The sequence below is a fragment of the Dinoroseobacter sp. PD6 genome, from assembly GCF_028807315.1.
Classification (GTDB): Bacteria; Pseudomonadota; Alphaproteobacteria; order Rhodobacterales; family Rhodobacteraceae; genus Dinoroseobacter; species Dinoroseobacter shibae.
The window spans coordinates 339,198-393,367 of the sequence record NZ_JARAMN010000003.1; the positions used below are offsets into that span (position 1 = coordinate 339,198).

Annotated in this window: 58 protein-coding genes (2 of these 58 cut by a window edge); 38 read left to right on the top strand and 20 right to left on the bottom strand. The window is 64.4% G+C overall.

Annotated features, from left to right (window positions below; all coding sequences use genetic code 11):
* Positions 1 to 189, top strand: partial view of a methyltransferase family protein gene (locus tag PVW48_RS07335; RefSeq protein ID WP_274580870.1) — the 3' portion only. 255 nt of this gene lie to the left of the window's left edge; the window shows 189 of its 444 coding nt (coding positions 256–444); the start codon falls outside the window, past its left edge; its stop codon occupies positions 187 to 189.
* The gene (locus tag PVW48_RS07340; RefSeq protein WP_274580871.1) at positions 190 to 780 is read left to right on the top strand and encodes a TetR family transcriptional regulator; all 591 of its coding nucleotides are present in this window, start codon (positions 190 to 192) and stop codon (positions 778 to 780) included.
* Between the two features lie 77 nt (positions 781 to 857).
* Here the strand turns inward: PVW48_RS07340 and PVW48_RS07345 are convergent, their stop codons facing one another.
* Complete coding sequence (locus PVW48_RS07345) at positions 858 to 1,547, bottom strand: aspartate/glutamate racemase family protein (RefSeq protein ID WP_274580872.1); 690 nt, start codon at positions 1,545 to 1,547, stop codon at positions 858 to 860.
* 218 nt (positions 1,548 to 1,765) lie between these two features.
* Complete coding sequence (locus PVW48_RS07350) at positions 1,766 to 2,245, bottom strand: MOSC domain-containing protein (RefSeq protein WP_274580976.1); 480 nt, start codon at positions 2,243 to 2,245, stop codon at positions 1,766 to 1,768.
* A gap of 79 nt (positions 2,246 to 2,324) precedes the next feature.
* Here PVW48_RS07350 and ettA point away from each other — a divergent pair, with 79 nt between their 5' ends.
* Positions 2,325 to 3,980 (top strand): energy-dependent translational throttle protein EttA, encoded by a 1,656-nt coding sequence (gene ettA, locus PVW48_RS07355; protein WP_274580873.1) that lies wholly within the window; start codon positions 2,325 to 2,327, stop codon positions 3,978 to 3,980.
* A gap of 249 nt (positions 3,981 to 4,229) precedes the next feature.
* Here the strand turns inward: ettA and PVW48_RS07360 are convergent, their stop codons facing one another.
* Positions 4,230 to 4,925, bottom strand: coding sequence for a DUF2971 domain-containing protein (locus PVW48_RS07360; protein ID WP_274580875.1), 696 nt, complete (start codon positions 4,923 to 4,925; stop codon positions 4,230 to 4,232).
* Positions 4,926 to 5,266: 341 nt separating this feature from the next.
* Between PVW48_RS07360 and PVW48_RS07365 the strand changes: the two genes are divergently transcribed.
* Positions 5,267 to 5,404: an entericidin A/B family lipoprotein gene (locus PVW48_RS07365; protein ID WP_274580876.1), complete on the top strand. Its 138-nt coding sequence runs from the start codon at positions 5,267 to 5,269 to the stop codon at positions 5,402 to 5,404.
* A 337-nt stretch (positions 5,405 to 5,741) separates the two neighbouring features.
* Here the strand turns inward: PVW48_RS07365 and PVW48_RS07370 are convergent, their stop codons facing one another.
* The gene (locus PVW48_RS07370; RefSeq protein WP_274580877.1) at positions 5,742 to 6,125 is read right to left on the bottom strand and encodes a BrnA antitoxin family protein; all 384 of its coding nucleotides are present in this window, start codon (positions 6,123 to 6,125) and stop codon (positions 5,742 to 5,744) included.
* Between the two features lie 201 nt (positions 6,126 to 6,326).
* Between PVW48_RS07370 and PVW48_RS07375 the strand changes: the two genes are divergently transcribed.
* Positions 6,327 to 6,452: a hypothetical protein gene (locus tag PVW48_RS07375; protein WP_274580878.1), complete on the top strand. Its 126-nt coding sequence runs from the start codon at positions 6,327 to 6,329 to the stop codon at positions 6,450 to 6,452.
* A gap of 28 nt (positions 6,453 to 6,480) precedes the next feature.
* Here the strand turns inward: PVW48_RS07375 and uvrB are convergent, their stop codons facing one another.
* Entirely contained in the window at positions 6,481 to 8,658 is a 2,178-nt protein-coding gene (uvrB, locus tag PVW48_RS07380; protein ID WP_274580879.1) for an excinuclease ABC subunit UvrB, read from the bottom strand.
* 500 nt (positions 8,659 to 9,158) lie between these two features.
* On the opposite strand from uvrB, the gene PVW48_RS07385 reads away from it, so the two are divergent.
* Positions 9,159 to 9,470, top strand: coding sequence for an ETC complex I subunit (locus PVW48_RS07385; RefSeq protein WP_012178858.1), 312 nt, complete (start codon positions 9,159 to 9,161; stop codon positions 9,468 to 9,470).
* A 165-nt stretch (positions 9,471 to 9,635) separates the two neighbouring features.
* Positions 9,636 to 10,964, top strand: coding sequence for a trigger factor (gene tig / locus PVW48_RS07390; RefSeq protein ID WP_274580880.1), 1,329 nt, complete (start codon positions 9,636 to 9,638; stop codon positions 10,962 to 10,964).
* Between the two features lie 66 nt (positions 10,965 to 11,030).
* On the opposite strand, the gene PVW48_RS07395 is transcribed toward tig, so the two are convergent.
* The 4 genes from PVW48_RS07395 to rpsF all read right to left on the bottom strand — a co-directional run bounded on the left by PVW48_RS07395 (position 11,031) and on the right by rpsF (position 14,435).
* The gene (locus PVW48_RS07395; protein WP_274580881.1) at positions 11,031 to 12,992 is read right to left on the bottom strand and encodes a bifunctional 2',3'-cyclic-nucleotide 2'-phosphodiesterase/3'-nucleotidase; all 1,962 of its coding nucleotides are present in this window, start codon (positions 12,990 to 12,992) and stop codon (positions 11,031 to 11,033) included.
* 191 nt (positions 12,993 to 13,183) lie between these two features.
* Positions 13,184 to 13,813, bottom strand: coding sequence for a 50S ribosomal protein L9 (rplI, locus tag PVW48_RS07400; RefSeq protein WP_274580882.1), 630 nt, complete (start codon positions 13,811 to 13,813; stop codon positions 13,184 to 13,186).
* A gap of 12 nt (positions 13,814 to 13,825) precedes the next feature.
* The gene (gene rpsR, locus PVW48_RS07405; RefSeq protein ID WP_005982441.1) at positions 13,826 to 14,053 is read right to left on the bottom strand and encodes a 30S ribosomal protein S18; all 228 of its coding nucleotides are present in this window, start codon (positions 14,051 to 14,053) and stop codon (positions 13,826 to 13,828) included.
* A 28-nt stretch (positions 14,054 to 14,081) separates the two neighbouring features.
* The gene (gene rpsF, locus PVW48_RS07410) at positions 14,082 to 14,435 is read right to left on the bottom strand and encodes a 30S ribosomal protein S6 (protein WP_012178854.1); all 354 of its coding nucleotides are present in this window, start codon (positions 14,433 to 14,435) and stop codon (positions 14,082 to 14,084) included.
* 263 nt (positions 14,436 to 14,698) lie between these two features.
* Between rpsF and PVW48_RS07415 the strand changes: the two genes are divergently transcribed.
* Positions 14,699 to 15,283: a YceI family protein gene (locus PVW48_RS07415; RefSeq protein WP_012178853.1), complete on the top strand. Its 585-nt coding sequence runs from the start codon at positions 14,699 to 14,701 to the stop codon at positions 15,281 to 15,283.
* Between the two features lie 62 nt (positions 15,284 to 15,345).
* On the opposite strand, the gene PVW48_RS07420 is transcribed toward PVW48_RS07415, so the two are convergent.
* A complete protein-coding gene (locus PVW48_RS07420; RefSeq protein WP_274580883.1) occupies positions 15,346 to 16,548 on the bottom strand; it encodes a cytochrome b/b6 domain-containing protein in 1,203 nt (400 codons plus the stop codon).
* 160 nt (positions 16,549 to 16,708) lie between these two features.
* Between PVW48_RS07420 and fabD the strand changes: the two genes are divergently transcribed.
* The 23 genes from fabD to cysE all read left to right on the top strand — a co-directional run bounded on the left by fabD (position 16,709) and on the right by cysE (position 37,479).
* Positions 16,709 to 17,656: an ACP S-malonyltransferase gene (fabD, locus tag PVW48_RS07425; RefSeq protein ID WP_274580884.1), complete on the top strand. Its 948-nt coding sequence runs from the start codon at positions 16,709 to 16,711 to the stop codon at positions 17,654 to 17,656.
* On the top strand, positions 17,656 to 18,393 hold the full coding sequence (fabG, locus tag PVW48_RS07430) for a 3-oxoacyl-[acyl-carrier-protein] reductase (protein ID WP_274580977.1): 738 nt from the start codon (positions 17,656 to 17,658) through the stop codon (positions 18,391 to 18,393). Before fabD ends, fabG begins: the two co-directional genes overlap by 1 nt.
* Before the next feature lie 172 nt (positions 18,394 to 18,565).
* The gene (locus PVW48_RS07435; protein ID WP_012178849.1) at positions 18,566 to 18,799 is read left to right on the top strand and encodes an acyl carrier protein; all 234 of its coding nucleotides are present in this window, start codon (positions 18,566 to 18,568) and stop codon (positions 18,797 to 18,799) included.
* Between the two features lie 164 nt (positions 18,800 to 18,963).
* Positions 18,964 to 20,226, top strand: a complete 1,263-nt coding sequence (gene fabF / locus PVW48_RS07440) for a beta-ketoacyl-ACP synthase II (RefSeq protein WP_274580885.1) — start codon at positions 18,964 to 18,966, stop codon at positions 20,224 to 20,226.
* Positions 20,226 to 21,380: an endolytic transglycosylase MltG gene (gene mltG, locus PVW48_RS07445; RefSeq protein WP_274580886.1), complete on the top strand. Its 1,155-nt coding sequence runs from the start codon at positions 20,226 to 20,228 to the stop codon at positions 21,378 to 21,380. The genes fabF and mltG overlap by 1 nt, the downstream gene beginning before the upstream one ends.
* 446 nt (positions 21,381 to 21,826) lie before the next feature.
* Positions 21,827 to 23,191: a DNA-packaging protein gene (locus PVW48_RS07450; protein WP_274580887.1), complete on the top strand. Its 1,365-nt coding sequence runs from the start codon at positions 21,827 to 21,829 to the stop codon at positions 23,189 to 23,191.
* Between the two features lie 107 nt (positions 23,192 to 23,298).
* On the top strand, positions 23,299 to 24,489 hold the full coding sequence (locus tag PVW48_RS07455; RefSeq protein ID WP_012178845.1) for a phage portal protein: 1,191 nt from the start codon (positions 23,299 to 23,301) through the stop codon (positions 24,487 to 24,489).
* Positions 24,486 to 24,746, top strand: a complete 261-nt coding sequence (locus PVW48_RS07460; protein WP_338020466.1) for a GTA head formation protein, RCAP_rcc01685 family — start codon at positions 24,486 to 24,488, stop codon at positions 24,744 to 24,746. Before PVW48_RS07455 ends, PVW48_RS07460 begins: the two co-directional genes overlap by 4 nt.
* Positions 24,747 to 24,758: 12 nt before the next feature.
* Complete coding sequence (locus tag PVW48_RS07465; RefSeq protein WP_274580889.1) at positions 24,759 to 25,376, top strand: HK97 family phage prohead protease; 618 nt, start codon at positions 24,759 to 24,761, stop codon at positions 25,374 to 25,376.
* Positions 25,373 to 26,590: a phage major capsid protein gene (locus tag PVW48_RS07470; RefSeq protein ID WP_274580890.1), complete on the top strand. Its 1,218-nt coding sequence runs from the start codon at positions 25,373 to 25,375 to the stop codon at positions 26,588 to 26,590. Before PVW48_RS07465 ends, PVW48_RS07470 begins: the two co-directional genes overlap by 4 nt.
* 154 nt (positions 26,591 to 26,744) lie before the next feature.
* Entirely contained in the window at positions 26,745 to 27,335 is a 591-nt protein-coding gene (locus PVW48_RS07475; protein WP_012178841.1) for a head-tail connector protein, read from the top strand.
* Complete coding sequence (locus PVW48_RS07480) at positions 27,332 to 27,670, top strand: head-tail adaptor protein (protein WP_274580891.1); 339 nt, start codon at positions 27,332 to 27,334, stop codon at positions 27,668 to 27,670. Before PVW48_RS07475 ends, PVW48_RS07480 begins: the two co-directional genes overlap by 4 nt.
* A complete protein-coding gene (locus PVW48_RS07485) occupies positions 27,667 to 28,077 on the top strand; it encodes a DUF3168 domain-containing protein (RefSeq protein WP_274580892.1) in 411 nt (136 codons plus the stop codon). The genes PVW48_RS07480 and PVW48_RS07485 overlap by 4 nt, the downstream gene beginning before the upstream one ends.
* 21 nt (positions 28,078 to 28,098) lie before the next feature.
* Complete coding sequence (locus tag PVW48_RS07490; RefSeq protein WP_012178838.1) at positions 28,099 to 28,512, top strand: phage major tail protein, TP901-1 family; 414 nt, start codon at positions 28,099 to 28,101, stop codon at positions 28,510 to 28,512.
* A 5-nt stretch (positions 28,513 to 28,517) separates the two neighbouring features.
* On the top strand, positions 28,518 to 28,847 hold the full coding sequence (locus tag PVW48_RS07495) for a gene transfer agent family protein (protein ID WP_012178837.1): 330 nt from the start codon (positions 28,518 to 28,520) through the stop codon (positions 28,845 to 28,847).
* Entirely contained in the window at positions 28,844 to 29,059 is a 216-nt protein-coding gene (locus PVW48_RS07500; RefSeq protein ID WP_012178836.1) for a rcc01693 family protein, read from the top strand. Before PVW48_RS07495 ends, PVW48_RS07500 begins: the two co-directional genes overlap by 4 nt.
* Positions 29,043 to 29,711 (top strand): phage tail tape measure protein, encoded by a 669-nt coding sequence (locus PVW48_RS07505; RefSeq protein WP_274580893.1) that lies wholly within the window; start codon positions 29,043 to 29,045, stop codon positions 29,709 to 29,711. Before PVW48_RS07500 ends, PVW48_RS07505 begins: the two co-directional genes overlap by 17 nt.
* A gap of 13 nt (positions 29,712 to 29,724) precedes the next feature.
* Positions 29,725 to 30,357 (top strand): DUF2460 domain-containing protein, encoded by a 633-nt coding sequence (locus PVW48_RS07510; protein WP_012178834.1) that lies wholly within the window; start codon positions 29,725 to 29,727, stop codon positions 30,355 to 30,357.
* A complete protein-coding gene (locus PVW48_RS07515) occupies positions 30,354 to 31,244 on the top strand; it encodes a DUF2163 domain-containing protein (RefSeq protein ID WP_274580894.1) in 891 nt (296 codons plus the stop codon). The genes PVW48_RS07510 and PVW48_RS07515 overlap by 4 nt, the downstream gene beginning before the upstream one ends.
* Positions 31,241 to 31,681: an NlpC/P60 family protein gene (locus tag PVW48_RS07520; RefSeq protein ID WP_274580895.1), complete on the top strand. Its 441-nt coding sequence runs from the start codon at positions 31,241 to 31,243 to the stop codon at positions 31,679 to 31,681. The genes PVW48_RS07515 and PVW48_RS07520 overlap by 4 nt, the downstream gene beginning before the upstream one ends.
* Positions 31,682 to 31,684: 3 nt before the next feature.
* Positions 31,685 to 35,602 (top strand): baseplate multidomain protein megatron, encoded by a 3,918-nt coding sequence (locus tag PVW48_RS07525; RefSeq protein WP_274580896.1) that lies wholly within the window; start codon positions 31,685 to 31,687, stop codon positions 35,600 to 35,602.
* A complete protein-coding gene (locus tag PVW48_RS07530) occupies positions 35,595 to 36,302 on the top strand; it encodes a DUF2793 domain-containing protein (RefSeq protein ID WP_274580897.1) in 708 nt (235 codons plus the stop codon). Before PVW48_RS07525 ends, PVW48_RS07530 begins: the two co-directional genes overlap by 8 nt.
* 367 nt (positions 36,303 to 36,669) lie before the next feature.
* The gene (cysE, locus tag PVW48_RS07535) at positions 36,670 to 37,479 is read left to right on the top strand and encodes a serine O-acetyltransferase (protein WP_274580898.1); all 810 of its coding nucleotides are present in this window, start codon (positions 36,670 to 36,672) and stop codon (positions 37,477 to 37,479) included.
* Positions 37,480 to 37,493: 14 nt separating this feature from the next.
* Here cysE and PVW48_RS07540 read toward each other — a convergent pair whose 3' ends face one another.
* The 6 genes from PVW48_RS07540 to PVW48_RS07565 all read right to left on the bottom strand — a co-directional run bounded on the left by PVW48_RS07540 (position 37,494) and on the right by PVW48_RS07565 (position 43,971).
* Positions 37,494 to 38,756 carry a pyruvate dehydrogenase complex dihydrolipoamide acetyltransferase gene (locus PVW48_RS07540; protein ID WP_274580899.1) on the bottom strand — a complete coding sequence of 421 codons (1,263 nt, stop codon included), beginning with the start codon at positions 38,754 to 38,756 and terminating at the stop codon, positions 37,494 to 37,496.
* A gap of 14 nt (positions 38,757 to 38,770) precedes the next feature.
* Entirely contained in the window at positions 38,771 to 40,126 is a 1,356-nt protein-coding gene (locus PVW48_RS07545; RefSeq protein ID WP_274580900.1) for a pyruvate dehydrogenase complex E1 component subunit beta, read from the bottom strand.
* Positions 40,127 to 40,138: 12 nt separating this feature from the next.
* On the bottom strand, positions 40,139 to 41,134 hold the full coding sequence (pdhA, locus tag PVW48_RS07550; protein ID WP_274580901.1) for a pyruvate dehydrogenase (acetyl-transferring) E1 component subunit alpha: 996 nt from the start codon (positions 41,132 to 41,134) through the stop codon (positions 40,139 to 40,141).
* 99 nt (positions 41,135 to 41,233) lie between these two features.
* Positions 41,234 to 41,536, bottom strand: coding sequence for an FtsB family cell division protein (locus tag PVW48_RS07555; protein WP_012178825.1), 303 nt, complete (start codon positions 41,534 to 41,536; stop codon positions 41,234 to 41,236).
* 274 nt (positions 41,537 to 41,810) lie between these two features.
* Positions 41,811 to 42,695, bottom strand: a complete 885-nt coding sequence (locus PVW48_RS07560; RefSeq protein WP_274580902.1) for a fructose bisphosphate aldolase — start codon at positions 42,693 to 42,695, stop codon at positions 41,811 to 41,813.
* Between the two features lie 94 nt (positions 42,696 to 42,789).
* Positions 42,790 to 43,971, bottom strand: a complete 1,182-nt coding sequence (locus PVW48_RS07565; RefSeq protein ID WP_274580903.1) for a phosphoglycerate kinase — start codon at positions 43,969 to 43,971, stop codon at positions 42,790 to 42,792.
* Between the two features lie 181 nt (positions 43,972 to 44,152).
* Between PVW48_RS07565 and PVW48_RS07570 the strand changes: the two genes are divergently transcribed.
* The 3 genes from PVW48_RS07570 (at position 44,153) to PVW48_RS07580 (ending at position 46,394) form a co-directional block, all read left to right on the top strand.
* On the top strand, positions 44,153 to 44,659 hold the full coding sequence (locus PVW48_RS07570) for a peptidylprolyl isomerase (RefSeq protein WP_044027783.1): 507 nt from the start codon (positions 44,153 to 44,155) through the stop codon (positions 44,657 to 44,659).
* On the top strand, positions 44,652 to 45,200 hold the full coding sequence (locus PVW48_RS07575; protein WP_012178821.1) for a peptidylprolyl isomerase: 549 nt from the start codon (positions 44,652 to 44,654) through the stop codon (positions 45,198 to 45,200). The genes PVW48_RS07570 and PVW48_RS07575 overlap by 8 nt, the downstream gene beginning before the upstream one ends.
* Positions 45,201 to 45,422: 222 nt before the next feature.
* Complete coding sequence (locus tag PVW48_RS07580) at positions 45,423 to 46,394, top strand: DUF3179 domain-containing protein (protein ID WP_274580904.1); 972 nt, start codon at positions 45,423 to 45,425, stop codon at positions 46,392 to 46,394.
* 200 nt (positions 46,395 to 46,594) lie between these two features.
* Here PVW48_RS07580 and tyrS read toward each other — a convergent pair whose 3' ends face one another.
* Positions 46,595 to 47,848 (bottom strand): tyrosine--tRNA ligase, encoded by a 1,254-nt coding sequence (tyrS, locus tag PVW48_RS07585; RefSeq protein ID WP_274580905.1) that lies wholly within the window; start codon positions 47,846 to 47,848, stop codon positions 46,595 to 46,597.
* A 51-nt stretch (positions 47,849 to 47,899) separates the two neighbouring features.
* Here tyrS and PVW48_RS07590 point away from each other — a divergent pair, with 51 nt between their 5' ends.
* Positions 47,900 to 48,979 carry an anhydro-N-acetylmuramic acid kinase gene (locus PVW48_RS07590; RefSeq protein ID WP_274580906.1) on the top strand — a complete coding sequence of 360 codons (1,080 nt, stop codon included), beginning with the start codon at positions 47,900 to 47,902 and terminating at the stop codon, positions 48,977 to 48,979.
* Positions 48,980 to 48,997: 18 nt separating this feature from the next.
* Here the strand turns inward: PVW48_RS07590 and PVW48_RS07595 are convergent, their stop codons facing one another.
* A complete protein-coding gene (locus tag PVW48_RS07595; RefSeq protein ID WP_274580907.1) occupies positions 48,998 to 49,438 on the bottom strand; it encodes a cupin domain-containing protein in 441 nt (146 codons plus the stop codon).
* 7 nt (positions 49,439 to 49,445) lie between these two features.
* Complete coding sequence (locus PVW48_RS07600; RefSeq protein WP_274580908.1) at positions 49,446 to 50,336, bottom strand: DMT family transporter; 891 nt, start codon at positions 50,334 to 50,336, stop codon at positions 49,446 to 49,448.
* A gap of 129 nt (positions 50,337 to 50,465) precedes the next feature.
* Here PVW48_RS07600 and PVW48_RS07605 point away from each other — a divergent pair, with 129 nt between their 5' ends.
* Both PVW48_RS07605 and PVW48_RS07610 read left to right on the top strand, forming a co-directional pair.
* Entirely contained in the window at positions 50,466 to 50,909 is a 444-nt protein-coding gene (locus PVW48_RS07605; protein WP_083768425.1) for a hypothetical protein, read from the top strand.
* A 141-nt stretch (positions 50,910 to 51,050) separates the two neighbouring features.
* Positions 51,051 to 51,800 (top strand): PRC-barrel domain-containing protein, encoded by a 750-nt coding sequence (locus PVW48_RS07610; RefSeq protein ID WP_274580909.1) that lies wholly within the window; start codon positions 51,051 to 51,053, stop codon positions 51,798 to 51,800.
* Positions 51,801 to 51,875: 75 nt separating this feature from the next.
* On the opposite strand, the gene eno is transcribed toward PVW48_RS07610, so the two are convergent.
* The gene (gene eno / locus PVW48_RS07615; RefSeq protein ID WP_274580910.1) at positions 51,876 to 53,150 is read right to left on the bottom strand and encodes a phosphopyruvate hydratase; all 1,275 of its coding nucleotides are present in this window, start codon (positions 53,148 to 53,150) and stop codon (positions 51,876 to 51,878) included.
* Between the two features lie 199 nt (positions 53,151 to 53,349).
* Here eno and ltaE point away from each other — a divergent pair, with 199 nt between their 5' ends.
* Positions 53,350 to 54,170, top strand: the 5' portion of a protein-coding gene (ltaE, locus tag PVW48_RS07620) for a low-specificity L-threonine aldolase (RefSeq protein ID WP_274580911.1). It continues 214 nt past the right edge of the window; only the first 821 of its 1,035 coding nucleotides appear in the window; the start codon lies at positions 53,350 to 53,352; its stop codon lies off the right edge, out of view.

Here is a 54,170-nt window from a genome sequence, read left to right on the forward strand (position 1 = left end):
TACCTGGGCTTTTTCCTGCTGCTTCTGGCGGCGGCCTTCTACGTCAACACCTGGTGCGCGCTGCTTGCCCCATTGGCCTTTCTCCTGACCGCGATCTTCTGGTACATCCCGCATGAGGAAAAGCGGATGCGAGAGACCTTCGGATCCGCCTATGACGACTACGCATGGACAACAAGACGATGGATCTGAATGGCAAGGCCCAAGCCCGATGCGGATAAGATCAGATCGCGGCTGATCGCCGAGGCGGAGGCCCAGCTCGAAGAAACGGACGGTCGGCGCTTGGTCTTGTCGGACCTGGCGGAACGCGTGGGCATGTCCCAGTCCCATGTGCACACGTTCTTTCCGACCAAGGCCGACTTGATCCGGGAACTTGCGGCCCGGTGGTTCGACGCGGTCGAAACCGCCTCCGCAGACGCGGCCAGCGCCGATGCCCCGCCCGACGCGCGTCTGGAGCAATGGGTGCTCTCCATCCTTCGGATCAAGCGCGACCGCTTCGATGCAAACCCCAAGCTGTTTCGCGCCTACCTGGAGCTTGCCAGCGCGCATATGGACCTCGTCCAGTCCCACGCCGCCGCCCTGCGCGCCGATCTCGCGCGGATCCTGCGCGACCTGGTCGGGGCGCAGGACGCGGACCACGCCGTGCCGCTTGTCGAGAATGCGACCCTTCTGTTTCGCACACCCCAGAACATCGCCGCCTACCGCGCCCGCGCCACGGACGAGGCCGCGCGGGCGATCTGCCACCTGCTGACCCGCAGTCTTGCGCGGTCGAAGGGCACCTAGCCAGAACTGCGAAACGGGCCAAGCCCGCGCTCGGTTTTCGCACGGCCACCGGAGGGGCGCCGCCCACCGCTTGCAGGTTACGCCATGGCGCGGTCGAGTGCGGTCGCACAGTGGATGCGCGTCGTGTCGAACACCGGAACGGACACGTTGCCTTGGTGGAGCAGCATACCGACCTCGGTGCAGCCCAGGATCAGACAATCCGCGCCCCCATCGGCCAGGCGCCCCGCGATTTGAACGAACGCGGTTTCGCTGCGCTCGGTCCGGATGTCCTTGCACAGCTCGTCATAGATCACCCGGTGCGTCGTGGCGCGGTCGGACGGGTCGGGCAGGACCGGGTCCAGCCCTGCGGCCCTCAGGCGCCCGGTATAGAACTGCTGCTCCATGGTGAAGGCGGTTGCCATCAGCCCCGGACGCCGCAATCCGGCCTGCAGGATCGCGTGCGCCGTCGCATCCGCAATGTGCAGCAGCGGGATTCCGACGCCCTCCATCATCCGATCCGCCAGCTTGTGCATGGTATTCGTCGCCAGAAGCAGGATCTCGGCCCCGCCCCGTTCGAGCGCTTGCGCTTCGCTGTTCAACATCGCGCCGGCGCGGGTCCACGCGCCCGCGGCCTGCAGCGCCTCGATCTCGGCAAAATCCAGCGACCGTATCAGAAGCTGCGGCGAATGCAGCCCGCCAAGCCGTGCGCGCGTGAGCCTGCACAGCTCGGAATAGTAGAGCTGGGTGGAGGCGGCGGACATGCCCCCGAGAATTCCGATCGTTTTCATGTCTTCGCCGTGCGGTCCCGCGCTACGATGCCTGCGCCAAGGCCTATGGCAAACCGGCCCGCAAGTGAAGCGCCGCTGCGTGTCCCGCCCCGCACGGACCCCGGGCCCCGTTCCGCCCCGCGGTCGGACGAGACCCGCCAAGCCATGGGCCGGGGCCGCGCGCGGCCTCCGGGGCAGGGGGGCTCGGTCCACCACGACCCGGCACCCCGGCCCCGGCCTCAGGGCGCCGGGCGCAGCACCACCGCATCCCCGCGCCGGATCGTGCCGGTCCGGACCACCTCCGCCACCATCCCGCCATGGCCGCGCACCGCCGCGTAGCCGCCATGGCCAAAGGTCTCCTCCATCCGCGAGCACGGCGCGCAGGGCCCGCGCAGCCGCAGAACCACCTCCGCGCCGATCCCGATCTCCCGGTCGCGATAGGCCAGAAGGTTCAGCCCCGAGACCACCAGGTTGCGCCGCAAATCCGCCGCCGCCACCGGCCCACGCCCCAGGTATCCGCCGATCGCCGCCAGATGCTCCGCCTGCACCAGCGACACCGCCCGCTTGCCCGCCCGCGCCCGGTCCCCCTCCAGCCCGGCCTCGGTCACCCGCACCGCGTCCACCGCCACCACATCCGCCCGCCGCCCCGGCCGCAGCCCGATCCAGTCGACCCGCCCGGCCTGCGCCGCGCGCCCCATCATCTGCCGCAACTCCGACATCGGCACCCCTCCATTGCCCCGCCCCGCGAGACTGGCTAGAACCCCGCCCAAGCGCAATTCCCAAAGGGTGATGAGAACCATGGCAGCCTATCAGTACGTCTACCACATGGACGGCGTGTCCAAGACCTATCCCGGCGGCAAGAAATGCTTCGAGAACATCCGCCTCTCCTTCCTTCCGGGCGTCAAGATCGGCGTCGTCGGCGTCAATGGCGCGGGCAAATCCACCCTGATGAAGATCATGGCTGGCCTCGACACCGACTTCACCGGGGAGGCCTGGGCCGCCGAGGGCGCTCGCGTCGGCTACCTGCCCCAGGAGCCCGCCCTCGACGAGACCCTCACCGTGCGCGAGAACGTCATGCTCGGCGTCGCCCCCAAGAAGGCCATCCTCGACCGCTACAACGAGCTGGCGATGAACTACTCCGACGAGACCGCCGACGAAATGGCGAAGCTCCAGGACGAGATCGACGCCCAGAACCTCTGGGACCTCGACGCCCAGATCGACATCGCGATGGAGGCGCTGCGCTGCCCCCCCGACGACGCCAGCCCGGAAAACCTCTCGGGCGGGGAACGCCGCCGCGTCGCCCTCTGCAAACTCCTGCTCGAAGCCCCCGACATGCTGCTCTTGGACGAGCCCACCAACCACCTCGACGCCGAAACCATCGCCTGGCTCCAGAAACACCTGATCGAGTACAAGGGCACCATCCTCATCGTCACCCACGACCGCTACTTCCTCGACGACATCACCGGCTGGATCCTCGAGTTGGACCGCGGCCGCGGGATCCCCTACGAGGGCAACTACTCCGCCTGGCTCGACCAGAAGGCCAAGCGGCTCGAACGCGAGGCCAAGGAGGACAAGGCCAAACAGAAAACCCTCGCCCGCGAGCTCGAATGGATCCGCGCCGGCGCCAAGGCCCGCCAGGCCAAGCAGAAGGCCCGCATCAACGCCTACGAGGAACTCGCCGGCCAGTCGGAGCGCGAAAAGGTCGGCAAGGCCCAGATCATCATCCCCAACGGCCCCCGCCTCGGCAGCAAGGTGATCGAGGTCGAAAACCTCACCAAGGCCTATGGCGACAAGCTGCTGATCGAGAACCTCTCCTTCTCCCTGCCGCCCGGCGGCATCGTCGGCGTGATCGGCCCCAACGGCGCGGGCAAATCCACGCTCTTTCGCATGCTCACCGGGCAGGAGCAGCCCGATGGCGGCACGCTCAGCTACGGCGACACGGTGCAACTGGCCTATGTCGACCAGTCCCGCGACACGCTCGACCCCGCCGCCACCGTCTGGGAAGAGATCTCCGGCGGCGGCGAAATCATCGAGCTTGGCGACGCCCAGATCAACTCCCGCGCCTATTGCGGCGCGTTCAACTTCAAGGGCGGCGACCAGCAGAAGAAGGTGGGCCTCCTGTCGGGCGGCGAACGCAACCGCGTCCACATGGCGAAACTGCTGAAATCCGGCGGCAATGTCCTCCTGCTCGATGAACCCACCAACGATCTTGACGTGGAAACGTTAAGAGCCCTTGAAGACGCCATCGAGGATTTCGCCGGCTGCGCCGTGGTCATCTCCCACGACCGCTTCTTCCTCGACCGCCTCTGCACCCACATCCTCGCCTTCGAGGGCGACGCCCATGTGGAATGGTTCGAGGGCAATTTCGAGGCCTATGAGGAAGACAAGGCGCGGAGGCTCGGGCCGGATGCCCTCGAACCCAAGCGCGTGAAATACAAGAAATTCACCCGTTAGGGTTTATTTCTTGGATTTCCGCTTGGGTTCGAGGTGTGCGCGGCAGCGGTTTTGCACAGCGAAACCGCGTGCGCACTCGGTGGCAATGGGTTGGCAAGGTTAAGGCGAAGCGGTTGAAATACAATAACTTTCTAAGCTATTGTCCGGTCGGAAAGAAAACAGCGGACGCAAAAATAGACCCTTCTAGCTGAGGCTTCAAGCCTCAGCCGGATGCGATCTACGTTTCCCTTTAAGTCGCATTTCTAAATTTCAGCGGGCGCGGAAAGGAAGCACGCTAGATTCGCCGCTTTCGCGGTTTATTCGGTATGTGATCTTGTACCCTAGCAAACGCATATCATAGGTCGGGATACCTAGGTTAGCGCACACATCCACAATTTCTTCTCGCTCCAAAGGGTCCACGTTAGTGCCAAAATAGACAGCTTTCGGTGGGTTCTGTAGAGCATAGAAAGTCGTCCTGCCGGGCTCGCCCTCTTGAATAATCCGAATCTCCCTTTCGTATTTCCACTCCTTGTATTTCGTAAGAAGCACTTTCCTCGTAAGGTCGTCGAGATTTCCAGCCGGATCATATTCACCGAGATCTCGTCCATCCGAATATTCTACTTCCTCAATGAAGTTCACTTTCTTCATAATATCTAGCTCGATAGCAACACCTCGGAAGCCATTGGCATAGTGTGCCCACACTAGGTGGGACTTACAATTACTGCTGAGGGAGCAGATGCGATACTTCGATTGAAGAGTGGTTATCTCTTCGATCATCCGTTTCAAAGCCGAGAACCCGCTACGATCATGCGCCAAAGCGTGGAAGTAACCTTCCATTGGATCGTTCAGCTCATTGTAGGGTGAGCAGTACAGTCGTCGGTTGGTAAGAATGTCAATCACACGTTCCAACTGAACGCGCTTGTCGCCTTGCTCAGCTTGAAGTTGTCGGAATTTAAAAGCTTGCATGGTCCACTCCTTTCGCAGTGGCGCCCCCCGGTAAGCGTAATATTGCCGATTCGGCATCTGCGCGCAAGTGTCGCACAACAGTATTTGGTAGAAAAACATTCTGGAGGCCCAATTTCTGGTATCCCCGCGCACAGCGCGGGCAGCGCCCGACCCGCCCCCGTTTTGCCAGAGGCAAACCTGCGGTTTGACGGCGGGCGCTTCGCTTCCCGCCCTCGGGCCGGGCGCTGGTCTCAACTCAAACGTGGTACGCCCAACACGCGCCCTCCGGGCCCCGCCTGTTCGCATCGGAACCACCTGCGCTCCCCGCGCGTTGCCATGTCACGTAACGCAAAGGAGTTCCCATGACACGCCTCAAGCTGATCCTCGCCGCCCTCTCCCTTCCCCTGATCCTCGCGGCCTGCGAGACCGTGGAAGGGGCGGGGCAGGATATCTCGACCGCCGGCGACGCCATCGCCGAGGAGGCGCGCGAGGCGCAGTAAGCCCCGCGGCCGGGGCAGGGGTCGCACCCGGCGCGGTGGACCCTGCGTCCGCGCTTCGGGAAGCTCGGGCACAGAGTCCGCGTCGCACCTCCGCGGCGCGGAAGGTCACCCGGACCCTGCGCCGTGTTGCCTGCTTGGGCTCCGCCCGTTCGGACTTCGAAACGTCCACTGGACGTTCCGCCGCCTGCGCTGGACCAGTCCTCACCCCCGCCCGTTCGCGGCTTGAAAGATCCACTGGACCTTTCATCGCCCAAGGCGCGCCGGTTCATGGGGCTCCGCCCGTTCGCAGTTCAAAAGGTCCACTGGACCTTTTGTCGGCCTTTGGCCGAACCACTGCTCACTCCTCCGGCAACTCGATCCCCAGCGACCGGTCCCGGCTGCGCGCGAACCGCTCCAGCTTGTAGACCTCCGCGATCCGCATCTGGGCGTAGGTCGCCAGCAGCCGGTTGATCCGCGCCTGGTATCCCGGCCCCATGGCGCGGAAGAACTTCGCCACGCTCTCGTCCAGCCGCAGGGTCACTTTCGTCTTCTTCTCCACCAGCGGCAGGTCCGCCTCCAGCGTCTGCCACGCGTCCGGCGCCAGCGCCTGGATGCGGCCCGCCCAGGCATCGTCCCGCTCCAGCCCGTGCAGGTGCAGGGTCAGCCGTTCGCGGGCCAGCCGCTGGGCGCGGGTTTCGCCCTTGGCGTCGGACCACAGGGGGTGAGGGGGCAGGTCGGGCATCGGCGCACTCCGTGATGTCAGGCGCCGATACCCTCCGCGATCCCGGTTAACGGGGCGTGACCGGTGCGTGCGCTGGTGCCCGACACTTGCCCGACACCTGTCCGACCCGCGCCCGACGCCGATCCGACCCGGTCGGACGGCCCCTTGCGCCGCCCCGGCCCCCGTGCTGTGATGCCGCGAAACCGGACCCAGGAGGCCCCCATGACCCGCAAGATCCTCGCCCTGCTCATCGCCCTGCCGCTGCTCGCCGCCTGCGCCCAGGTGGACCCCGAGACCGTCGAGGACGTCACCGAGGCCGAGGCAATGACCGAAGACCTGCCGATTTAAAGACGCCGCGCAAGGTTCGGAAAAGGCTCTATTTTTTGCGCCGCTTGACGTTCCCGCCGCGCTGGCCCGGGCGGCCCGCAGTGCTGCGCCCCTGGGCCTTTACGGCCGCGTCGCTGGCCGCCTCGATCGCCGATTGCCGCGCCAGCGGGTCGTCCGCAATCGCCAGATCCACCGCCTCCAGCCGCTTGACCTCGTCGCGCAGGCGCGCGGCCTCCTCGAACTCCAGGTTCTCCGCGGCCTTGCGCATATCCGCGCGAAGCCCTTCAAGAACCGCCTCCAAGTTACCGCCGTGCAACGGTTTTTCGACTTTGGCGGTGACCCGGTTCATGTCCACGTCGCCCTGGTAGAGCCCGGCCATCACGTCCTCGACATTCTTCTTCACCGTCTCCGGCGTGATGCCATGTTCCTCGTTATAGGCGATCTGCTTGGCGCGCCTGCGGTTGGTCTCGACCAGCGCGCGCTCCATCGATCCGGTGATCCGGTCGGCATACATGATCACCCGCCCCTCGGCATTCCGCGCCGCCCGGCCGATGGTCTGCACCAGCGACGTCTCCGAGCGGAGGAACCCCTCCTTGTCCGCGTCCAGGATCGCCACCAGACCGCATTCAGGGATGTCCAACCCTTCGCGCAGCAGGTTGATCCCGATCAGCACGTCGAAGGCGCCGAGCCGGAGATCCCGCAGGATTTCAATGCGCTCCAGCGTGTCGATGTCGGAGTGCATGTAGCGGACCTTGATGCCCTGTTCGTGCATGTACTCGGTCAGGTCCTCGGCCATCCGCTTGGTCAGGGTGGTGACCAGTGTGCGGAACCCGTCGGCGGTGACGCGGCGGACCTCGTCCAGCAGGTCGTCCACCTGCATCTCCACCGGGCGGATTTCGACCTGGGGGTCCAGCAGGCCCGTGGGGCGGATCACCTGTTCGGTGAACACGCCGCCGGCCTGTTCCAGCTCCCACGCGGCGGGGGTGGCCGAGACGAACACCGACTGGGGCCGCATGGCGTCCCATTCCTCGAATTTCAGGGGCCGGTTGTCCATGCAAGACGGCAGGCGGAAGCCGTGCTCGGCCAGGGTCATCTTGCGCCGGAAGTCGCCCTTGTACATGCCGCCGATCTGCGGAACCGAGACGTGGCTTTCGTCGGCGAAGACGATGGCGTTGTCGGGAATGTATTCGAAGAGCGTGGGCGGCGGCTCCCCCGGCGCGCGGCCGGTCAGGTAGCGTGAATAGTTCTCGATGCCGTTGCAGACGCCCGTCGCCTCCAGCATCTCGATGTCGAAGTTCGTGCGCTGCTCAAGCCGCTGGGCCTCCAGCAGCTTGCCCTCGGCGACCAGCTGGTCGAGGCGGATGCGCAGCTCTTTCTTGATCGACACGATCGCCTGCTGGAGCGTGGGGCGGGGCGTGACGTAGTGGGAGTTGGCGTAGATCCGGATGCGGTCGAGGGTGTCGGCCTTCTCGCCGGTGAGCGGGTCGAACTCGGTAATGCTTTCAAGCTCTTCGCCGAAGAACGAGAATTTCAGCGCCCGGTCCTCCATGTGGGCGGGCCAGACCTCCAGGCTGTCGCCGCGCACCCGGAAGGAGCCGCGCTGGAACCCGGCGTCGTTGCGGCGGTATTGCTGGGCCACGAGATCCGCCATGATCTGGCGCTGGTCATAAGACTGCCCCGCGACCAGGTCCTGGGTCATCGCCCCGTAGGTCTCCACCGAGCCGATGCCGTAGATGCACGACACCGAGGCGACGATGATCACGTCGTCGCGTTCGAGCAAGGCCCGGGTCGCCGAGTGGCGCATCCGGTCAATCTGCTCGTTGATCTGGGATTCCTTCTCGATATAGGTGTCGCTGCGCGGCACATAGGCCTCGGGCTGGTAGTAGTCGTAATAGCTGACGAAATATTCGACCGCGTTGTCGGGAAAGAACCCCTTGAACTCGCCATAGAGCTGCGCGGCGAGGGTCTTGTTCGGGGCGAGGATGATCGCGGGGCGCTGGGTCTGCTCGATCACCTTGGCCATGGTGAAGGTCTTGCCCGTCCCGGTCGCGCCCAGAAGCACTTGGTCGCGTTCGCCGTTGCGCACGCCCTCGCTCAGCTCCGCGATGGCGGTCGGCTGGTCCCCAGCAGGCTCGAAACTGGTCGCCATCCGGAACATCCGACCGCCTTCGAGCTTGGGACGGGTGCGGACATCATCGGCGCTGGCATGCAGGACGGGTTGATTCATCGGGCAACTCCTTACGTGAGTCTTAAAATGATCTGTTTTTGTTCCACTGCAAGGGGGGATTGGCGACCGCATTTTGCAACGAAAATTTGCAATTCTGCATGGGGCGCGGACAAGAAGTTGATTTGAATCAAGGGGCTGCGGGGAGGCGGTCTTAGACCTTGGTCTCGGTCGTTTGCGCAACAGGGTTTTAAAGGTGAGAAAAAACAGGAGTTTAAAATATCAGCGACGTGTGGTCGCTCCGGCGGGCACAACCAAAGCGGGATAAATTTATTGTAAACCTTAAATCACCCGCGTAGCGTTCAAGGGCAAGCAGCAAATGGCTGCCGGTCGGTCTCGCACCACCCACCCCACCCCTCGCTCCCTCGAGGCTGATCGGCAGTCGCTTGTACCCCCCCAAAAAAAGCTGTGTGAAGACCTTCGCGTCTCTCGGTCGCACGATCCGGGACTTGTGAATGGCGAGATTGCCCGCAATATACACGCACCATTGTTGGAGAAGTCGAATGCGCGCGCGGATTTACCAGCCAGCCAGAACTGCCATGTCCTCGGGTCAGGCCAAGACCAAGGGCTGGGTGCTCGAGTTTGCCCCGGCGGATGCCCGGTCGATCGACCCGCTGATGGGGTGGACATCGTCCTCCGACACGCAAAGTCAGGTCAAGCTGCGGTTCGACACCCGCGAGGCGGCGCTGGATTATGCCAAGGAGCACGGGCTGGAGGTCACGATCACCGAGCCCAAGAAACGCAAGCCGAATATCCGCCCCGGCGGCTATGGCGACAACTTCGCCACCAACCGGCGCACCGTCTGGACCCACTGACCCCGAGGCGCGGTCGCAGCGGATGGCGGGGCGGCCCGGACAGGGGCCGGGCACGTCGGATTCCCCCCTTGCGCCCATGGACCTGCGGTCATAGAACGGCGCCTGATTTGCAAGCCGGATCGGGGGATCCCCCGGCTTTTCCGAACTGAACCGATAGGGGATGACATGAACGTCACCGAGACCCTCAACGAAGGCCTGAAGCGCGGCTATTCGATCACCGTCACCGCAGCCGAGCTGGACGCCAAGGTCAACGAGAAGCTGTCCGAAGCGCAGCCCGAGATCGAGATGAAGGGCTTCCGCAAGGGCAAGGTCCCGATGGCGCTGCTGAAAAAGCAGTTCGGCCAGAAGCTGCTGGGCGAGGCGATGCAGGAGACCATCGACGGCGCCATGGCCAAGCATTTCGAGGACAGCGGCGACCGTCCGGCGCTGCAGCCCGAGATCAAGATGACCAACGAGGACTGGAAAGAGGGCGACGATATCGAGGTCGCCATGTCCTACGAGGCGCTGCCCGAGGTGCCGGACACCGATTTCAGCACCGTGACCCTGGAAAAGCTGGTCGTGAAGGCCGATGAGGAGGCCGTCAACGAGGCGCTGCAGAACCTGGCCGAGAACGCCAAGTCGTTCGAGACCAAGGAGGGCGCTGCCGAGGACGGGGACCAGGTGGTGATCGATTTCCTCGGCAAGGTCGATGGCGAGGCGTTCGAGGGCGGGGCCGCGGAGGACTATCCGCTGGTTCTCGGGTCGAACTCGTTCATTCCGGGCTTTGAGGAGCAGCTGATCGGCACCTCGGCGGGCGAAGAGAAGAACGTGGACGTGTCCTTCCCCGAACAGTACCAGGCCGAGCATCTGGCGGGCAAGGCCGCGGTGTTCGAGTGCAAGATCAAGGAAGTGAAGGCGCCCAAGGCGGCCGAGATCGACGACGAGATGGCCAAGCAGTTCGGCGCCGAGGATCTGGAGACCCTGAAGGGTCAGATCTCCGAGCGGCTGGAGGCGGAATATGCCGGGGCCGCGCGCGCGGTGATGAAGCGCAAGCTGCTGGACGAGCTGGACACGCTGGTCAAGTTCGAGCTGCCGCCGAGCCTGGTGGCCGCCGAGGCGGGCCAGATCGCGCACCAGCTGTGGCACGAGGAGAACCCGGAGGTGGAAGGCCACGACCACCCGGAGATCGAGCCGACCGAGGAGCACAACAAGCTGGCCGAGCGCCGGGTGCGTCTGGGCCTGCTGCTGGCCGAGCTGGGCCAGAAGAACGAGATCCAGGTGACCGATGCCGAGATGACCCAGGCGATCATGGCGCAGGCGCGCCAGTATCCGGGCCAGGAGCGGCAGTTCTTCGAATTCATCCAGCAGAACCAGCAGATGCAGCAGCAGCTTCGCGCGCCGATCTTCGAGGACAAGGTCGTGGATTACATCTTCGAGCTGGCCACCGTGACCGAGAAGGAGATCTCGAAAGACGATCTGCAGAAGGCGGTCGAGGCGCTCGACGACGAAGTCTGAGCCCGCGCCCGACGGAGATACGCGAAGGCCGCCCGGTGGGGCGGCCTTTGTCGTTTTGGGGGGCGCTCAGAGGGTGATGCGGAACTGCATGAACCCGTCGGGGGCCGCGCCCGCCGGCGCGATGGTCAGGCTGGTGACCTCGCCCAGGTAGTCGATGGCCTTCGGCCCGGTTTCGAACAACACGGTGGTGCCGGGCAGGGGGGCGAAGCGCCAGTTGCCGTCGGCGCGCGGGCTGATCGTGCCCTGTTCGACGATGTAGCGGACGATCACGTCGCGGTTGGTGTCGGGCCCTTCGAAGATCACCGTGTCGCCGGTGCCGGGGAAGCTGCCGCCGCCCGAGGCGCGGTAGTTGTTGGTGGCGATGATGAAGCGGGCATCGGGGTCGATCGGCGCGCCGTCGTGGCGCAGGTCCACGATCCGGTTGGCGTCCGGGTTCAGCATCTCGCCCTTGGCGTCGAATTTCGAGGGCTGGCTGAGGTCGATCTGGTAGGTGACCCCGTCGATCACGTCGAAATTGTAGCTCGGGAAGTCCGGGTTCAGGAGGGCGGCGTCCTGTGCGCCCGGAGTGACCTGGTTGAACATGCCTGCGGAGCGTTCGAGCCAGTCCTTGACCTGCGCGCCGGTGACCAGCACGGCCCGGGCGGTGTTGGGGTAGAGATAGAGATCCGCGACGTTCTTGATCGCCACGTCGCCCGCGGGCACGTCGGTATAATACTCCGGCCCGCCGCGGCCCCCGGCCTTGAACGGGGCGGCCGCCGACAGGATCGGGAGGCCTTCGTACTCGGTGCCTTTCAGCATGTCGGCGATGTACCAGCTTTGCGCGATGGAGACGATCTGGACCGAGGGGTCATCGGCCACCAGCGCGAAATAGGAGTGCAGCGGCGCGTCGGTCTTGCCCACGGCGCGGCGGACATAGGCGAGGGTGGCGTCGTGGTCTTCCTGCACCGAGGCCAGCACGTAGTACTGGCTCTCGACCAGGGCGGTGATCGAGCGGTCCTCGTTGCGCTGGGAGATCGGGCGCGCCTCGGTCTCGGCGGTGACGACGCGCCAGGCGCCGCCCTCGCGTTCGAGCATCAGGTCGATCAGGCCCATATGGGAGCCCCAGAACCCGCCCATGGTCGCGGGCTTGCCGTGGATCGTGCCGGCCTCGGCATCGACGGCGGCATAGTCCGCATAGGTGGCGGAGGGGAAGACCAGGTGGCTGTGCCCGGTGGCGATGGCATCGATCCCGTCGAGCCCGGCCAGCGGGACGGAAGCGTTCTCCATCCCGTCGGTTTCCTGTGCCGAGCCGATGCCCGAATGGCTGAGCGCGATAATGATGTCGGCGCCCTGCTCGCGCATCTGGGGGATGTAGGCGCGGGCGGTCTCGAGGATGTCGCGGGCCTGCACGTTGCCTTCGAGATGCTTGCGGTCCCAGTTCATGATCTGGGGCGGCACGAAGCCGATCAGCCCGATCTTGATCGGGTGGGTCTCGCCCGCGCCGTCGGTCAGCATCCGGTCGAGGATCACGTAGGGCGCGATGAGCGTGGTGTCGTCGCGCGGGCCCGCGCCCATGTCCTTGACCACATTGGCCGAGATCACGGGGAACTCGGCCCCGGCCAGGGATTTCATCAGGAAATCGAGCCCGTAGTTGAACTCGTGGTTGCCCAGGGTCGAGGCGTCGAAGCCCACGGTGTTCATGGCGGTGATCACCGGGTGGGCGTCCCCCTCTTTCATGCCACGCTCATAGGCGATGTAGTCGCCCATCGGGTTGCCCTGCAGGAAGTCGCCATTGTCCACCAGGAGCGCATTTGTCGCCTCGGCGCGGATGTCGTCGATCAGGGCAGCGGTGCGGGCCAGGCCCACGGTGTCGCGGGGTCGGTCGGCGTAGTAGTCATAGGGAAAGACATGCACATGCAGATCGGTCGTTTCCATGATCCGCAGGTGTGCCTGGTTGGCGGCGGCACGGGCGGAATAGGGATGTAGCGCGATCAAGCTGGCTCCAGCGGCGGTGCCGAGAAACTCCCGGCGGGTCATGGGGTTCAACATCGGGTAAATCCTGTGCTCGGAATCACCCTAGGGTTGCATGGAATGGTAAGAATCCCGAGCAGAAAGTGATAGTCGCGATTCATGCAGAAGTTGCATGGCAGGTATTCCGCAGGGTCTTGCGGTAAATTTGCCATAAGAAAAGCCGCCCGCAAGGTGCGGGCGGCTTGTGATCCGTCAAAGAGGACGATGCCTCAGGGCTGTTCGTCTTCTGCCTCTTCCGTGGCGCGATCTTCCGGTGTTTCGACCAGATCGCTGTCCTCGGAGGCGGCGGAGCCGATATCGTCGAACAACTCGGCGATCTCGAATTCAGCCTCTGCCTCGGCTTCGGCGGCCAGTTCCTGAATCGACTTGCCGGAGGCTTGCAGCTCGGCTTCCTCGGCAGAGCGGGCCACGTTCAGCACGATGTCGGCGGTTACCTCGGGGTGCAGGGTCACGTGCACGGTGTGCAGGCCCAGCTCCTTGATCGGGCGGGACAGCGAGACCTGCTTGCGATCGAGAGAGAAGCCGTCGGCGGTGGCAGCCTCGGCCGCGTCCCGCGTGGTCACGGAGCCGTAGAGAGCGCCGGCGTCGGAGGCGGAGCGAATCACGATGAACTGCTGCCCATCGAGCTTCTCGGCGAGGCTTTCGGCCTCTTTCTTGGTCTCGAGGTTGCGCGCTTCGAGCTGTGCCTTTTGCGCTTCGAATTGCGCGATATTGGCCTCGGACGCGTTCAGCGCCTTGCCCTGCGGCAGCAGGTAGTTACGAGCATAGCCCGGCTTGACGTCGACGACTTCGCCCATCTGGCCCAGCTTGGCCACGCGTTCGAGAAGGATGACTTGCATGTGCTCGGCTCCTTATTTCACGGCGTAGGGCAGCAGGGCGAGGAAGCGGGCGCGCTTGATGGCACGGGCCAGTTCACGCTGCTTCTTCGCCGAGACGGCGGTGATGCGGGACGGCACGATCTTGCCACGCTCGGAGATGTAGCGTTGCAGGAGCCGGGTGTCCTTGTAGTCGATCTTGGGTGCATTGTCGCCGGAGAAGGGGCAGACTTTGCGGCGGCGGAAAAACGGTTTTGCAGCCATGGTTTAGCGTCCTTTTCTCAAGCGTCTGTCAGCGGCGTTCGCGACGGTTGTCGCGTTCTTCGCGCTTCTGCATCTGGATCGAGGGCCCCTCGGGGTGCTCGTCGACCTTGATGGTCATCACGCGCATCACGTCGTCATGCAGACGCATCAGGCGCTCCATTTCCTGCACGGCCGGTGCGGGGGCATCGGTCTTGAGGAAGGCGTAATGGCCCTTGCGGTTCTTGTTGATCTTGTAGGCCATCGTCTTGAGGCCCCAGTACTCGCTGTCGACGACCTTGCCGCCATTGTCCGCGAGGACGGATCCGAAATGTTCGACGAGGCTTTCAGCTTGCGCGTTGGACAGGTCCTGACGCGAGATAAAGACATGCTCGTAAAGCGGCATGTGCTCTCCAGTTCTTTTGCGCGTGTTTCATAGGGCGGCTTTCGAAGGTCCCGAGCCGCACACGAGAGGCCACGCAGGGTCAATGACACGGGACCCGCGCGTTATAGGGGGTCTGGTGTCGAACGCAAGGGGCGATGGCCGGGGCGGCGGGGCCGCGGTCTCTGCGCATGGTCGCACAGAAGATGTTGGAGCGCGCGGGGTTGTGAAACGCCCGCGGCGCGCTCTTATCCTGCCCAGGTATTCATCAACATGAGAGATCCATCATGACCCTTCTCCGCACCACGGCACTGGCCGGTGTCTTCGCCCTTGGCGCCACGGCGGCCTTTGCCGATGCGCAGCGCTACGTGCTCGACGCCAGCCACAGCCAGATCGTCTTCAGCTACGATCACCTTGGCTATTCCACGACTTATGGCATGTTCTCGGGCTTCGAGGGCGAGATCCTGTTCGACGCCGAGGATCCGGCGGCCTCGAGCGTCTCGGTCTCCATGCCCGTGCGGTCGATGATCACCGGCTGGGAAGAGCGGTTCACGCATTTCATGACCGACGAGTTCTTCGGCGCGGATGACGACGAGGACATGGTCAGCTTCACGTCCACGGCCATCGAGGTCACTGGCGAGGATACCGCGCTGATCACCGGGGATTTGACCCTGAACGGGGTGACCAAATCTGTCGTGCTGGATGCAAAGCTGAACCAGACCGGGATGCACCCCATGGCCCAGAAGGAATGGGCCGGGTTCGACGCGACCACGACGCTGCTGCGTTCCGATTATAATGTCGGGGCGTTCGCGCCGTTCGTCAGCGACGAGGTCGAGGTTCTGATCTCCATCGAGGCGATGTTGGCCGACTGAGCGCACTCACGGTTCCATCGGCAGGGGGTCCGCAGGGATGCGGGCCCCTTTTTTCGTGCGGCTCAGGGGGCTGTGCGGCGGGCGGTCAGGTCCACCGCGATGGTGACGGTGAAACCCACGCTGGTTTCGTCCGGGTAGGCGGTGCCGATGCCGAAATCGAGCCGGGCGACTTGCGTTTCGCCGGTCATGCGGGCGAGGCCGTCGGTGATGTTCAGGGTGAAGGGCAGGGTGACCGGCACGGTGCTGCCTTTCAGGGTCAGGGTGCCCTCGGCGGTCTGGCCCGCGTCGGTGCCGATGATCTCGGCTGCGAAGGTGGCGGTGGGGTGGGTGTCGGCGGCGAAGAATTCCGCCCCCAGCGCTTGGGCGGTGACGGAGCCGAGGGTGAGGCTGGGGATCGCGACGGTGACCGTGACGTCGCCCGTGCGGCTGTCGGGGTCGTAGGCGATGGCGGCGGTCCAGTCTTCGAACGTGCCGGTGACCGGCGCGCCGAGTTGGGTGACGGTGATCGAGAGGGTGCCGTCCTCGACGGTCCAGTCGGAGGCGACCTCGGCGAGTTCGGCCTGCGGCAGGAGGGCGGCGTCGTCATGGGCGAAGAGCCCGAGCCCCGCGCTCACGGCGAGCGCCGCGGCGAAGGCCCCGGCAGCGCCCAGCAGCGGCAGGGCGGGGCCGTGGGGCTTGGCGGGGGTCGCGGGGGCGGCAGCGGTTGCGCCGGGCAGCATGCGTTGCAGGGTCAGGTCGCGGTCGAAGAAGCGGTGCTTGAGCGCGCCCGCGACGTGCAGGACCAGCGCGATCACGAGAACCCGCTCGAAGATGATGTGCAGGCTGGCGAAGGTATGGGCGAGCGTGTCGGATTTCGGCACGAAGGGCAGGGATTGACCGAAGGGCCACCAGATCGGCGCGAAGCCGGTGGTGGCCGCGTGGTGGATCCAGCCGGACATCGGCACCAGCAACAGCGTGGCATAGAGGGTCCAGTGCACGGTTTCGGCGGCGAAAGTTTCCAGCCGGCGCTCGGGATGCAGGGGGGCGGGTTTGGGTTGGCTCAGCATCCAGGCGACGCGGGCCAGGGCGACGAAGAAGGCGGTGACCCCGAGCGTCTTGTGGATCGAGAAGACAAATGCCTTGCGCGACAGCTCCTCCCCGGTAGCGAAGGGCATGTCGTTGGCAATGATGCCCAGCGGGATCAGCGCCAGGATCAGCGCGACCGTGAGCCAGTGCAGGGTCTTGCTGACACTGCCGTAGGTGTTGTGCGCGTTGGTGAGGGCCATCGGGGTCTCCTTGCCGGTTCGATGTTCACCTAGCGAGTGCGGCGCGTGGGGCAAAGGCGCTCGGAGCACAAGAGTTGTGCGGCGATTGGGACCCGGGGGCGGAGATTGCACGCCAAGGCCCGCTCGGGTATGAGGCGGGACGCCAGAATGAGGAGTTTCCATGAGCAGAGCCTTCGTTTTCCCCGGGCAGGGGGCACAGACTATCGGTATGGGGCGCGATCTCGCCGAGGCTTACCCGGCGGCGCGGGCCGTTTTCGAGGAGGTCGACGAGGCGCTGGGCGAGGCGCTGAGCGCGCTGATCTGGGACGGCGAGGCGGACCGGCTGACGCTGACCGAGAATGCGCAGCCCGCGCTGATGGCGACGTCCCTGGCCGCGCTGCGGGCGCTGGAGGCCGAGGGGCTGGACTGGGCGGAGGTGTCTTGCGTGGCGGGGCATTCGCTGGGCGAGTATTCGGCGCTGGCGGCGGCGGGCGCGCTCAGCGTGGGCGATACCGCGCGGCTCTTGCGGGCGCGGGGGCGGGCCATGCAGGAGGCGGTGCCCGTGGGCGTGGGCGCCATGGCGGCCCTTCTGGGGCTGGATTTCGAGACCGTGTGCGCGGTGGCCGAGCAAGCCGCGCAGGGCGAGGTCTGCGAGGCGGCCAATGACAATGACCCGGGGCAGGTCGTGGTCTCGGGCCACAAGGCGGCGGTGGAGCGTGCGGTCGATCTGGCCAAGGCGCGCGGCGCGAAACGCGCGGTGTTGCTGCCGGTGAGCGCGCCGTTCCATTGCGCGTTGATGGCGCCCGCGGCGGAGACAATGAAAGATGCGCTCGCCGCGGTGGAGATCGCCACGCCGCGCGTGCCGGTGATCGCCAATGTGCTGGCCGCCCCGGTCACCGCGCCCGAACAGATCCGCGACCTGCTGTTCCGGCAGATCACCGGGTCGGTGCGCTGGCGCGAAAGCGTGGGCTGGATGGCGCAGAACGGCGTGACGGAGATCTGGGAGATCGGCGCGGGCAAGGCCCTGATCGGCATGGTGCGGCGCATCGATCGCAGCATCGCGACCCAGGCGATCGGCACCTCTGAGGATGTCCGCAAGGTCTGCACCACAAGTGAGGAAACGGCATGATGTTCGATTTGACCGGCAAGACGGCGCTTGTCACCGGGGCCTCCGGCGGGATCGGCGGGGCGATTGCCACGGCGCTGCACGCGCAAGGCGCGACCGTCGGGCTGAGCGGCACGCGGGTCGAGCCGCTCGAAGCGCTGGCGGCGGAGTTGGGGGAGCGGGCCCATGTCCTGCCTTGCAACCTGAGCGATGCGGACGCGGTCGAGGCCCTGCCCAAGCAGGCGGTCGCGGTCATGGGGTCGGTCGATATCCTGGTGAACAATGCCGGGATCACCCGCGACAACCTGTTCATGCGGATGTCGGATGAGGAATGGGCCAGCGTTCTGGACGTCAACCTGACTTCGACCATGCGGCTGTGCCGGGGCGTGTTGCGCGGGATGATGAAGGCGCGCTGGGGCCGGATCGTCAATATCAGCTCGGTCGTGGGCGCGACCGGCAATCCGGGGCAGGGAAATTACGCGGCCTCCAAGGCCGGGATGGTGGGGATGTCGAAGTCGCTGGCCTATGAGGTGGCGAGCCGCGGGATCACGGTCAATGCCGTGGCGCCGGGCTTCATCAGCACCGCGATGACCGACAAGCTGACCGACGATCAGAAGGACAAGCTGCTGGTGCAGGTGCCGTCGGGGCGCATGGGCGAGCCGGGTGAAATCGCCGCGGCGGTGGTCTATCTGGCCAGCCCCGAGGCGGGTTACGTGACCGGATCGGTCCTGCATGTAAACGGCGGGTTGGCGATGATTTGAGCCATCCCGCGCGGCTGGCGCGAAAGCGTTTGCCTTTGACAAGCCATGTGATATAGGCGGCGCAGTTTTGGAGCGGGAGACCGGTCCTGCCGCTTTGCGGACTACCATCGCCGTATTGGGCGGCACAGACGACACCGGGCGAAGACCCGATAACACGAATGAGGACATGAACATGAGCGACGTAGCGGATCGCGTGAAGAAGATCGTGGTGGAGCATCTGGGCGTGGAAGAGAGCAAGGTCGTTGAAAACGCGTCCTTCATCGACGACCTCGGCGCGGACAGCCTGGATACGGTCGAGCTGGTCATGGCCTTCGAAGAAGAGTTCAGCATCGAGATCCCGGACGATGCCGCCGAGACCATTCAGACCTTTGGCGATGCGGTGAAGTTCATCTCCGAAGCGTCCTGATCCCAGGCGTTTCAGAACAGGCAGGTCGGCGTCCCTCGGGGCGCCGTTTTGCGTTGCGGGGTCGGGGCTGCGCGAGGTCGTGCTGGACTTGCGGCTTGTTGCTTGCCCCGTGGTAGGTGCCGCGTGTATCAGGTGGCGGAGAAAAAGACCGGTGAGGATTGAGCATGCGTCGGGTTGTGGTCACAGGATTGGGAATGGTGTCGCCGCTGGCCAGTGGCGTCGAGGAAACGTGGACGCGTCTGTTGGCCGGGCAATCCGGCGCGGGGCAGATCACGCGCTTCGATGCGAGCCATCTGGCGACGACCTATGCCTGCGAGGTGCCGCGGGGCGATGGCAGCGACGGGACGTTCAACCCCGATGAGTGGATGCCGCCGAAAGAGCAGCGCAAGGTGGACGAGTTCATCCTCTATGGTATGGCGGCGGCGGAGCAGGCGGTCCGGGATTCCGGCTGGGCGCCCGAAGACGAGGATGGCAGGCTGCGCACGGGTGTGATGATCGGCTCGGGCATCGGCGGGCTGAGCAGCATCGCGGAGACGGCGGTTCTGCTCAAGGAGCGGGGGCCGCGGCGGGTTTCGCCGTTCTTCATCCCCGGCGCGCTGATCAACCTGGTTTCCGGGCAGGTGTCGATCCGGTTCGGCTTCAAGGGGCCGAACCATGCGGTGGTGACGGCGTGTTCCACCGGGGCTCATGCGATCGGGGACGCCGCGCGGCTGATCATGCTGGACGATGCGGATGTGATGGTGGCGGGCGGGGCCGAAAGCCCGATCTCGGAGATCGGGATCGCGGGGTTCAACGCCTGCAAGGCCCTGAGCACCAAGCGCGGCAATGATCCCGCGTCGGCCAGCCGCCCCTATGATGCGGACCGGGACGGGTTCGTGATGGGCGAGGGGGCCGGGGTGGTCGTTCTCGAAGAGTACGCGCATGCCAAGGCGCGCGGTGCGAAGATCTATGCCGAGGTGGTGGGCTATGGCCTGTCGGGGGATGCGTATCACATCACCGCGCCGTCGGAGGATGGCGAGGGCGGTGAGCGGTCCATGCGCGCGGCCTTGAAGCGGGCGGGCATCGAGGGCGCGCAGGTGGATTACATCAATGCCCACGGGACGTCCACCATGGCGGATGTGATCGAACTGGCCGCGGTGGAGCGGGTGTTGGGCGCCGGGGTCGAGACCGCGACCATGAGTTCCACCAAGTCATCGGTCGGGCATCTTCTGGGGGCGGCGGGCGCGGTGGAAGCGATCTTCTCGATCCTGGCCATTCGCGACCAGGTGGCGCCGCCGACGATCAACCTGGACAATCCGGCGGTCGAGAGCAAGCTGGACCTTGCCGCGAACGCGGCGCGCAAGCGCAAGATCGACTATGCGCTGTCGAACTCCTTCGGGTTCGGCGGCACCAATGCCTCCCTGGTTCTGGCGCGGGTCACCGACTGATGTGGCGCGCGCTTGCGTCCAACATGCTGACCCTGCTGATCGTGGGGTTTCTCGCGCTGGTCGCGGTGATTGCCTGGGGGCAGCGGTCCTTTACCGGGCAGGGGCCGCTGGCGGAGCCGATCTTCTTCGAGGTGCCGCGGGGGGCGTCCCTGACGCGGATCGCGGACGCGTTGGAGGCGGAAGGGGCTGTCAGCTCGGCGGTGATCTTTCGGCTGGGCGCGCAATATACCGAGCGGGAAGGCGACCTGAAATTCGGGAGTTATGAGATCCCGGCGGGCGCCTCCATGGCGGATGTGCTGGATATTCTGACCGCGGGGGGGGCGGCCTCGTTCCGCTACGTGGCGACTTACCAGATCCGGGTCGACGACGCGGAGCTGCGGTTGCGCGAGCGGATTCCGGGGGAGGACCGCGACGAGTTGGTGGCCAGTTTCGCACCCGGCGAGCCGGTGCCCGCGGCCTATGCGGAGCTGGTGGCAGCGGGCACGCCGATGGCCTACCGGGTGGCGATTGCCGAGGGGGTGACGAGCTGGCAGATCGTGGACGCGTTGCGCAAGGCCGATTTCCTGAGCGGAGAGATCGCCGAGGTGCCGCCGGAGGGCAGCCTGGCGCCGGACACCTACGAGGTCGCGCGCGGCGGAGATCGGGCGGATATCATTGCGGCGATGTCGGAGGCGCAGACCCGGATCCTGGCGCAGGCCTGGGCGGCGCGGGACGCTGAGCTGCCGCTGGAAAGCCCGAAGGAGGCGCTGATCCTGGCGTCGATCATCGAGAAGGAAACCTCGGTTCCGGAGGAGCGGGAGGTGGTCTCGTCGGTCTTCGTGAACCGGCTCAATCGGGGGATGCGCCTGCAGACCGACCCGACGGTGATCTATGGCATCACCAATGGGGTGGGGGTTTTGGGCCGGGGCTTGCGGCGCAGCGAGTTGCGTGGGGCAACGCCTTATAATACTTATGTTATTCCGGGGCTTCCACCAACGCCCATCGCCAATCCTGGGCGCGAAGCGATCTTCGCGGCGGTGCAGCCGGCCGAGACGGATTACATCTTTTTCGTGGCCGATGGCACTGGCGGGCACGCCTTCTCGCGCACGCTTGCGGAGCACAACGAGAACGTGGCGCGGTGGCGCGCGATCGAGCGCAGCCGGGAGGCGAACTGAGCGAATTCGCGGGGCAGCGCGCGCTGGGTGTTGCGCAACCTATGCGATAGTGTTTGACTTGGCGAACGCTCCAAAGTATACCTTCAGGCAAGCTAGAAAAAGTGGGTAAGCGGCCAAGGGAAACCTCGGCCGTTTTTCTTTTACTCGTGCGGAAAAGCCTGAGAGGCCCTTCAGCATGATCGGAGACACCGGGACCGGAGCCTGCCAGCCAGGTAGCTTTCTCGATGCCGCAACAGACCAGGTTGTTTACCTGCGAAATTGCGTTCAGTGCGCCATTGTCCGTGTAGAGGAACTGGCGCGTACTGGAACACCAAATGACACCAGCGCCGGAGAATTCCGCAAGCTCTTGAAAGAGTTGCGGGAGATTTCGGGTATTGCACTCAGGGAGGAAAGTCGACTTGCAGAGCAACTCGCAAAGGAAAACGGGGGACTGCACGCAGGAGCCTATGACCTTGTCGCAGCTCGCGCTGAAATCGGGCGCAGACTGGCTGACCTCAGAACCGCCAGAAGTCACCCAGACGTTTCTGGAGAGCCTGAGTGACCATGCCATCGCGGCCTTGCCGCATCTGTTCGAGTTCTGGGCCTTGCCGCATCAGATCGCCCCGGAGGGTGACTGGCGGACCTGGGTCATTCTCGGCGGCCGTGGCGCGGGCAAGACCCGGGCAGGCGCCGAGTGGGTGCGCGCCGAGGTCGAAGGCGCGCGCCCGCTGGATGCGGGACGGTCACGGCGGGTCGCCCTGGTCGGGGAGACCTATGACCAGGTGCGCGATGTGATGATCTTCGGCGAGAGCGGCATTCTGGCCTGCAGCCCGGCGGACCGGAAGCCCGAGTGGCAGGGCACCCGGCGGCAGTTGGTCTGGCCGAACGGCGCGATCGCGAAATGCCACTCGGCCAACGATCCGGAGGCCCTGCGCGGGCCGCAATTCGATGCGGCCTGGGTGGACGAGTTGGCGAAATGGCCGAATGCCGAAGAAACCTGGGACATGTTGCAATTCGCGCTGCGCCTGGGCGTCAACCCGCGGCAGGTCGTGACGACCACGCCGCGGCCCTCGACGATCCTGAAACAGATCCTTGCCACCGGCTCCACGGTCAAGACGACCGCGCCGACGGAGGCGAACCGGGCCTACCTGGCCGCGAGTTTCCTGGAGGAAATCCGGGCGCGCTATGCCGGGACACGGCTGGGGCGTCAGGAACTCGATGGCGTGCTTCTGGACGATGTCGAGGGCGCGCTCTGGACCAGTGCCGGGATCGAGGCCAACAGGGTCGAGACCGTTCCGCCACTGGACCGGATCGTGGTCGCGGTCGATCCGCCGGTCACCGGGCACAAGGGGTCCGATGCTTGCGGGATCGTCGTGGCCGGGTTGGTTTCGCAAGGCGAGCGGCGCGGCTGGACGGCCTATGTGCTGGAGGATGCGACCGTCTCGGCGAGTACGCCGCTGCAATGGGCCGAGGCCGCCGTGGAGGCCGCGCGGCGCCATGAGGCGGAGCGGGTCGTGGCCGAGGTTAACCAGGGCGGCGACCTGGTGGAGACCGTGCTGCGGCAACTCGATGACGTGCTGCCCTACCGGGCGGTGCGGGCGACCCGTGGCAAGGTGGTCCGTGCGGAGCCGGTCGCGGCGCTCTATGAGCAGCGGCGGGTGAAGCATGTTCGCGGTCTCGGCGCGCTGGAAGACCAGATGTGCCAGATGACCAATCACGGGTTCAAGGGCTCGGGCAGTCCGGATCGGGTCGATGCCCTGGTCTGGGCCTTGACCGAGCTTCTGCTGGACCCGCCGAAAGACAAGAGCGAGCCTCAGATCCGCGCGCTCTGAGCCCCGGGGCGCGCTGCCGCGTCCATCACTGATCGCACCAGAATCCACGTCACCGCCGCGCGCGGATGGCGTCTTTCCGGCTGCCTGAACAAAAGGAAGCATCTTTCATGGTGTTCAATCTGTTCCGACAAAAACAAGACATACCGGCGACGGATCGCGTGCCCGAGGTCAAGGCGTCGGCCACGAGCCGGGTTGTGGCCATGGGCAGCTCCGGGCGGATTGCCTGGACACCGCGGGATTCGGGGTCGCTGACGCGCAACGGGTTCGCGGGCAATCCGGTGGGGTTTCGGGCGGTCAAGATGATTGCGGAGGCCGCCGCGGCGCTGCCGCTGGCGTTCCAGGATGCGGAGCGGCGCTACGAGGCGCATCCGCTGATCACGCTGCTGGCGCGGCCCAGCCAGGCGCAGGGGCGGGCGGAGTTCTTCGAGGCGCTCTATGCGCAGCTCCTGCTGACCGGCGACGGTTTCGTGGAGGCGGTGTTCGCCAAGCCCGAGCTGCCCACGGAGTTGCATGTGCTGCGCTCGGACCGGGTGCGGATCATTCCCGGCGCGGATGGCTGGCCGAGCGCCTATGAGTACTCGGTCGGGGCGCACAAGCACCGGTTCATGGTCGAGGAGGGGCGCACGCCGATCTGTCATCTGCGCACGTTCCATCCGCAGGACGACCATTACGGGCTGTCCCCGATGCAGGCGGCGGCGACGGCGCTGGATGTCCACAACGCGGCGACCCGGTGGTCAAAGGCGCTGTTGGACAATGCGGCGCGGCCGTCGGGCGCGTTGGTCTACAAGGGGTCGGAGGGCGACGATACGCTGTCGCCCGAGCAGTACACGCGGCTGGTCGACGAGATGGACAGCTACCACCAGGGTGCGCGCAATGCGGGGCGGCCCATGTTGCTGGAAGGCGGGCTCGACTGGAAACCCATGGGGTTCAGCCCCTCGGACATGGAGTTCCAGAAGACCAAGGAGGCTGCGGCACGCGAGATCGCGCTGGCCTTCGGGGTTCCGCCGATGCTGCTGGGGATCCCCGGGGACGCGACCTATGCCAACTACCAGGAGGCGCACCGGGCGTTCTATCGCCTGACGGTGCTGCCCTTGGCGCAGAAGGTGACCGCGTCGCTGGGTCATTGGCTGACGGATCTGTCGGGGGACGCCGTGAATGTCGCGCCCGATCTGGACAAGATCCCGGCCCTTGCCGCTGAGCGCGACGCGCAATGGGCGCGGATCGGGACGGCGAGTTTTCTCACCGATGCCGAGAAGCGGGTTCTGCTCGGGCTGCCGGCGGAGATGGATTGCTCATGAGCGATCCGTCCAAGCCCGGGGGTGGATCGCGGTTTCTCTACGAGCCGTTCGAGTGTCGGCCTGCAGACTGCGTGCCGTCCCACAAGATCGAGGCCAATGAACGGCTTGCCGAGCAGCGCTGGGAGGCGCTGGAGTACCGTTTGCAGGCCATGAATTCCTTGCTGGAGCGCCTGGAGCGGCGGCTCTGGCTCACGATTCTGGGCGTTGCCGGGGCAGTCCTCGCGGAAGCGGTCCAGTCGATCGTCAGCACCCAATAGGAGCATCATCCAATGACGCAATCCATGGACGGCCCAGTGGCACACGCTGGGCTGGAGACGAAGTTTTGCCGTTTCGGCACGTCGGAGAGCGACGGGGCGACGGCGCAGGGCCTCGAGATCGAGGGCTATGCCAGCCTGTTCGGGGCGGTGGACCAGGGCAACGACATCGTGGATCCGGGCGCTTATGCGGCGTCTCTGACGGCGCTCGCTGCGGCGGGACGGCAGGTCAAGATGCTGTGGCAGCACGATCCGGCCCAACCCATCGGGGTTTGGGACGAGGTTCGTGAGGATGCCAGGGGTCTGTATGTCAAGGGGCGCCTTCTGCCCGAGATCGCGCGGGGCCGCGAGGCTGCCGAGTTGATCGCGGCGGGTGCGCTCGATGGTCTTTCGATCGGGTATCGCACCAAGCGCGCGTCGAAGGACGCGCAGGGGCGGCGGCACCTGACGGAAGTGGAGCTTTGGGAGGTGTCGCTCGTGACCTTCCCGATGCTTCCCGAAGCGCGGGTCGGACACAAGACAAGCTGTCTTGAGGATGACTGGCGTTCGTTGGCGGAGGCGCTGCGTGCGGCCCGTCTGGCGCTGGGCGATCAGGTCCCGGCGGAAACGACTTCGAAAAGGAGTGAAGAATGAGCAACAGCGATCCCTCTGCCTTGCTCGCAGCAAAGACGGCCCCTGACGCCGTGGCGGACGGGGTGTCTCCGCTCGCCGAAGTCACCGCAGAACTGAGTGCCTTCGTGCGCGAAGTCACGGCCCAGAAGGCCGAAATGAAATCCCGATTGAAACAACAAGAAGAGCGTCTCCTCATGCTTGACCGCAAATCTACTTCGTATGCGCGCCCCGCGCTGTCTGGTGCTGTTGCCGAAGCAGCGCCCCATCAGAAGGCGTTCGACGCCTATCTGCGTTCCGGCGATGACGACGCGCTGCGTGGTCTGGAACTGGACGGCAAGGCCATGTCCACGGCGGTGTCCGGCGAGGGCGGCTATCTCGTCGATCCGCAGACCTCCGAGACCGTGAAGAACGTCCTGAAGTCCCAGGCCTCCCTGCGGGCGGTCGCACAGGTCGTGACGGTGGAAGCCACCAGCTATGATGTGCTGGTCGATCACACCGAGGTCGGCACCGGCTGGGCGAGCGAGACCGGCAACCTGACCGAGACCGACACCCCGCAGATCGACCGGATCTCGATCCCGCTGCACGAGCTTGCGGCCCTGCCGAAGGTCAGCCAGCGACTGCTGGATGATGCGGCGTTCGACATCGAGGCATGGCTGGCTGAGCGCATCGCCGACAAGTTCGCCCGCTCGGAAGCGGCGGCCTTCGTCAACGGGGACGGCGCCGACAAGCCCAAGGGGTTCCTGACCCATGACAGCGTCGACAACGATGTGTGGACCTGGGGCAATCTCGGCTACGTGGTCACCGGCTCGGATGGTGACTTCAGCAGCGTGAGCCCCGCCGATGCGATCGTGGACCTGGTCTACGCGCTGGGCGCGCGCTACCGCGCCAATGCCAGCTTCATCATGAACTCCAAGACCGCTGGTGTCGTGCGCAAGATCAAGGATGCCGATGGCCGGTTCCTGTGGTCGGACGGCCTTGCCGCAGGGGAGCCGGCGCGTCTGCTGGGCTACCCGGTGCTGATCTCCGAGGACATGCCGGATATCGGCAGCGATGCCACGGCCATCGCCTTTGGCGATTTCGGCGCCGGCTACACCATCGCGGAGCGTCCGGACCTGCGCATCCTGCGCGATCCGTTCTCGGCCAAGCCTCACGTTCTGTTCTACGCCACCAAGCGCGTGGGCGGGGATGTGAGCGATTTCGCGGCGATCAAACTGCTGAAATTCGCGGTGAGCTAAGGGTCTCTGATCCAACCGTGAATCTGTCCCGTCTTCGGGCGGGACAGTGGGCGCGTGTGGGGAAACGGCGTTGTCTAGCTTCTTCCCTCCGTCCGAGTAGCGCCGCCACGCGCGCCCGATTTCGATTTGTGACGTCCCGACTGGAGAGCGGAAAATGAATCTAAGCGAAGTGACTTCAGTGCCTCTGGCGTCCTTGCCGCTACAAGAGTTTCGGGACCATCTGCGTCTCGGACGTGGTTTCGAAGATGACAGTCTTCAGGATATTGTTCTCGAAACGGCGCTTCTGGCGGCGATCAACGCGATCGAGGATCGGACGGGCAAGGCCCTTCTGCAAAGGGAGTTCAGGCTTGAGCTGACCCATTGGGAGGGGCCGTGTGTCCAGTCCTTGCCACGCGGCCCTCTGATCGCTGTCCGGCGCCTTGCGATCATGCAGATGGACGGCTCGATGGTCGAGTTGTCCGAGGGCGATTATTCCCTGCTGCACGACACGTTTCGGCCCGGTTTGCGCGCCAAGGGCGGGTTTCCGCAAATTCCGACCCATGGAAGCGTCCAGATCGACTTCGAGGCGGGCTATGGCCCGCAGTGGTCGGATGTGCCCGGCAGCCTGGCCCAGGCGGTTTTCATCCTGGCCGCGCATTTCTATGAGGCGCGGGATGGGCAGCAGTCGCGGGGCTTCCCGGCCCTGGTCCGCACGCTGATCTCGGCATTCCGGGATGTGCGGATATTCGGAGGGCGCCGGAAATGACGCCCGTGCTGAGTCGCAAGCTGATCCTGGAAGAGCGCGTGCAGGTGCCGGACGGGGCAGGTGGATTTCAGGAAAGCTGGGAGGCGCGCGGCATGCTTTGGGCGGACGTGCGCATGCGCAGTGGCCGGGAAACGTCCCGTCGACCCGCCGTGGCCGTTTCCATGACGTCGTCGCGCATCACCGTGCGTGCCGCGCCCTTCGGCAGCCCGAGCCGACCCAAGCCGGATCAGCGATTTCGAGAGGGCAATCGGACCTTTCGGATCCTCGCGGTCGGAGAGGCGGATCACGATGCCCGTTTCCTGACCTGCTTTGTCGATGAGGAGGTTCCGGGATGAGCTATGCGCTGTCAGGTATATTGCAGAGAGCCATCTACCAGCATCTGGTCGGCGACGCCGTTCTGCAATCGCTGGTGGGTGATGCGATCTATGATGCGGTCCCGACCGGGGTCCTGCCCACGACTTACATCACTCTGGGACCGGAAAACGCCGTCGCACGCGCGGATCGCAGCAGTGCGGCGACGCGCCATGATTTCGTGATCAGCGTGCACACGGAGAAAGACGGGTTCCAGGCGATCAAGGAGGTCGCGGGCGCCATCAGCGATGCGCTTGTCGATGCCCCCCTGAGCCTGAGCCGCGGTTCGCTCAGCACCCTCGAGTTCCTGCGCGCCAAGGCGCGCCGGTCCAGCAACAGTCAGATGCGCCAGGTGGACCTGTGGTTCCGCGCGCGCATCGAAGACGACTAACCCCCAGATTTGGAGAGCCCAATGGCTGTGCAAAAAGGCAAAGACCTTCTGATCAAACTGGACATGACCGGAACGGGTCAGTTTGAAACCATCGCCGGTCTTCGGGCCACGCGGATCACCTTCAACACCGAGACGGTCGATGTGACCTCCCTCGAGAGCGCGGGCGGGTGGCGCGAGCTGCTGGGCGGTGCCGGGGTCAAGAGTGCGTCGCTCTCTGGGTCGGGCGTGTTCCGCGACGAGAATACGGACGAGCGGGCGCGGCAGATCTTCTTCGACGGGGAAGTGCCGAACTTCCAGGTGATCATCCCGGATTTCGGGATCGTGGAGGGGCCCTTCATGATTACCGCGATCGAGTATGCCGGCAGCCAGAATGGCGAGGCCAGCTATGAAATGACCATCGCTTCGGCGGGTCAGATCACCTTCAACGCGATCTGATCCCGATGGCGAACCCTTATGCAGGCGAGGTGGCCCTGACGGTGGATGGGCAGACCTATGCCATGAAACTGACCCTGGGTGTTCTGGCCGAGCTCGAACATGAGCTGGAGGCGGGGTCGCTGGTCGCGGTGGTCGAGCGGTTCGAGGCGGGCCAGTACCGCACGCGCGACGTTCTTCTGTTGCTCAAGGCCGGGTTGCGCGGGGGGGGCTGGACCGGCCAGATCGGCGATCTTGCCCAGGCCGATATCGAGGGCGGTCCGATCCATGCCGCGCGCGCGGCGGCCACGCTTCTGGCGCGGGCCTTTGCGCTGCCGGAGACTGCGAGCGGCCCATGAGCCAGTTCGACTGGCCCGGCCTTCTGCGTCTTGGTCTGGGCTCTCTGAAACTGCGCCCAGAGGAATTCTGGGCACTCACCCCGGTGGAACTGTTGCTGTTGCTCGGTGCGGAAGCCGGTGGCGACGCGCCCCTTGGTCGGGCGCGTCTGGAAGAACTCGTCCGGGAGTTTCCGGACACGACGGAGGTCAGCGAGAATGTCGGATTACGATGAGTTGGACGGGTTCGATGCCCGGATGAACGAGCTGGAGCAGACGCTGGGCGATGCCGCGGCGGTTGCCGGGGCGTTCGATGCCGAGATGAGCCGCCTGCGCGACAGCATGCTCTACACCGAGCGGGAGGCGGCCTCCCTCGGGAGCAGCGTGGGCAGCGGCTTGCGTCGCGCGTTCGACGGGTTGGCCTTCGAGGGGCTGAAACTGTCCGACGCGCTCAAGACGGTGGCGCAGTCGATGGTGGACGCGGCCTACAACACGGCGATGTCGCCGGTGCAGAAGGCGGTGGGCGACACGTTGGCGACGGGTGTCAATTCGCTGATGTCCGGTTTGTTCGGGTTTTCCCATGGGGGCAGCTTTTCGCAGGGTCGCGTGATGCCGTTTGCCAAGGGCGGGGTCGTCACCTCGCCCACGACTTTCCCGATGAAGGGGGCCACCGGGTTGATGGGCGAGGCCGGGCCGGAGGCGATCATGCCGCTGGCGCGCGGTGCCGATGGGCGGCTCGGCGTACGGGCCGACGGGGCAGGGGGCGGGCGGCCGGTGCAGGTCGTGATGAACATCTCCACCCCCGATGTGGAGAGCTTCCGCCGGTCCCGCAGCCAGTTGGCCGCGGATATGGGGCGCGCGCTGACGCTCGGCCAGAGAAACCGCTGAGAGGGGCAGGATCATGCAATTCCATGAAGTGAGGTTCCCCGCGAACCTGAGTTTCGGCTCCACCGGCGGGCCGGAGCGGCGGACCGAGATCGTCACCCTGGCCAACGGGTTCGAGGAGCGCAACACGCCCTGGTCCCAGTCGCGCCGCCGCTATGACGCGGGCGTGGGGATGCGGTCGCTGAACGACATCGAGGCGCTGATCGGGTTCTTCGAGGCGCGCCAGGGCCAGATGTACGGGTTTCGCTGGAAGGACTGGGCCGACTTCAAGAGTTGTGCGCCCTCGGAAACGGTGGCGTTCGAAGATCAGGCGCTCGGCAGAGGCGATGGGGAGACCCGGATCTTTCAGTTGATCAAAAGGTATCGGTCCGGGGCACAGTTCTATGCGCGCACCATCACGAAGCCCGTCGCCGGAACGGTGCGGGCCGGGATCGACGGTGTTCAATTGTCCGAAGCTGTGCATTTCGAGGTGGATACGGTCGCTGGGCAGCTGGTCTTTACGGACCCTCCGGAGAATGGGGCGGAGGTGACGGCCGGTTTCGAGTTCGACGTGCCGGTTCGGTTCGATACGGACCGCATCCGGACGTCGGTTGCGTCCTTCCAGGCCGGGGATATCCCCTCGGTTCCCGTGGTGGAGTTACGGATATGAGCGCGGGTGAACAGGCGCTGGATGCGCATCTTGCCAGCGGGCTGACCACATTGTGCCGGTGCTGGCTGGTGAGGCGCCGGGATGGCAAGACGCTGGGCTTTACGGACCATGACCGGGACCTGTCCTTCGAGGGCGTGGTGTTCGCAGCTGATAGCGGTCTTGTCGCCTCGGCGTTGCAGCAGTCCACGGGGTTGTCGGTCGACAATTCCGAGGCGATCGGGGCGCTGTCCAACGCGGCGATCTCGGAGGTGGACATTCGGGCCGGCCGTTTCGACGGGGCGGAGGTTCAGATCTGGCTGGTGAACTGGGTGGAGCCGGATATGCGCAAGCTGCAGTTCCGCGGCACGCTCGGGGAGCTCCAGCAGGTGGATGGGGCGTTCCGTGCGGAGTTGCGCGGGCTTGCCGAGATGCTCAACCAGCCCCAGGGGCGGATCTACCAGCGCGATTGTACCGCGTTGCTCGGGGATCGGTCGTGCAAGTTGGCGCTGTCGGCGGCGGAGTTCACGGCAGAAGCGCCGATCCTCAGCCAGAGCGACAATCGCGTCTTCGCGTTCGCGCCGCTGGAGGCCTACGACCGGACCTGGTTCGAGCGCGGGCGGCTGGAGGTGGTGACCGGTGAGGCGGCTGGCCTGCAGGCGCTGATCAAGAACGACCGCTGGTACGATAATCGGCGAGAAATCGAGGTTTGGGAGGCGCTGGGTCAATCGGTCCAGCCCGGAGACATCGTGCGTCTCGAAGCGGGCTGTGACAAGCGGATGTCCACCTGCCGATTCAAGTTCAACAACGTGAAGAATTTCCAGGGTTTCCCGTTCATTCCGGGCGATGACTGGCTTGTCAGTTACCCCACGCGGGGCGGTCAGAACGATGGCGGGAGTTTGTCCTCATGAGCTGTGCAGACCGCGTGATTGCGGAAGCTCGTGGCTGGGTAGGCACGCCTTATGTGCACCAGGCATCCGCCCGCGGGGCCGGTGCCGATTGTCTCGGGCTCGTGCGCGGGGTCTGGCGCGGGGTGTTCGGCGACGAGCCGGAAGCGGTTCCGCCTTATACCCCGGACTGGTCCGAGCCGCAGCGCGACGAGATCCTCTGGCGCGGCGCGGCGCGACACTTGCAGCAAAAGCGGGTCGAGGACGCGGCGGTAGGCGATGTTCTGCTGTTTCGGATGCGCGCGTCCGGTGTGGCCAAACATCTCGGCATCCAGTCCGAGGTCGGGCCGCTGCCTTGCTTCATACATGCCTATTCAGGTCACGGGGTCATCGAAAGCCCTCTGTCCCGGCCCTGGGCGCGGCGGATCGCGGCGCGCTTTGCTTTCCCGGTAGGAGACTAATCCATGGCGACCATCGTTTTATCCGCAGCCGGAGCGGCCATTGGCACATCGCTCGGCGGCGCGGCTTTCGGGCTGTCTGCGACGGTTATCGGACGGGCCATCGGGGCCACGATCGGCCGTGCCGTCGATCAGCGCCTGATGGGAGCCGGCTCGGCCGCGGTGGAAACGGGGCGGATCGACCGGTTCCGGATCTCCAATGCAAGCGAAGGCGATGTGATCCCGATGGTGTTCGGGAAGATGCGTGTTGCGGGACAGGTCATCTGGGCCTCCCGGTTCAAGGAGACCAGTTCCTCGTCCGGGGGCGGCAAGGGCGCACCGGCACGGCCGAAGGTGACCAGCTTCACCTATACCGTGAGCCTTGCGATCGCGCTGTGTGAAGGCGAGATCCAGAGTGTGGGCCGGGTGTGGGCCGATGGCGTTGAAATCTCGCAAAGTGATCTGAACCTGCGGGTGTACTATGGCGCGCAGGATCAGGCGCCGGACCCCAAGATCGAGGCAGTCGAAGGTGCAGGCAGCGTGCCGGCATTTCGCGGCACCGCCTATGTCGTGATCGAGGATCTGGACCTGGGGCAGTATGGCAACCGGGTGCCGCAGTTCAGCTTCGAGGTCTTCCGTCCTGCCCAGCCGGAGGGCGGCGCGCCGCCGCTTGCAAGCCGGATACCGGGTGTGGCGATGATTCCGGGGACGGGGGAATACGCGCTGGCGACGACGCCTGTGCACTGGACCTCGGGGCCGGGTGCCAACACCTCGATCAATATCAACACGCCCGGGGCCGAGACCGATTTCGATGTCTCGTTGCAGAGCCTTCAGCGGGATTTGCCGAACTGCAATTCGGCCTTGCTGGTGGTGAGTTGGTTCGGGAACGATCTGCGCTGCGGAGAGTGCGAGCTACGCCCGAAGGTAGATCAGAAGCGATACGAAGGGGTCCAGATGCCCTATCGCGTGGGCAGCTTTGCGCGGGACGATCTGATGGAAGTGCCGCGCGTGGATGGCAAGCAGATCTATGGCGGCACGCCCTGCGATCGGTCGGTCATCGAAGCGATTTCGGCATTGAAGGACGCGGGCAAGAGCGTTGTTTTCTATCCCTTTATCCTGATGGAGCAGCTTGCGGGCAATGATTTGCCGAACCCCTATTCCGGGCAGCCGGGCCAGCCGGTCTTGCCCTGGCGCGGGCGTATCACAAGCTCGCTCGCCCCGGGCCAGGACGGCTCGCCCGACGGTACCGCGGATGCGGAGACCGAAGTGGCGCGGTTTTTCGGGAATGCGTCGGCGTCCGATATCCCGATCTCGGGCAATTCCGTATCATGGAATTCGGGCGTGGATTGGAAGTACCGGCACTTCATTCTCCACTATGCGCGGCTGTGCGCGGCGGCGGGTGGTGTCGATGCATTCTGCATCGGGTCGGAGATGCGGGCCCTGACGCAAATTCGTGGAGCCGACAACAGCTTCCCGGCGGTGGAAGCCTTGCGCGATCTGGCGCGGGACGTCCGTGCGATCCTGGGGGACGAGACCAAGATCGGGTATGCCGCCGATTGGTCGGAGTATTTCGGGTACCATCCTCAGGATGGCTCGGGCGATGTGTTCTTCCACCTTGACCCGCTTTGGGCGGACGAGGCGATCGACTTCATCGGGATCGACAACTACATGCCCCTATCCGATTGGCGTGACGGGCTGGATCATGCGGACGGGGATGCCGGGTCGATCTACAACGCGGCATACCTTCGGGACGGGGTTGCCGGAGGGGAAGGGTACGACTGGTTCTATGCCTCCGAGTCCGACCGCCGCGCACAGATACGCACACCCATCGAAGACGGTCTGGCCGGGGAGCCTTGGGTGTTCCGCTACAAGGATCTGGTTGGGTGGTGGTCGAACCATCACCATGACCGGATCAATGGCGAACGCCAAGCGCAGCATAGCCCTTGGGTGCCGGGCAGCAAGCCGATCTGGTTCACGGAAGTTGGCTGTGCGGCGGTCGACAAGGCTACGAACCAGCCCAACAAGTTCGTGGACATTCGTTCGTCGGAGTCCGCGTTGCCATGGTTCTCGGATGGTCGACGCGATGATCTGATCCAACAGGCCTACTACGACGCCACGCTGGGCTACTGGACGGACCCTGACAACAACCCGAGTTCCGATCTGTATGAGGGGCGGATGCTGGATACGGAGCGTATCCACGCCTGGGCCTGGGACGCTCGGCCCTGGCCGTATTTCCCGAATAACGGCGTCCTTTGGGCGGATTCGCCGAACTATGCCCGTGGCCACTGGATTGGCGGTCGGATCACGGCGCAGTCGCTTGCGGAAGTCGTCAGGGAAATCTGCCTGCGGGCTGGAGTAACCGAGGTCGATGTGAGCGAATTGGCGGGTCTGGTCCGTGGCTACGTCGTGGACAACATCTCGTCAGCCCGTGCATCCCTGCAACCCCTGATGCTGGCGCATGGCTTCGAAGCGGTGGAGCGAAACGGGACCCTCGTGTTCCGAAGCCGCAGGCAGGAAAGAGCGACCGAGGTGGACCCTGACCTCTTCGCGGTGGACAGTGACCTCGAAGGGGTATTGCAACTGACGCGCGCGCCCAATGCGGAATTGTCCGGGCGTGTTCAGCTGCGGTACATCGAAGAGGGCGGGGACTATGCCACCCGGTCTGCGGAGGCGCTCTTCCCGGATGAGACATCCAACATCGTGTCGCAGTCCAGCTTTCCGATCAGCCTGACCTACTCGGAGGGTAAGGCCATCGTCGAACGGTGGTTGGCGGAATCGCGTGTTGCAAGAGAGACCGCGCGGTTTGCCTTGCCGCCGTCGCGGTCGGATATCAAAGCCGGAGAAACCCTCCAGCTTCCCAATGGATCGGGGGGGTCGGCGCTGTTTCGGGTGGATCGGATCGAAGAAGGCCTGCAGCGTAGCATAGATGCGGTTCGGGTTTCGGACACGGTCTACACGGCGAGCGACGCGGTGGAGGAGCTTCCTCCGGTCAAGCCCTTCTCGCCGCCCGTTCCGGTTTTCCCGGTCTTTCTGGATCTGCCCCTCATCACGGGGGACGAGGTGCCCCATGCGCCTCATCTCGCCGTGACGGCGCGGCCCTGGCCAGGCAGTGTTGCGGTGTACAGTTCAGCGGAGGACGCAGGGTACGAACTCGAGAAGTTCGTTGGATCACCCGCGACCCTTGGGGTCACGGAGACGGATCTTCCGCGGGCGCGGCCGGGGATATGGGACCTTGGGGCGCCGCTTCGGGTCAGGCTCACCTCCGGTCAGTTCAACTCGGTTGACACAGAAGCGGTTCTGCGCGGCGCAAATCTGGTGGCCATCGGGTCGGGCTCTGCCTCAAGTTGGGAGTTGTTCCAGTTCCAGACCGCCGAGCTTGTCGCAGCTGACACTTTCGAGTTGTCGAACCGCTTGCGCGGGCAACTGGGGACCGAGACGGACATGGCCGATATCTGGCCGACCGGCAGCTACGTTGTCTTGATCAATGGCGCGGTGGAGCAGGTGAACTTGGCATCCCAGGCCGTCGGTTTGCCGAGGCACTACCGGATCGGGCCGGCGCAACGCCCCATAGATGACCCGACCTTCATCCACGTGTCCGAAGCGTTTTCGGGCATTGGTCTTCGACCTTATGCGCCGGTGCATGTTACGGCTCGGTATTCGGCGGATGGCGTCCGGGTGAGTTTTGTCAGGCGCGCACGGATTGATGGGGACCGCTGGGACCTGGAAGAGATACCCCTCGGCGAGTCGACGGAACGTTACTTGGTGCGTGTGCGTGCCCTCGATGAGACGCTTTTGCGTGAGGTCACGGTAACTCAGACAGTTTGGGACTACACCGCGGAGATGTATGCGGAGGATGGCGCGCCAGCCGGGGCCATTTTCGAAGTTGCACAGATTTCCGACCGGTTTGGTCCAGGCTCTTTCGGAAGGACTATCTTCTATGGCTAACAGCCCCAATATCGAACTGCCCTTCGTCGAGGCGGCGCAGGCGCAGAAGCACGTAACGGTGAATGAGAGCTTGCTGCGGCTCGACGCGGTCTCGCAGCTTGTTTTGCAGTCGCTGTCCGAAACCGTGCCACCCAATGATGCAGAGGATGGGGAGGTGTACGCGGTGCCGCAGGGTGCGCAGCCTCCCTGGCAAGCCTTGCCTGGCAAGCTCGCGCTGCGGAGCAATGGCGGTTGGGTTACGATCACGCCGCGACCGGGCTGGCAGGCGTGGGTGGTCGAACTCGGCGCGCTTTGCGTTTTCGATGGCAGCGGCTGGGTGTCCGTCGGCCCAGGAGCGGCCGGTGCCGGGCCGAGGTTCGAGGCGATCGAATTCGAGCATACTGTCCAGAGTGGTGGTGCTCAGGACACCACGGTCGTTATCCCTGCGCAGTCCTCGGTGATTGGTGTCACCGCGCGCGTGTCAGATGATATCACAGGCAATTTGACATCCTGGCGGCTTGGTGCGGGAGGCTCCGACAATCGCTACGGATCCGGGTTTGGAACGGCGCACAATTCCTTCGTGCGGGGGCTGACCGGCGCGCCCTTGGCTTACTACGCGGACACGCCACTGATCCTGACGCCCGAGAATGGCGCGTTTTCGGGCGGTGCGGTGCGGTTCGTGATCCACATGCTTCAGATCGACATTCCAGACCTTGTGTGATGCAGCGGCTCGGTCTTGAGGAGGTCGTGACACTTGCACGATCCTTGGTGTCGATCCCGTACGAAGACCAAGAACGGTTTTGCCTGGAGCTGTTTTCTGCGGCGCATGTCCATCACAAGATCGCCAAGCGTCTGGGCGGGCGGAAGGCGCGGGAGTATCAACCGGTGCTCCCGCCCGCACCCAGTGCTTGCGATATGTCGCGCGACGTCGTGTCTGAGTTGAGCGCGGAGTTTTGCAGCGTATTCAGTGCGTTGCGTGCGTGGCGCGGTCTTCAGGCGCAGAGAGGCGGCGCTCCGAACCGATAGACGACTTGCGAGGTGGCCTCGAATTCCTTACCTGTTTTGCACAGAGTATTGGAGTTCACGGGATGGGCAAAGCGTCGAAATCGCTGAAAGCAGTTGATCCGGTCTGGCACCGGATCGGTGAAGAAGCCCGTCTGGCCGTGGCGGACGAGCAACTGCTGGGAGGGCTTGTCCATTCAAGCATCTTGCATCATGCAACGTTTGAGGCGGCTCTGGCCTACAGGATTACACTGAAGCTGTCGTCGCCGGAGATGTCTGCCCAAACGCTGCGCCAACTCGTCGATGACGCGTTTGCATCGGATGCAACACTTGGGGTTGCGGCGCGTGCTGACCTGGTTGCTGTTTACGAGCGGGATCCGGCGTGCCATCGCTTGATGCAACCTTTGTTGTACTTCAAGGGTTTCCAGGCGGTTCAAGCCTACCGCGTGGGACATTGGCTTTACAGCCAAGGGCGGCATGACCTTGCGTATTTCGTGCAGATGCGGGTCAGCGAAGTGTTCGGTGTCGATATCCATCCCGCTGCGAAGATCGGGCAGGGGATCATGATCGACCATGCCCATTCGATCGTGATCGGGGAGACGGCCGTGGTGGGAGACAATGTCTCTATGCTGCATTCCGTGACCCTGGGCGGGACCGGCAAGGAAGATGATGATCGTCACCCGAAAATCGGCGATGGCGTTCTGATCGGGGCCGGCGCGCATGTGTTGGGCAATATCACGATCGGTCACTGTTCCCGCATCGCGGCGGGCTCCGTGGTTCTGAGTGACGTGCCGGCCTGCAAGACTGTTGCGGGCGTTCCGGCCAAGATCGTTGGAGAGGCTGGTTGCGCGCAGCCCTCGGTCACCATGGATCAGCTTCTGTCAGAATCCATCTGAAGCGCAATATGCGCCTATGCCAGGAGAAGAAGCGGATTTTCGAGGCCTGATACGATCTCTGCCAGAAGTGCGGCGCCAACCGAGCCGTCGATGACGCGGTGGTCCACCGACAGCGTCATCGACATCTGGGTCGCAACTGTTACAGCCCCATCCGCGTCGACGGTTGGCTTTTTGACACCTGCCCCCACGGCGAGAATGGCCGCGTGGGGTGGGTTGATCACCGCGTCGAAATTCTCGATCCCGAACATGCCGAGATTGGAAATGGCGAACGTACCGCCGACATATTCACTCGGCGCAAGTTTGCGCTCGCGCGCGCGGGCCGCGAGGTCTTTCATTTCCTGTGAAAGGGCGGAAATCGACTTTTGATCCGCATCCTTGATCACGGGCGTGAACAGGCCGCCCTCGATCGCCACTGCAACTGCGACATCGGACCTTTGCATCTGCAGGATGCGGTCCTCTGCCCAGACAGCATTGGCGTGGGGCACGCTCTGCAGTGCTCGGGCACAAGCCTTTATCACGAAATCATTGACGCTCAGTTTCTTGCCGCTGGGCGCGAGTTGCGCATTCAACTCGGTTCGGAAAGTCAGCAGGGCATCAAGATTGGCCGCTCTGCGCAGGTAGAAATGCGGGATCGTCTGTTTGGCCTCCGTCAGGCGCGCGGCGATGGTCTTTCGCATGCCATCGAGCGAAACTTCGGTGAAGGGACGATCCGCGAAGATCGATGCTACGGACGAAGCCGATTTCGGACCCTCTGGCTGGCGGGTTTGGGGTGCGGCAGCCTGTTCCGGAACGGCAGCCGGCTGTTCTGCGGCATCTACATCTGCCTTCACGATACGGCCATGCGGACCCGAGCCCCGGATCTCAGCAAGGTCCAAGCCCTTCTGTTTTGCCAAGCGCCGGGCGAGGGGGCTGGCGAACACACGATCTCCGGTTTTTGGCGGCGGTGCTTTGGCAGTCTCTTGCGGGGCGGCCTCTTGTTGGGCGGAGGCGGGCTCCGGCGGTTGCTCCGCAGTCTTCGCCGGGCCGAGTTCCTCGCCCTCTTCCAGCAGGATCGCGATGGGCGTGTTGACCTTCACATCGTCCGTGCCCGCAGCAACGAGGATCTTGCCGATGATGCCATCATCGACGGCCTCGAATTCCATCGTGGCCTTGTCGGTCTCGATTTCGGCGAGCAGGTCCCCGGACGAGACGCTGTCGCCTTCCTTGACCATCCATTTCGCGAGCGTGCCTTCCTCCATGGTCGGAGACAGCGCAGGCATCAGAATCTCGGTAGCCATCCCTTACCCCTCCCTCAGCGGTACGTAACCTTGTGAACGGCCTCGATCACTTCATCGGTCGTCACAAGGGCCAGTTTTTCGAGGTTTGCGGCATAGGGCATCGGGACATCCTTGCCGGTGAGGTTGATCACGGGCGCATCGAGATAGTCGAACGCTTCCTGCATCAAAACGGCCGAGATGTGGTTTCCGATGGAGGCCACCGGGAAGCCTTCCTCGACAGTCACGCAACGGTTGGTTTTCTGCACCGATGCGATCACGGTTTCGGTATCGAGCGGCCGGAGGGTCCGCAGATCGACCACTTCCGCGCTGATGCCATCCTTGGCCAACCGATCCGCGGCTTCGAGCGCGTAGGTCATGCCGATCCCGAAGCTGACGATGGTGACATCGCGCCCTTCGCGCCAGATCCGCGCCTTGCCAAAGGGCACTGTGTAGTCGTCGATCATGGGCACTTCGAAACTGCGGCCGTAGAGGATTTCGTTCTCCAGGAAGATCACCGGGTTCGGATCGCGTATGGCGGATTTCAGCAGGCCTTTCGCGTCGGAGGCGGAGTAGGGCATCGCCACCTTCAGCCCCGGAATATGCGCATACCATGCGGCGTAGTCCTGGCTGTGTTGTGCGGCGACGCGCGCGGCCGCGCCATTGGGGCCGCGGAACACGATGGGGCAGCCCATCTGGCCGCCGGACATGTAGAGGGTCTTGGCCGCGGAGTTTATGATCTGATCGATCGCCTGCATCGCGAAGTTGAAGGTCATGAACTCCACGATCGGGTTGAGCCCTCCAAATGCAGCTCCCACCGCAAGTCCCGCGAAGCCGTGTTCGGTAATCGGCGTGTCGATCACCCGCTTGGAGCCGAATTCGTCCAGCAAACCTTGGCTGATTTTGTAGGCGCCCTGATATTCGGCCACCTCTTCGCCCATCAGGAATACGTTCTCGTCCCGGCGCATTTCCTCGGCCATGGCGTCGCGCAGAGCTTCGCGCACGGTCATGGATTTCATCTGCGTGCCCGGGGGCAGATCCGGCTCGTCCGGGATGACGATTCTTGCCGGGGTCACCGGCGCGGCAGGCGCGGGCTGCTGATCGGTCGCCTCATTCAAGGGCGCTGCGGCGACCGTGTCGCTGAGGGTTTCGCCATCCTGGATCAGCACGGCAATCGCGGTGTTCACGGCGACACCATCGGTGCCGCTTTCGACTAGGATCTTGCCGATGATCCCTTCATCGACCGCTTCGAACTCCATGGTCGCCTTGTCGGTCTCGATTTCGGCGAGGATGTCCCCTGAGGACACGCTGTCGCCTTCCTTCACGAACCATTTCGCCAGCGTGCCTTCCTCCATGGTCGGAGACAAGGCGGGCATGAGAATTTCTGTGGCCATGGTCGTCTCCCCTCAAGCTTCGGCGTAAATGTCGGTCCAGAGCTCGGACAGGGCCGGCTCAGGGCTCTCGCGGGAGAATTCCGCCGCCTCGTTGACCACGGCCTTGATCTCCTTGTCTATTGCCTTCAACTCATCTTCACTCGCATGATTGCCGCTCAGGAGCATCTCGCGCACATGCTCGATGGCATCGCGTTGCTCGCGCACTTTCTGGACTTCTTCACGGGTGCGGTACTTCGCGGGATCAGACATGGAATGCCCTCGGTAGCGATATGTCTTGACCTCGAGGATGTAGGGGCCCTTGCCTGCGCGACAGTGGGCAACCGCCTTCTCGCCAGCAGCCTTCACTGCCAGAACGTCCATGCCGTCGACCTCTTCCCCGGGGATACCATAGGCCGCGCCCCGTTCCCAAAGAGATGGTGACTTGGTTGAGCGCGCCACGGAGGTTCCCATCGCGTACTGGTTGTTCTCGATCACGAAGACCACCGGCAGCATCCACAACTCTGCCATGTTGTAGGTTTCGTAGACCTGCCCCTGGTTCGCGGCACCGTCGCCGAAATAGGCGAAGGTCACACGATCATTGCCCCTGTACTTGTCCGAAAACGCCAGCCCAGCGCCGATTGGCACCTGCGCACCGACGATACCGTGCCCGCCATAGAAGTGCTTCTCCTTCGAGAACATGTGCATCGAGCCGCCCTTGCCCTTGGAGTAGCCCCCCTCGCGTCCGGTCAGTTCGGCCATCACACCCTTGGGGTCCATCCCGCAGGCCAGCATGTGACCGTGGTCCCGGTAGCTCGTGACGCGCTTGTCGCCGTCTTCGGCGGCGGCTTCGAGGCCGACGACCACCGCTTCCTGGCCGATGTAAAGGTGACAGAAGCCTCCGATCAGACCCATCCCGTAGAGCTGGCCTGCCTTTTCCTCGAACCTGCGGATCAGCAGCATCTCCCGATAGTAGGACATCAGGTCCTCTTTCGAGACGTTGGGTATCTTCGTGGAGCGGCGTGCTGCCATGGTCGGCCCTCCCAAGCACGAACGAATGGTTTAATGTTAAACTAAAGGAAGGCGTTTTTCGCGTCAATCACCTCTGCGCAGCGACGTGTCGGCAGTGGCCTAGCGGATGACGATTTCGTTCGGCCGGGCATAGCCGAGCACATCCCGCGCCCGCTCGTCCAGCAGGTCGAGGTCGAGAAACTGGTCGGACAGGCGCAGCGTCTTGTTCTCCAAGGCGCGTAACTCGCCCTGCAGCAGGGCCAGTTCTGCCCGCAGGCGGGCTTCTTCTGCCTCGGCCTGGACGCGGTTGAAAAGGCCATACTCGCCCTGCACGGCGTGAAACACGAAATACGTACCCACGAGGAACGCGATCAGGGTCACCACGGCCCCATGCACGGCGGAGTGTTTCGGTTTACTGGTCATATCTGCCTCATGCCCGTCTCTGTCGGACGGTGCGTGCATCATGCCACAGAGCCGAGTCGCTGTGAATCCCCTAACTCGCCGCTTGTTTGGCTAAGGTTTCTTGCCGTTGCGGTGTCTGTCCGCAGCCATCGCAGAAGACGCGCGGCAGGATAGATGCGCCAATGTCTTTACCTGACCTTGCGCGGCGGTGCCTCTGCCTTTTGTCCAAGACGTCCGCCATGGCACGCAAAAGGCCCCGGCGGGGCGGGGCCTGCGAAGTCCGAGGGTCCGGGTGTCAGCCCGCGATGGAGGCCGCGTGGATGCTGTCGATCGTCGCTGCAATGGTTGCGTTGAATTCCGCCTCCGACTGCTGGGCCGACAGTCCCTCGGTCAGCGCACGGGAGAAGGACGCGATCACGCCGGTGTTCTCGGCCAGCTTGGCGTTCGCCTCCTCGCGGGAATACCCGCCGGACAGCGCCACCACCTTCATTACCTTCGCATGCTCGACCAGCGGTAGATACTGGTTCGGCTTGCTCGGCAGGCTGAGTTTGAGCATGATCTGCTGCCCCTCGGGAACGGTGTCGAGATACGCGAGGATTTCCGCAAGCAACATATCCTCCGCTTCGGCCTTGTCGGGAATCGTGATGGTGACTTCCGGCTCCAGAATCGGCACGAGGCCATGGGCAAGGACCTGTGCGCCGATCTCGAATTGCTGCGCGACGATGGCCTTGATCCCCTCCGGATTGGCCGCTGAGATCACCGAGCGCTCCTTTGTCCCGAAAATGCCCTTGGCCGCGGCGCGCGACAGAAGGTCGTCGAGACCCGGCATCGGCTTCATCAATTGCACGCCGTTGGCCTCGGCCTCCAGCCCCTTGTCGATTTTCAAGAACGGCACGACGCCCTTGTCTTCCCACAGGTAGGCCGGGGCCGATTTGCCCGCGAACTCGCGATCCATGGTCATCTCGAACAGGATCGCGCCGATCACCTTCTCGCCGGTGAAGGCAGGGGCCGCCACGATCCGCGAGCGCATCTGGTGGATCAGATCGAACATCTCGGCATCCGTGCCATAGGCGTCCTCCTCGATCCCGTAGAGCCGCAGCGCCTTGGGGGTGGAGCCGCCGGACTGGTCGAGGGCCGCGATGAAGCCGTGGCCGGAACGGATCTGGTCTGCTTTGGACATGGGGGACTCCGAAAATCTGTTGACGCGTCGGGTTGCGTCTACCGAAGGCCTGTCACCGCTGCAATTCTGGTCGCGCTAACAGTGGCGGACTCGCTCAGGCGGCTTCCAAGGCGGCCACGCCGGGCAGGGTCTTGCCCTCCATCCATTCCAGAAATGCGCCCCCGGCGGTGGAGATATAGGTAAAATCGTCGGCAACGCCGGCCTTGTTCAGGGCAGCGACCGTGTCGCCGCCCCCGGCGACGGTGATCAGCGTTCCGGCTTTGGTCGCGTCCGCGGCGGCGCGGGCGGCGGCATTGGTGGCCATGTCGAAGGGCGGGATCTCGAACGCGCCGAGCGGGCCATTCCAGATCAGCGTGCGCGCTTGGGCGAACACCTCTTTCAGGGCCGCGACTGTCTCCGGACCTGCATCGAGGATCATCGCATCCCTTGGACATTCCGAGACGGGCAGGGTCTGTGACGGGGCGCCGGCCTCGAACTTTCGCGCGACCACGATGTCCTTGGGCAGGTGAATCGAGCAGCCCGCCCGTGCGGCCTTCTCCATGATCTCTCGCGCGGTATCGGCCATCTCGTGCTCGGCCAGCGATGCACCCACATCGATGCCCTGGGCGGCGAGGAAGGTATTGGCCATGCCGCCCCCGATCACCAGGTCATCTACCTTCTCCACGAGGTTGCCCAAAAGCGCCAGCTTGGTCGACACCTTGGCCCCGCCGACGACCGCGACGACGGGGCGGGTGGGCGTGCCCAAGGCCCTCTGCAGCGCTTCCAGCTCCGCCTGCATCAACCGACCGGCGCAGGAAGGCAGCAGACGCGCGATGCCCTCGGTGGAGGCATGGGCGCGGTGGGCCGCCGAGAAGGCGTCGTTGCAATAGATATCCCCGAGCGCGGCCAGCGCCGCCGCCATTTCGGGATCGTTTTTCTCCTCACCGGGCGCGAAGCGGGTGTTTTCCGCCAGAACCACCGTGCCTTTCGGCAAAGCCTCCAATGCGGCACGGTCCGGATGCGCGATGAACTCGACCGGCTGCCCGAGGGCCTCTTTCAGCGCGGGCAAAACGACGCGCAGGGACATCTCGGGCACCACCTTGCCCTTTGGCCGGCCGAAATGCGCCAGCAGAACCGGCAGCCCGCCCTTGGCGAGGATGTCGGTCACTGTCGGCACGATACGCTCGATCCGGGTCGTATCGGTGACCACCCCGTCGGCCACAGGCACGTTGATGTCGACCCGTGTCAGCACGATCTTGCCGTCCAGCGCCATGTCGTCGAGGGTTTTCCAAGTCATGCCTGTCTCCATCTGCGATTGCCGCTGTTCTGCCAGACACGCGGCAAAGGTCAACCCGGGGGCGTGCACGGCACAACCCCGGGGCGGGGCAACACCCGCTTGTCGGTGTGGGCGATTATTGGGTTTCGCATCCTGTCCGGGCCTTCTAGGTTGCCCGTGACAAATGCAGGAGGATGCCAGCATGGCCGATATCAAAGACCCGGAAAATACGATCCTGATGGAGCTCAAGGATGGCACCGTCACTATTGAGTTGCTGCCAGACGTGGCGCCCAAGCACGCCGAGCGCATGAAGGAGCTTGCCCGCGCGGGAGCCTATGACAACGTTGTGTTTCACCGGGTGATCGACGGGTTCATGGCCCAGACCGGGGATGTGGCGAACGGTAACGCGGCCAAGGATTTCAACATCCGCATGGCGGGCACGGGCGGCTCGGACCTGCCGGATCTGCCGGCGGAGTTCTCGTCGCTGCCCCATGACCGGGGCACGCTCGGGGCGGCGCGTTCGGCCAATCCCGACAGCGCGAACTCCCAGTTCTTCATCAACTTTTCGGACAATCACTTCCTGAACGGACAGTACACGGTCTATGGCCGCGTGATCTCGGGTATGGAGCATGTGGACAAGATCGTCCGCGGAGAGCCGCCGATGAACCCCGACCAGATGATCTCCGTGAAGGTGGCGGCCGATGCGTAGTCTTGCCCTGGCGTTGACCCTGTTGGCGAGCCCCGCGCTCGCCACGGGGCTGCAGATCGAGGTCGCGGGCGAGGGGGCCAACGGCACCATCACCATCGACCTGCGCGAGGATATCGCGCCCCAGCATGTCAAGCAAATCTCGGAGTTGGCCGCAGAAGGCGCCTATGACGACGTGGTGTTTCATCGCGTGATCGAAGGCTTCATGGCCCAGACCGGCGATGTCGAACATGGCAAGTTCGGTGGCGATATGCGCCGGGCCGGAACCGGCGCCTCGACCCGTCCCGACCTGCCGGCGGAATTTTCTGACGTGCCGTTCGACCGGGGCGTGGTGGGCATGGCCCGGGCGCAGAGCCCCAACTCGGCGAATTCGCAGTTCTTCATCATGTTCAGCGAAGGGCATTTCCTGAACGGTCAGTACACCGTGGTGGGCGAGGTCACCGACGGTATGGAGGTTGTGGATGCGATCAAGCGCGGCACCGGGCGCAACGGTGCTGTGGTCGGCGCGCCGGACCGCATGGTCAGCGTGACCGTTATCGACTGACCGCGCCGCGCGCGCTGCCATGGGAATGTCACCAGAACGCCTCCGTCGCCCGGGGGCGTTTTTTTTGCCTGTTTTTCGCACTGCCTCATCCCACCTGCCGCCAAGGGCATAGCGCGCGTGGGCGCAACCGCATCACTCCCGCTGCGTCACCTTGCCGTGAGGCGGGCTGGCGCAGTCAGGGGCGCCGATGCATGCTGGCTCAGGGAAACTGGAGGGCCTGTCATGCTCATGCGAAGTCTTGTCCTGATTACGGCCGGATGTCTTTGGATCGGGGCCGCCAAGGCCGATCCCGAGGCCTGGAAGCAGGAATGGCCAAACACCGATTTCTCGATCAGTGCGGTGCCTTTCGTTGAAATCCTCTCGGGCGGTCCTCCGAAGGACGGCATCCCGGCGCTCAGCGATCCCGAGTTCATTCCGGTGATCGAAGAGGACCGTATCGATCCGCGAGAGCCGGTCATTGCGGTGGAACTGGGTGGCCAGACGCCCCGAGCCTATCCGATCCGCTACCTCACATGGCATGAAATCGTGAACGACACCGTGGGCAAGTTGCCCATCGCGGTGACCTTTTGCCCCTTGTGCAACTCGGCCATCACCTTCGACCGGCGGCTGGAGGACACGGTGATCACCCTGGGTGTGAGCGGCAAGCTGCGTATGTCGGACATGGTCATGTATGATCGCGAAACGGAAAGCTGGTGGCAGCAGGCGGTGGGCGAGGGGATCGTAGGGGTCCACACCGGCAAGGTTCTGGAGCAACTGCCAACCTGGATGGAAAGTTGGGCGGAGTTCTCGAGCCGCAATCCGGACGGGCTGGTCATGGACGAACCGAGCTGGAGCCGGGACTATGGCCGCAATCCTTATGTGAACTACGACAGCTCCCGGCGGCCGTTTCTCTATTCCGGCGAGATGCCACCGCACGGTATTCCGGCGCTTGCCCGCGTGATTCGGGTCGGCGACCGGGCCTGGCCGATGGAGCGACTGCGCCTCACCGAGAAGCTGACCGAAGACGGTGTGACGATTTCCTGGCGGGCGGGCAAGGCCTCGGCTCTGGATACGTCTCGGATCGGCGACGGCAAGGATGTCGGCAGCATCCGGGTGCGGGACGCGGAGGGCAACGATCTGCCCCATGACGTGATGTTCGCTTTCGCCTATCACGCCTTTTGGCCCGAGGGCGCATGGATTCTGGGAGATCGGTGATCCAAAGGCGCGGGCTGACGCCCGCATGACATGTTTTGTGGGCGCTGGCTGCGAAGGTCGTGCGCCTGGGGCGAACCGCGCCGTTTTTGGTAACCCGCGGGCGAACAGCGACCTGGCCGTGCCTCCGGCACCGAGGCGTCGACGGTGAGTCGAGCGGATCGCTTCGTGTCGGGTGGTCTTGCTGAGAAAAAGAAGCTGTCTCAGTCCGCGCGTTTGATCAGGGCATGACGCTTGCGGCCTGCGCTGAGTTTGATCGGGGCGGCGAGGCGGTCTGCGTCGATCATAAGGCCCGCATCGGTCAGCGGCGCATCGTCGAGCTTGGCGCCGTTTTCCGCGATCAGGCGCTTGGCTTCCTTGCCGGATTTGGCCAGCCCGCTGCGGGTGATGAGTTGCACGACCGAGATCCCGTCGCCGATCTCGTCGGTGGTCAGGGTCAGGGTCGGCAGATCCTCGCCCGCGCCGCCCTTTTCGAACACTTCGCGGGCAGTGGCTTCGGCGGCTTGCGCAGCCTCCGGCCCGTGCAGGAGGGCGGTGACCGCATTGGCAAGGACGATCTTGGCGTCGTTGATCTCCGACCCCGCGAGCGCGCCGAGCCGGTCGCATTCCTCCAGCGGCAATTCGGTGTAGAGTTTCAGGAAACGGCCAACATCCGCATCGGTGGTGTTGCGCCAGAATTGCCAGAACTCGTAAGGCGAGAGCATGTCGCCATTCAGCCAGATCGCGCCACCCTGGCTTTTGCCCATCTTGCGCCCGTCCGACGTGGTGAGCAGCGGCGAGGTCAGCCCGTAGACCTCCTGGTCGAGGATGCGACGCGTCAGGTCGATCCCGTTCACGATATTGCCCCACTGGTCCGAGCCGCCCATTTGCAACCGGCAGCCGTAGCGGCGGTTGAGCTCCATGAAGTCATAGGCTTGCAGGATCATGTAGTTGAATTCGAGAAAGCTCAGGGATTGCTCCCGGTCCAGCCGGGATTTGACCGACTCAAAACTCAGCATCCGGTTGACGCTGAAATGGCGGCCTACATCGCGCAGGAATTCCAGGTAGTTCAGCCCGTCCAGCCATTCGGCATTGTTCAGCATCAGCGCATCAGTCGGCCCGTCGCCATAGGTGAGGTAGCTGGAAAACACCTGCTTCATGCCGGCGATATTGGCGTCGATCTGCTCGGCGCCCAGCAAGGGTCTCTCGTCAGACCGGAAACTGGGGTCGCCCACCTTGGTTGTCCCGCCGCCCATGAGCGTGATTGGTTTGTGTCCGGTTTTCTGCAGCCAGCGCAGCATCATGATGTTCAGAAGATGCCCTACATGAAGCGAGGCGGCGGTCGCGTCATACCCGATATAGGTGGGGACAACGCCCTTGCTCATGGCCTCGTCCAGCCCCTGATAGTCGGTACAATCCGCCAGGAAACCGCGCTCCATCATCACGCGCATGAAGTCGGATTTGGGCTGGTAGGTCATTGCCGGATCGGTCCATCTTGGGGTGTCGCGTGGTCTATATCGGGGACGGGAATGAAGGGAAAGCCGCTTTGGGCGCTTGGCTGCATGTCGGGCACATCGCTGGACGGGGTCGATGCAGCACTGGTGCTGACTGACGGGGAGCGCGTGCTGGAGCAGGGGCCAAGCGCCTACCGACCCTATAGTGCGACGGAGCGTGCGGCCTTGCGCGCGGTGCTGGGCCGTTGGCCGGGGCCGGGATTGGAAGCGGCACTGGCGGTGGTCCAATCTGCCCATGCGGAGATTATCTCTGGATTTCAGGATGTTGAAATTGTTGGTTTTCATGGCCAGACGCTCGCCCATGATCCACGTGGGGCCGGCACCCATCAACTCGGTGACGGGGCCGCGCTGTCACAGGCGCTTGGTGTGCCCGTGGTCTGGGATTTTCGCAGCGTGGATGTGTCCCTGGGCGGGGAAGGTGCGCCGCTTGCGCCGATTTATCACTGGGCGGTCGCGCGCCATGCGAGATTGGAAAATCCCGTTTGTTTTCTGAATCTTGGTGGTGTCGGGAACCTGACATACGTGGACCCTTCCAAGGGGCCGGAGGCGATGCTGGCCTTCGACACCGGGCCGGTTAATGCCCCGATCGACGACCTGGTGCTGGGGCGGACAGGCCAGCCTTTTGACACGGGCGGGGCGCTGGCGGCTGCCGGGCAAATTGTTCAGCCCATCATCGACCGGCTTCTGGATCAGGATTACTTCTTAAGAATTCCACCGAAATCATTGGATAGAAATGACTTTTCCTGGTTGTCGGAGGCAGTTTGCGAACTGGAGACGCCTGATGCGGTCGCCACCCTGACCGCCTGCGGGGCCGCGGCCGTGGCGGCGGGTGTTTCCCTGATGCCCCACGCGCCTTCGGCGATAGTGCTGTGTGGTGGAGGGCGAAAAAACAATTATATGAAACAGAGTATTGCGAAATTTACTTCATGTGACGTGACAGACGTCGATGCGCTCGGCTTCGACGGAGACATGATCGAGGCGCAAGCGTTCGGTTTCATGGCCGTGCGGGTTCTGAACGGCGCGCCCACGTCCTTCCCCGGCACCACGGGGGTCGCGGCGCCCGTGGGGGGGGGCGTCACGAGTGGGCTGAACTGATCCGGCTTGCGCTGGCGTCTAGGGCGCGCGCGGAATGTCGAAGCCTGCCGGCGCCAGGGTGAAGCCCTCGAACCTGAACCCCGGTGACACGGTGCAACTCACCAGGCTCCACCCATCTGCAGTGGTGGCCGTGCTTGTCGCAGCTTGCCAGTGGTCCGGCGGCACGATGGCCTGTGGGCTACCTGCGTCCAGATCGGCGCACAGCCGGTGATGCCGGGCTGGACCGGCCTTGGTCGCGGCGATCCACAGGTCCAGCGGTGCGCCCCCATTCCAGAGCCAGATCTCCGTCGCGTCCACCTTGTGCCAGTGGCTTCGCTCCCCGGTCTTGAGCAGGAAGTAGATGGCAGTGCCCGCAGGACGGGCACCCGGGGCCGCCTCGGCGACCCAGGTCTGGCGGTACCAGCCTCCTTCGGGATGGGGGGCAAGGTCCAGGCGGCGGATGATTTCGTCGGCGGTCATGGCGCTCTCAGGGGCCCAGTTCGGGTGCGGGGCGATGCTCCCGCCACAGGATATAGAGACCGGCCGAGACCGTGACAGCGATCCCCAGCGCCGCAAGACCATTCGGCAGATCCCGGAAGATCATCCAGCCGATCGCCGTGGCGAAGGGTATCTCGAGATACTGCATCGGGGCCAGCGTCGCGGAGGGTGCCAGCCGCAAGGCCCAAGTCATGGCGAGATGCGCCGCGGTGCCGATCGCGCCGAGCAGGGCCAGAAGCAGCAGAACCGGACCATCAGGCCAGAACTGGCGCGCGCCGAGAGCTTCGGCCGAGATCAGCCATCCAAGCAACAGCACCGCACTTGCCATCCAGCCCGACAGGGCTTGAAGCCGCACCGGGTCCACATCGCGCGCGAGTTGCCGGGTGGTCAGCATGAACAGTGCAAAGCACACCGCAACCCCCAGCGGCAGCAGGGCCGGGGCGCCGACCTGCGCGAAACTCGGCTGCACGATCAGCAAAGTGCCCGCGAACCCGACCACGCAGGCCCAGATCCGGCGCGGCCCAACCTCTTCGCCCAGTACGTATTTTCCCAGAACCAGCATGAAAAATGGCATCACGAAGGCAATCGCGATGGCATCGGCCAACGGCAGGTAGCGCAAGGCCGTGAACATCATGCCGATGCCCAGCATGTGCAGTCCCGTACGCACCGCCATCAACCGCCATTGCCGCCCCGAGAGCTGCGGGCCCCGACGCAGCGCAAGCGGCGTGAGCAGAATGGCCTGGCTGGCAAATCGCACGAACAGCAGCACAACCAAGGGCACGACACCGCCGAGCACCTTGGCGATCCCGTCGCCGAGCGGCGCCAGAGCACAAAAAAGCAGCATCAGGCCGATGCCGAGAAGGGGGCGATCCCGGGGCATGGCATGAGCCTAGGCGCGGGACCGCTCGCAGGGAAGGCATATGGCAAAGCGGTGCGTGCGGCCCGATTAACTGTTTGGCAAAGCGCAGCTGGCATGGTGGTGGACTATAGTCAGTTTGGGGACGACCATATGACCAGTAAGCGTCGGTATGCCTTGCTATTCGCCATCATCGCCTGCGCAGCGCTGCCTGCAACCAGCGCCTATGTGCTGTACGAGGTGACGGACAATCCGACCCTGCGTCCGCTCGGCATCACGCAGGAACGTCTTGCTTCGGTCAATGGGGGCCCCTCGGAGGGCGTGTCGATACTGGTCCGCGTCGACTGGGGGGCAGACCGCCGGGACGGCATAACCCAGCGCGAGCTGCGCGAGATCATCGCCAGCACGCTCTCCAGTCGCACCGACAGTTTCGTGTTTCAGTTCGAGGATGTGCCGGGGTCGGAGATCGGCATCACATTCAGCGTCGGAGTGAACAGCTACGGCCCCTTCCCGAAAGAACGGATGATCGACGGGATCATGCCGTCCCTGATCGCTCTCGACGCCACAAAGCGCGCCCGCGGCAACGATCGGAGCTGACCGCATCGCGCGGGCGGTGCGATGTCGATCTGCCTGCGCGCACCCGCCGCGCTCGGAGCGCGAGAGGAACCTTTCCGCTACCGCACCGTTGATCCTTCAGACAGCGCCGAGAACGGCGCAGCAGATACAGGAGGATTTTCCATGACCCGCTTGAGCCTTGCTCTCATCGCCACGACCGCCATGTGTAGCCCTGCCTTCGCGATGAGTGGCGCAGACGAGGGCAACACAGTGTCCGAGGTCCAATCCCATGCGACAGAAGCCGCCGAGACCGTCGAAAACGGTGCATCCGAAGTGTATGATCGGATAACCGAAGAGATCAGCGATGCCGCCGCTGCAGTGGAAAGCGCCACGACGTCCAGTACGGAGCAGGCCGCAGAGGTCGGTGGTGATGCCGCCAGCGCGGTCGAGGACGTCTATAACTCGGCTGTCGAGACCACGAAAAAAGCCTATGCGGAAGCAATTGATGAAGTTGAGCACACGAAAGAAACCCTCGCCGCCCGCGCGGAAATGGGCGAGGCGCGCGTCCTCACACCGATCGACCTCGATAATCGGTCCGACTTCATCAGGGCCAGCGACATCATCGGGGCCGACATCTATACCGCCCGCGCGGCGATGGAACCTGGCGCCTGGCGAAAAGCCACGCGCATTGCCGACGATTGGGATAACATCGGCAACGTGGCCGAAATGGTTGTCGGGCCGGACGGAAACCTGCGGGGCTTTGTCGCCGAAGTGGGCGGCGTTCTCGGGATGGGCGATGCCCATGTCCTGATCGAGATGTCGGACCTGCATCGCACCATGCCTGACGATGATGGCAACTTCGCCTTCGTGACGTGGATGTCCGAGGAGGATCTGAAAAACGAGCGCCCGGTCGAAAAGGATTGGTGGCAGTAAGAACGGGTAAGGGGGCCGACCGGCCCCCTTTTCTTCGAACATCAAAACTTTCTCGCGAAGCTCGCCCGCCCAGGCTCAGCGCAGGATCGACCGGCCCGCGTAGATCGCCGTCTCGCCCAGTTCGTCCTCGATCCGGATGAGTTGGTTGTATTTCGCCAGCCGGTCCGAGCGCGCCAGCGAGCCAGTCTTGATCTGCCCGCAATTCGTGGCCACGGCGAGGTCGGCAATGGTGGCATCCTCAGTCTCGCCGGAGCGGTGCGACATCACGCAAGTCATCCGGTTGCGATGGGCCAGGTCCACCGCCGCAAGGGTTTCGGTCAGGGTGCCGATCTGGTTGACCTTCACCAGCAGGGAATTGGCGCAGCCCTTCTGGATACCCTCGGCCAGCCGTGCAGGGTTCGTGACGAACAGGTCATCGCCCACAAGCTGCACCCGGTCGCCCAGACGCTCGGTCAGCAGCGCCCAACCGTCCCAGTCATCCTCGGAACAGCCATCCTCGATCGACAGGATCGGGTAGTCGTTCACCAGCGCCTCGAGGTAGTCGACATTGGCCTCGGGGGTCAGTGTCTTGCCCTCGCCCTTCATCTCGTAGCGCCCGTCCTCGAAATACTCGGTCGCGGCACAATCCAAGGCGAGATAGATGTCTTCGCCCGGCGTATAGCCGGCCTTTTCGATCGCCTTCAGCACGAAGTCCAGCGCATCGCGGGTGGAGCTGAGGTTCGGCGCAAAGCCGCCCTCATCGCCGATGCCGGTCGACAGGCCCGCGGCCGACAGTTCCTTCTTCAAGGTGTGGAACACCTCGGCGCCCATGCGCACGGCCTCGGCGATGCTGTCGGCCGAGACCGGCATGATCATGAATTCCTGGATATCGATCGGATTGTCCGCATGCTCGCCGCCGTTGATGATATTCATCATGGGCACCGGCAGAACCCGCGCCGAGGTGCCGCCCACATAGCGATAGAGCGGCTGGCCCGTGGCCTCGGCGGCAGCCTTGGCGACCGCCAGCGACACGCCCAGGATCGCATTGGCACCAAGGCGGCTCTTGTTCGGGGTCCCGTCCAGTTCGATCATCGCGCTGTCGATGCCCACCTGGTCGGTCGCGTCGATGCCCATCAGGGCCTCGGCGATCTCGCCATTGACGAAGGCCACCGCCGTCTTGACGCCTTTGCCGAAATACCGTGCTGTGTCCTTGTCGCGCAGCTCGACCGCCTCGTAGGCGCCGGTAGACGCACCCGACGGCACCGCCGCCCGGCCCAGGGTGCCGTCTTCGAGCGTGACGTCCACCTCCACCGTCGGGTTGCCCCGGCTATCAAGAATTTCGCGAGCATAGACATCAACGATCAGTGACATGGGGTCTGTTCCTCTCAGGCGCCGGATTTGCGGCTGTGCATAGCAGGGGTTCTGCGTGGATTGAACTGCTGAATCCGGTCTGCAAGTTGGAATTGTTATCGCTAACATAATTTCTGGGTCTTTCCGGCAACGCCAAGCCCGGCCATCCTTGGTGCGTCGGTGCCATGCAGCATCGGGGCTTCGGAAGGCAGGCAAGGTCATGACCCTCTACAGCAGCGGTATCGCCCCGATGGGGACGATCTGTGATTTGCGCTCGGATACCGTGACTCGGCCCTGCGCCGGGATGCGCGCGGCGATGGCGGACGCCGAGGTAGGGGATGACTGCTACGGCGAGGATCCGACCGTGTTGCGCCTAGAAGCGGTCCTGGCGGAGCGGATGGACAAGGCGGCGGGGCTGTTTTTTCCAACCGGCTGCATGAGCAACCTGGCCGCCCTGATGGCCCAATGCGCCCGCGGCGAAGAGGTGATCGTGGGACGCGACTACCATGTCTACGCAGATGAGGCGGCCTCGGCGAGTGTTCTGGGTGCACTGTCACTGGTTCCGATACCGGTGGCAGAAGATGGCGGGCTGGAGCCTGCAGAGATCCGCGCGGCACTGAAGCCGGAGGATGTGCATTACGCCCGCTCGCGCCTGCTGTGCCTTGAAAACACCGTGGGCGGGCGCGCGGTGCCGCTGGCTCGAATGGCAGCAGCAGTGCGGACCGGGCGGGAGGCGGGGCTTTCGGTCCACCTCGATGGCGCGCGGTTCTTCAACGCGGTGACGGCACTGGGCTGTAGCGAGGCGGAACTGGCGGGCTTGGCGGATACCGTGTCGCTCTGCCTCTCCAAGGGGCTGGGGGCGCCTGCGGGAACGGTGCTGGTCGGACCCACACCCGTGATTGCCGAGGCGCGGCGGCTGCGCAAGCTGTTGGGGGGCGGGATGCGCCAGTCTGGGGTGCTGGCCGCGGCGGGCCTCTGGGCGCTGGAGCACCAGCTGCCGAGACTGGCAGAGGATCACGCCCGGGCAGCACACCTGGCTCG

Excerpts from the sequence above, each read along its gene's own strand:
- PVW48_RS07340 (WP_274580871.1), top strand. The coding sequence starts at position 190 with ATGGCAAGGCCCAAGCCCGATGCGGATAAGATCAGATCGCGGCTGATC.
- PVW48_RS07345 (WP_274580872.1), bottom strand. The coding sequence starts at position 1,547 with ATGAAAACGATCGGAATTCTCGGGGGCATGTCCGCCGCCTCCACCCAG.
- PVW48_RS07350 (WP_274580976.1), bottom strand. The coding sequence starts at position 2,245 with ATGTCGGAGTTGCGGCAGATGATGGGGCGCGCGGCGCAGGCCGGGCGG.
- ettA (WP_274580873.1), top strand. The coding sequence starts at position 2,325 with ATGGCAGCCTATCAGTACGTCTACCACATGGACGGCGTGTCCAAGACC.
- PVW48_RS07360 (WP_274580875.1), bottom strand. The coding sequence starts at position 4,925 with ATGCAAGCTTTTAAATTCCGACAACTTCAAGCTGAGCAAGGCGACAAG.
- PVW48_RS07365 (WP_274580876.1), top strand. The coding sequence starts at position 5,267 with ATGACACGCCTCAAGCTGATCCTCGCCGCCCTCTCCCTTCCCCTGATC.
- PVW48_RS07370 (WP_274580877.1), bottom strand. The coding sequence starts at position 6,125 with ATGCCCGACCTGCCCCCTCACCCCCTGTGGTCCGACGCCAAGGGCGAA.
- PVW48_RS07375 (WP_274580878.1), top strand. The coding sequence starts at position 6,327 with ATGACCCGCAAGATCCTCGCCCTGCTCATCGCCCTGCCGCTGCTCGCC.
- uvrB (WP_274580879.1), bottom strand. The coding sequence starts at position 8,658 with ATGAATCAACCCGTCCTGCATGCCAGCGCCGATGATGTCCGCACCCGT.
- PVW48_RS07385 (WP_012178858.1), top strand. The coding sequence starts at position 9,159 with ATGCGCGCGCGGATTTACCAGCCAGCCAGAACTGCCATGTCCTCGGGT.
- tig (WP_274580880.1), top strand. The coding sequence starts at position 9,636 with ATGAACGTCACCGAGACCCTCAACGAAGGCCTGAAGCGCGGCTATTCG.
- PVW48_RS07395 (WP_274580881.1), bottom strand. The coding sequence starts at position 12,992 with ATGTTGAACCCCATGACCCGCCGGGAGTTTCTCGGCACCGCCGCTGGA.
- rplI (WP_274580882.1), bottom strand. The coding sequence starts at position 13,813 with ATGCAAGTCATCCTTCTCGAACGCGTGGCCAAGCTGGGCCAGATGGGC.
- rpsR (WP_005982441.1), bottom strand. The coding sequence starts at position 14,053 with ATGGCTGCAAAACCGTTTTTCCGCCGCCGCAAAGTCTGCCCCTTCTCC.
- rpsF (WP_012178854.1), bottom strand. The coding sequence starts at position 14,435 with ATGCCGCTTTACGAGCATGTCTTTATCTCGCGTCAGGACCTGTCCAAC.
- PVW48_RS07415 (WP_012178853.1), top strand. The coding sequence starts at position 14,699 with ATGACCCTTCTCCGCACCACGGCACTGGCCGGTGTCTTCGCCCTTGGC.
- PVW48_RS07420 (WP_274580883.1), bottom strand. The coding sequence starts at position 16,548 with ATGGCCCTCACCAACGCGCACAACACCTACGGCAGTGTCAGCAAGACC.
- fabD (WP_274580884.1), top strand. The coding sequence starts at position 16,709 with ATGAGCAGAGCCTTCGTTTTCCCCGGGCAGGGGGCACAGACTATCGGT.
- fabG (WP_274580977.1), top strand. The coding sequence starts at position 17,656 with ATGTTCGATTTGACCGGCAAGACGGCGCTTGTCACCGGGGCCTCCGGC.
- PVW48_RS07435 (WP_012178849.1), top strand. The coding sequence starts at position 18,566 with ATGAGCGACGTAGCGGATCGCGTGAAGAAGATCGTGGTGGAGCATCTG.
- fabF (WP_274580885.1), top strand. The coding sequence starts at position 18,964 with ATGCGTCGGGTTGTGGTCACAGGATTGGGAATGGTGTCGCCGCTGGCC.
- mltG (WP_274580886.1), top strand. The coding sequence starts at position 20,226 with ATGTGGCGCGCGCTTGCGTCCAACATGCTGACCCTGCTGATCGTGGGG.
- PVW48_RS07450 (WP_274580887.1), top strand. The coding sequence starts at position 21,827 with ATGACCTTGTCGCAGCTCGCGCTGAAATCGGGCGCAGACTGGCTGACC.
- PVW48_RS07455 (WP_012178845.1), top strand. The coding sequence starts at position 23,299 with ATGGTGTTCAATCTGTTCCGACAAAAACAAGACATACCGGCGACGGAT.
- PVW48_RS07460 (WP_338020466.1), top strand. The coding sequence starts at position 24,486 with ATGAGCGATCCGTCCAAGCCCGGGGGTGGATCGCGGTTTCTCTACGAG.
- PVW48_RS07465 (WP_274580889.1), top strand. The coding sequence starts at position 24,759 with ATGACGCAATCCATGGACGGCCCAGTGGCACACGCTGGGCTGGAGACG.
- PVW48_RS07470 (WP_274580890.1), top strand. The coding sequence starts at position 25,373 with ATGAGCAACAGCGATCCCTCTGCCTTGCTCGCAGCAAAGACGGCCCCT.
- PVW48_RS07475 (WP_012178841.1), top strand. The coding sequence starts at position 26,745 with ATGAATCTAAGCGAAGTGACTTCAGTGCCTCTGGCGTCCTTGCCGCTA.
- PVW48_RS07480 (WP_274580891.1), top strand. The coding sequence starts at position 27,332 with ATGACGCCCGTGCTGAGTCGCAAGCTGATCCTGGAAGAGCGCGTGCAG.
- PVW48_RS07485 (WP_274580892.1), top strand. The coding sequence starts at position 27,667 with ATGAGCTATGCGCTGTCAGGTATATTGCAGAGAGCCATCTACCAGCAT.
- PVW48_RS07490 (WP_012178838.1), top strand. The coding sequence starts at position 28,099 with ATGGCTGTGCAAAAAGGCAAAGACCTTCTGATCAAACTGGACATGACC.
- PVW48_RS07495 (WP_012178837.1), top strand. The coding sequence starts at position 28,518 with ATGGCGAACCCTTATGCAGGCGAGGTGGCCCTGACGGTGGATGGGCAG.
- PVW48_RS07500 (WP_012178836.1), top strand. The coding sequence starts at position 28,844 with ATGAGCCAGTTCGACTGGCCCGGCCTTCTGCGTCTTGGTCTGGGCTCT.
- PVW48_RS07505 (WP_274580893.1), top strand. The coding sequence starts at position 29,043 with ATGTCGGATTACGATGAGTTGGACGGGTTCGATGCCCGGATGAACGAG.
- PVW48_RS07510 (WP_012178834.1), top strand. The coding sequence starts at position 29,725 with ATGCAATTCCATGAAGTGAGGTTCCCCGCGAACCTGAGTTTCGGCTCC.
- PVW48_RS07515 (WP_274580894.1), top strand. The coding sequence starts at position 30,354 with ATGAGCGCGGGTGAACAGGCGCTGGATGCGCATCTTGCCAGCGGGCTG.
- PVW48_RS07520 (WP_274580895.1), top strand. The coding sequence starts at position 31,241 with ATGAGCTGTGCAGACCGCGTGATTGCGGAAGCTCGTGGCTGGGTAGGC.
- PVW48_RS07525 (WP_274580896.1), top strand. The coding sequence starts at position 31,685 with ATGGCGACCATCGTTTTATCCGCAGCCGGAGCGGCCATTGGCACATCG.
- PVW48_RS07530 (WP_274580897.1), top strand. The coding sequence starts at position 35,595 with ATGGCTAACAGCCCCAATATCGAACTGCCCTTCGTCGAGGCGGCGCAG.
- cysE (WP_274580898.1), top strand. The coding sequence starts at position 36,670 with ATGGGCAAAGCGTCGAAATCGCTGAAAGCAGTTGATCCGGTCTGGCAC.
- PVW48_RS07540 (WP_274580899.1), bottom strand. The coding sequence starts at position 38,756 with ATGGCTACCGAGATTCTGATGCCTGCGCTGTCTCCGACCATGGAGGAA.
- PVW48_RS07545 (WP_274580900.1), bottom strand. The coding sequence starts at position 40,126 with ATGGCCACAGAAATTCTCATGCCCGCCTTGTCTCCGACCATGGAGGAA.
- pdhA (WP_274580901.1), bottom strand. The coding sequence starts at position 41,134 with ATGGCAGCACGCCGCTCCACGAAGATACCCAACGTCTCGAAAGAGGAC.
- PVW48_RS07555 (WP_012178825.1), bottom strand. The coding sequence starts at position 41,536 with ATGACCAGTAAACCGAAACACTCCGCCGTGCATGGGGCCGTGGTGACC.
- PVW48_RS07560 (WP_274580902.1), bottom strand. The coding sequence starts at position 42,695 with ATGTCCAAAGCAGACCAGATCCGTTCCGGCCACGGCTTCATCGCGGCC.
- PVW48_RS07565 (WP_274580903.1), bottom strand. The coding sequence starts at position 43,971 with ATGACTTGGAAAACCCTCGACGACATGGCGCTGGACGGCAAGATCGTG.
- PVW48_RS07570 (WP_044027783.1), top strand. The coding sequence starts at position 44,153 with ATGGCCGATATCAAAGACCCGGAAAATACGATCCTGATGGAGCTCAAG.
- PVW48_RS07575 (WP_012178821.1), top strand. The coding sequence starts at position 44,652 with ATGCGTAGTCTTGCCCTGGCGTTGACCCTGTTGGCGAGCCCCGCGCTC.
- PVW48_RS07580 (WP_274580904.1), top strand. The coding sequence starts at position 45,423 with ATGCTCATGCGAAGTCTTGTCCTGATTACGGCCGGATGTCTTTGGATC.
- tyrS (WP_274580905.1), bottom strand. The coding sequence starts at position 47,848 with ATGACCTACCAGCCCAAATCCGACTTCATGCGCGTGATGATGGAGCGC.
- PVW48_RS07590 (WP_274580906.1), top strand. The coding sequence starts at position 47,900 with ATGAAGGGAAAGCCGCTTTGGGCGCTTGGCTGCATGTCGGGCACATCG.
- PVW48_RS07595 (WP_274580907.1), bottom strand. The coding sequence starts at position 49,438 with ATGACCGCCGACGAAATCATCCGCCGCCTGGACCTTGCCCCCCATCCC.
- PVW48_RS07600 (WP_274580908.1), bottom strand. The coding sequence starts at position 50,336 with ATGCCCCGGGATCGCCCCCTTCTCGGCATCGGCCTGATGCTGCTTTTT.
- PVW48_RS07605 (WP_083768425.1), top strand. The coding sequence starts at position 50,466 with ATGACCAGTAAGCGTCGGTATGCCTTGCTATTCGCCATCATCGCCTGC.
- PVW48_RS07610 (WP_274580909.1), top strand. The coding sequence starts at position 51,051 with ATGACCCGCTTGAGCCTTGCTCTCATCGCCACGACCGCCATGTGTAGC.
- eno (WP_274580910.1), bottom strand. The coding sequence starts at position 53,150 with ATGTCACTGATCGTTGATGTCTATGCTCGCGAAATTCTTGATAGCCGG.